Annotated in this window: 47 protein-coding genes (2 of these 47 running past the window's edge); 20 read left to right on the plus strand and 27 right to left on the minus strand. The window is 62.5% G+C overall.

The window, feature by feature from the left end:
- Nucleotides 1-497: the 5' portion of a hypothetical protein gene (locus PLU72_00265; protein ID HOT26587.1), read on the minus strand. The gene continues 343 nt to the left of window position 1, outside the view; 497 of the gene's 840 nt are visible here — the first part of the coding sequence; it begins with the start codon at nucleotides 495-497; its stop codon lies off the left edge, out of view.
- 84 nt (nucleotides 498-581) lie between these two features.
- Here PLU72_00265 and PLU72_00270 point away from each other — a divergent pair, with 84 nt between their 5' ends.
- Complete coding sequence (locus PLU72_00270) at nucleotides 582-1994, plus strand: carboxypeptidase-like regulatory domain-containing protein (GenBank protein HOT26588.1); 1413 nt, start codon at nucleotides 582-584, stop codon at nucleotides 1992-1994.
- 86 nt (nucleotides 1995-2080) lie between these two features.
- Here the strand turns inward: PLU72_00270 and mraY are convergent, their stop codons facing one another.
- From mraY to PLU72_00305, 7 genes are all read right to left on the minus strand, one after another.
- On the minus strand, nucleotides 2081-3151 hold the full coding sequence (mraY, locus tag PLU72_00275; GenBank protein HOT26589.1) for a phospho-N-acetylmuramoyl-pentapeptide-transferase: 1071 nt from the start codon (nucleotides 3149-3151) through the stop codon (nucleotides 2081-2083).
- A gap of 54 nt (nucleotides 3152-3205) precedes the next feature.
- Nucleotides 3206-4612, minus strand: a complete 1407-nt coding sequence (gene murF, locus PLU72_00280; GenBank protein HOT26590.1) for a UDP-N-acetylmuramoyl-tripeptide--D-alanyl-D-alanine ligase — start codon at nucleotides 4610-4612, stop codon at nucleotides 3206-3208.
- Complete coding sequence (locus tag PLU72_00285; protein HOT26591.1) at nucleotides 4609-6093, minus strand: UDP-N-acetylmuramoyl-L-alanyl-D-glutamate--2,6-diaminopimelate ligase; 1485 nt, start codon at nucleotides 6091-6093, stop codon at nucleotides 4609-4611. Before PLU72_00285 ends, murF begins: the two co-directional genes overlap by 4 nt.
- Before the next feature lie 43 nt (nucleotides 6094-6136).
- On the minus strand, nucleotides 6137-8200 hold the full coding sequence (locus tag PLU72_00290) for a penicillin-binding transpeptidase domain-containing protein (GenBank protein HOT26592.1): 2064 nt from the start codon (nucleotides 8198-8200) through the stop codon (nucleotides 6137-6139).
- A complete protein-coding gene (rsmH, locus tag PLU72_00295) occupies nucleotides 8197-9150 on the minus strand; it encodes a 16S rRNA (cytosine(1402)-N(4))-methyltransferase RsmH (protein HOT26593.1) in 954 nt (317 codons plus the stop codon). Before rsmH ends, PLU72_00290 begins: the two co-directional genes overlap by 4 nt.
- A 9-nt stretch (nucleotides 9151-9159) precedes the next feature.
- The gene (gene ftsL / locus PLU72_00300) at nucleotides 9160-9537 is read right to left on the minus strand and encodes a cell division protein FtsL (protein ID HOT26594.1); all 378 of its coding nucleotides are present in this window, start codon (nucleotides 9535-9537) and stop codon (nucleotides 9160-9162) included.
- Between the two features lie 193 nt (nucleotides 9538-9730).
- A complete protein-coding gene (locus tag PLU72_00305; GenBank protein ID HOT26595.1) occupies nucleotides 9731-12448 on the minus strand; it encodes a clostripain-related cysteine peptidase in 2718 nt (905 codons plus the stop codon).
- A 255-nt stretch (nucleotides 12449-12703) separates the two neighbouring features.
- On the opposite strand from PLU72_00305, the gene PLU72_00310 reads away from it, so the two are divergent.
- Together PLU72_00310 and PLU72_00315 are read left to right on the plus strand one after the other, a co-directional pair.
- Nucleotides 12704-12967 (plus strand): hypothetical protein, encoded by a 264-nt coding sequence (locus tag PLU72_00310; GenBank protein ID HOT26596.1) that lies wholly within the window; start codon nucleotides 12704-12706, stop codon nucleotides 12965-12967.
- A 168-nt stretch (nucleotides 12968-13135) separates the two neighbouring features.
- Entirely contained in the window at nucleotides 13136-15406 is a 2271-nt protein-coding gene (locus PLU72_00315) for a HEAT repeat domain-containing protein (protein ID HOT26597.1), read from the plus strand.
- Nucleotides 15407-15639: 233 nt separating this feature from the next.
- Here PLU72_00315 and PLU72_00320 read toward each other — a convergent pair whose 3' ends face one another.
- From PLU72_00320 to iorA, 5 genes are read right to left on the minus strand one after another with little or no spacing between them, the layout of a single operon-like run.
- A complete protein-coding gene (locus tag PLU72_00320; protein ID HOT26598.1) occupies nucleotides 15640-16494 on the minus strand; it encodes a metal ABC transporter permease in 855 nt (284 codons plus the stop codon).
- Nucleotides 16487-17284, minus strand: coding sequence for a metal ABC transporter ATP-binding protein (locus PLU72_00325; protein ID HOT26599.1), 798 nt, complete (start codon nucleotides 17282-17284; stop codon nucleotides 16487-16489). The genes PLU72_00320 and PLU72_00325 overlap by 8 nt, the downstream gene beginning before the upstream one ends.
- The gene (locus PLU72_00330) at nucleotides 17281-18219 is read right to left on the minus strand and encodes a metal ABC transporter substrate-binding protein (protein HOT26600.1); all 939 of its coding nucleotides are present in this window, start codon (nucleotides 18217-18219) and stop codon (nucleotides 17281-17283) included. The genes PLU72_00325 and PLU72_00330 overlap by 4 nt, the downstream gene beginning before the upstream one ends.
- Complete coding sequence (locus PLU72_00335; GenBank protein HOT26601.1) at nucleotides 18216-18797, minus strand: indolepyruvate oxidoreductase subunit beta; 582 nt, start codon at nucleotides 18795-18797, stop codon at nucleotides 18216-18218. The genes PLU72_00330 and PLU72_00335 overlap by 4 nt, the downstream gene beginning before the upstream one ends.
- A gap of 2 nt (nucleotides 18798-18799) precedes the next feature.
- Nucleotides 18800-20578, minus strand: coding sequence for an indolepyruvate ferredoxin oxidoreductase subunit alpha (gene iorA, locus PLU72_00340; GenBank protein HOT26602.1), 1779 nt, complete (start codon nucleotides 20576-20578; stop codon nucleotides 18800-18802).
- A gap of 162 nt (nucleotides 20579-20740) precedes the next feature.
- Here iorA and PLU72_00345 point away from each other — a divergent pair, with 162 nt between their 5' ends.
- Nucleotides 20741-21751: an NAD-dependent epimerase gene (locus tag PLU72_00345; protein HOT26603.1), complete on the plus strand. Its 1011-nt coding sequence runs from the start codon at nucleotides 20741-20743 to the stop codon at nucleotides 21749-21751.
- Between the two features lie 187 nt (nucleotides 21752-21938).
- Here PLU72_00345 and PLU72_00350 read toward each other — a convergent pair whose 3' ends face one another.
- Nucleotides 21939-24377: a hypothetical protein gene (locus PLU72_00350; protein HOT26604.1), complete on the minus strand. Its 2439-nt coding sequence runs from the start codon at nucleotides 24375-24377 to the stop codon at nucleotides 21939-21941.
- A gap of 143 nt (nucleotides 24378-24520) precedes the next feature.
- Nucleotides 24521-26185, minus strand: coding sequence for a hypothetical protein (locus PLU72_00355; protein ID HOT26605.1), 1665 nt, complete (start codon nucleotides 26183-26185; stop codon nucleotides 24521-24523).
- 193 nt (nucleotides 26186-26378) lie between these two features.
- Here PLU72_00355 and PLU72_00360 point away from each other — a divergent pair, with 193 nt between their 5' ends.
- Nucleotides 26379-27764, plus strand: a complete 1386-nt coding sequence (locus PLU72_00360) for a hypothetical protein (GenBank protein ID HOT26606.1) — start codon at nucleotides 26379-26381, stop codon at nucleotides 27762-27764.
- A gap of 9 nt (nucleotides 27765-27773) precedes the next feature.
- Here the strand turns inward: PLU72_00360 and PLU72_00365 are convergent, their stop codons facing one another.
- On the minus strand, nucleotides 27774-29366 hold the full coding sequence (locus PLU72_00365) for a bifunctional UDP-sugar hydrolase/5'-nucleotidase (GenBank protein ID HOT26607.1): 1593 nt from the start codon (nucleotides 29364-29366) through the stop codon (nucleotides 27774-27776).
- Nucleotides 29367-29526: 160 nt separating this feature from the next.
- Between PLU72_00365 and PLU72_00370 the strand changes: the two genes are divergently transcribed.
- The 5 genes from PLU72_00370 to PLU72_00390 are packed head-to-tail and all read left to right on the plus strand — an operon-like array spanning nucleotide 29527 to nucleotide 34622.
- Nucleotides 29527-31527 carry an ATP-binding protein gene (locus PLU72_00370; protein HOT26608.1) on the plus strand — a complete coding sequence of 667 codons (2001 nt, stop codon included), beginning with the start codon at nucleotides 29527-29529 and terminating at the stop codon, nucleotides 31525-31527.
- Complete coding sequence (gene coaE / locus PLU72_00375) at nucleotides 31520-32152, plus strand: dephospho-CoA kinase (GenBank protein ID HOT26609.1); 633 nt, start codon at nucleotides 31520-31522, stop codon at nucleotides 32150-32152. The genes PLU72_00370 and coaE overlap by 8 nt, the downstream gene beginning before the upstream one ends.
- The gene (locus tag PLU72_00380; GenBank protein HOT26610.1) at nucleotides 32149-32874 is read left to right on the plus strand and encodes a hypothetical protein; all 726 of its coding nucleotides are present in this window, start codon (nucleotides 32149-32151) and stop codon (nucleotides 32872-32874) included. The genes coaE and PLU72_00380 overlap by 4 nt, the downstream gene beginning before the upstream one ends.
- On the plus strand, nucleotides 32871-34103 hold the full coding sequence (locus PLU72_00385; GenBank protein ID HOT26611.1) for a fused response regulator/phosphatase: 1233 nt from the start codon (nucleotides 32871-32873) through the stop codon (nucleotides 34101-34103). Before PLU72_00380 ends, PLU72_00385 begins: the two co-directional genes overlap by 4 nt.
- 18 nt (nucleotides 34104-34121) lie before the next feature.
- Nucleotides 34122-34622 carry a molybdenum cofactor biosynthesis protein B gene (locus tag PLU72_00390; GenBank protein HOT26612.1) on the plus strand — a complete coding sequence of 167 codons (501 nt, stop codon included), beginning with the start codon at nucleotides 34122-34124 and terminating at the stop codon, nucleotides 34620-34622.
- Nucleotides 34623-34692: 70 nt separating this feature from the next.
- On the opposite strand, the gene PLU72_00395 is transcribed toward PLU72_00390, so the two are convergent.
- The 11 genes from PLU72_00395 to PLU72_00445 form a co-directional block, all read right to left on the minus strand.
- Nucleotides 34693-35919 carry a cyclic nucleotide-binding domain-containing protein gene (locus tag PLU72_00395; GenBank protein ID HOT26613.1) on the minus strand — a complete coding sequence of 409 codons (1227 nt, stop codon included), beginning with the start codon at nucleotides 35917-35919 and terminating at the stop codon, nucleotides 34693-34695.
- 56 nt (nucleotides 35920-35975) lie between these two features.
- Entirely contained in the window at nucleotides 35976-36407 is a 432-nt protein-coding gene (locus PLU72_00400; protein HOT26614.1) for a spore germination protein GerW family protein, read from the minus strand.
- Nucleotides 36408-36546: 139 nt separating this feature from the next.
- Nucleotides 36547-37806 (minus strand): hypothetical protein, encoded by a 1260-nt coding sequence (locus PLU72_00405; GenBank protein ID HOT26615.1) that lies wholly within the window; start codon nucleotides 37804-37806, stop codon nucleotides 36547-36549.
- Complete coding sequence (locus tag PLU72_00410) at nucleotides 37806-38678, minus strand: YegS/Rv2252/BmrU family lipid kinase (protein ID HOT26616.1); 873 nt, start codon at nucleotides 38676-38678, stop codon at nucleotides 37806-37808. Before PLU72_00410 ends, PLU72_00405 begins: the two co-directional genes overlap by 1 nt.
- Nucleotides 38675-39514 (minus strand): MBL fold metallo-hydrolase, encoded by an 840-nt coding sequence (locus PLU72_00415; GenBank protein ID HOT26617.1) that lies wholly within the window; start codon nucleotides 39512-39514, stop codon nucleotides 38675-38677. The genes PLU72_00410 and PLU72_00415 overlap by 4 nt, the downstream gene beginning before the upstream one ends.
- Before the next feature lie 12 nt (nucleotides 39515-39526).
- On the minus strand, nucleotides 39527-40474 hold the full coding sequence (locus PLU72_00420) for a DUF3084 domain-containing protein (GenBank protein ID HOT26618.1): 948 nt from the start codon (nucleotides 40472-40474) through the stop codon (nucleotides 39527-39529).
- Nucleotides 40471-41361 (minus strand): LPS export ABC transporter ATP-binding protein, encoded by an 891-nt coding sequence (lptB, locus tag PLU72_00425; GenBank protein ID HOT26619.1) that lies wholly within the window; start codon nucleotides 41359-41361, stop codon nucleotides 40471-40473. Before lptB ends, PLU72_00420 begins: the two co-directional genes overlap by 4 nt.
- Before the next feature lie 7 nt (nucleotides 41362-41368).
- The gene (locus PLU72_00430; GenBank protein ID HOT26620.1) at nucleotides 41369-42469 is read right to left on the minus strand and encodes an LptA/OstA family protein; all 1101 of its coding nucleotides are present in this window, start codon (nucleotides 42467-42469) and stop codon (nucleotides 41369-41371) included.
- A complete protein-coding gene (gene lptC, locus PLU72_00435; GenBank protein ID HOT26621.1) occupies nucleotides 42466-43314 on the minus strand; it encodes an LPS export ABC transporter periplasmic protein LptC in 849 nt (282 codons plus the stop codon). Before lptC ends, PLU72_00430 begins: the two co-directional genes overlap by 4 nt.
- Entirely contained in the window at nucleotides 43311-44201 is an 891-nt protein-coding gene (locus PLU72_00440; GenBank protein ID HOT26622.1) for a lysophospholipid acyltransferase family protein, read from the minus strand. Before PLU72_00440 ends, lptC begins: the two co-directional genes overlap by 4 nt.
- Nucleotides 44182-44715 (minus strand): HAD hydrolase-like protein, encoded by a 534-nt coding sequence (locus tag PLU72_00445; GenBank protein ID HOT26623.1) that lies wholly within the window; start codon nucleotides 44713-44715, stop codon nucleotides 44182-44184. Before PLU72_00445 ends, PLU72_00440 begins: the two co-directional genes overlap by 20 nt.
- Before the next feature lie 285 nt (nucleotides 44716-45000).
- Here PLU72_00445 and PLU72_00450 point away from each other — a divergent pair, with 285 nt between their 5' ends.
- From PLU72_00450 to lpxB, 10 genes are all read left to right on the plus strand, one after another.
- Nucleotides 45001-46215, plus strand: coding sequence for an efflux RND transporter periplasmic adaptor subunit (locus PLU72_00450; protein ID HOT26624.1), 1215 nt, complete (start codon nucleotides 45001-45003; stop codon nucleotides 46213-46215).
- Complete coding sequence (locus PLU72_00455; protein HOT26625.1) at nucleotides 46212-49313, plus strand: efflux RND transporter permease subunit; 3102 nt, start codon at nucleotides 46212-46214, stop codon at nucleotides 49311-49313. Before PLU72_00450 ends, PLU72_00455 begins: the two co-directional genes overlap by 4 nt.
- Nucleotides 49306-51006, plus strand: a complete 1701-nt coding sequence (locus tag PLU72_00460) for a TolC family protein (protein ID HOT26626.1) — start codon at nucleotides 49306-49308, stop codon at nucleotides 51004-51006. Before PLU72_00455 ends, PLU72_00460 begins: the two co-directional genes overlap by 8 nt.
- Nucleotides 51007-51147: 141 nt before the next feature.
- On the plus strand, nucleotides 51148-52209 hold the full coding sequence (locus tag PLU72_00465) for an MraY family glycosyltransferase (protein HOT26627.1): 1062 nt from the start codon (nucleotides 51148-51150) through the stop codon (nucleotides 52207-52209).
- Complete coding sequence (locus PLU72_00470; protein ID HOT26628.1) at nucleotides 52181-53494, plus strand: DNA polymerase III subunit; 1314 nt, start codon at nucleotides 52181-52183, stop codon at nucleotides 53492-53494. The genes PLU72_00465 and PLU72_00470 overlap by 29 nt, the downstream gene beginning before the upstream one ends.
- Nucleotides 53491-54846 carry a regulatory iron-sulfur-containing complex subunit RicT gene (ricT, locus tag PLU72_00475; GenBank protein HOT26629.1) on the plus strand — a complete coding sequence of 452 codons (1356 nt, stop codon included), beginning with the start codon at nucleotides 53491-53493 and terminating at the stop codon, nucleotides 54844-54846. The genes PLU72_00470 and ricT overlap by 4 nt, the downstream gene beginning before the upstream one ends.
- A gap of 61 nt (nucleotides 54847-54907) precedes the next feature.
- Nucleotides 54908-55708, plus strand: a complete 801-nt coding sequence (gene lpxI, locus PLU72_00480; protein ID HOT26630.1) for a UDP-2,3-diacylglucosamine diphosphatase LpxI — start codon at nucleotides 54908-54910, stop codon at nucleotides 55706-55708.
- Between the two features lie 12 nt (nucleotides 55709-55720).
- Nucleotides 55721-56659, plus strand: coding sequence for a Gfo/Idh/MocA family oxidoreductase (locus tag PLU72_00485; protein ID HOT26631.1), 939 nt, complete (start codon nucleotides 55721-55723; stop codon nucleotides 56657-56659).
- On the plus strand, nucleotides 56656-57276 hold the full coding sequence (locus tag PLU72_00490) for an isoprenylcysteine carboxylmethyltransferase family protein (protein ID HOT26632.1): 621 nt from the start codon (nucleotides 56656-56658) through the stop codon (nucleotides 57274-57276). Before PLU72_00485 ends, PLU72_00490 begins: the two co-directional genes overlap by 4 nt.
- Nucleotides 57273-57671 carry the 5' end (the start) of a lipid-A-disaccharide synthase gene (gene lpxB, locus PLU72_00495; protein ID HOT26633.1) on the plus strand. Its footprint extends 750 nt past the window's final position, so 399 of the gene's 1149 nt are visible here — the first part of the coding sequence; it begins with the start codon at nucleotides 57273-57275; the stop codon falls past the right edge of the window. Before PLU72_00490 ends, lpxB begins: the two co-directional genes overlap by 4 nt.

The raw sequence follows: 57671 nt of genomic DNA on the forward strand, positions 1-57671 counted from the left end.
TGATCCGAAGTGTAGGTATAGACAGTCAGTCCGCCCATGAAATCCGATTCGGAATACACGAAAGTTCCCGTCGCGAAGGTTGAGTTGTTGGAAACCTGGATCTGACCAGCCTGAAAGACGGTCGGAAATTTCATGGCCGTTTTTACCTGTATCCAGGGAGCAACGCTGTAATTGTCCTGCCATGCCGGGTATCCGCCGGGCGGCGGCTGGGCGATGACGGTCGATGTGGAAAGATTCCCGTTCGCATTGAAGCACGCCGTGTCGATGTACACCCGGCGGGTGTCGAATGGCGGCACATTGAAGGAAAAGGTGGCGCCAAACGTCGTATCAGCAGTCGCCTCGAGGGGTACAGGACCCATTGCGGAAAGGGGGGCTGGGAAGAAAATCCCCAGGGAAAAAAGGATAAGGGAAAAAATCCCTAGCCTGAAGGATGTGCGGAAAACGAACAAATCGTGTAGAATGAGTGGTAGAGCGGGGAAAAGCCGGAAAACAGACATGATCCCGCGCGGGTACGAAGGTTGCATGTAAATCTTGTGAGAAATAGTCTCGGCCGTTGTCGATCGGTCGGAGGAGAAATGAGTATGAAGACAACTATCAACAAGATCGTAGTGATGGCCTTGATGGCCCTCATTCCTCTGTTGGCCGGGTGTCTGGGGAGCGGGGGATTCAACCCCGTGGCCGACAATTCGCTTTCCGACCAGGTGAACGCCTCGCTTACCGCCGAGTCGGACGACCTTGTTTCCGGTCAGGTGCTTGGCGCGCGCGCACGACCACAGACCCTCGGAAAGAGCCGCTGGTCGTATGCTGAACCGCCGTTTGTCGTCGTTCACAAAGTTAAAAATGGCAATGGCGGCCCCGGCAGTCTGAAAGTTCGTGTTCTCCCCGCCGCGAGTGCGGATAATATCTTTATAACTCTTGATTCCATGAAGGTCAAGCCAAGGGAGGGCGCTCCCAGGGGGATCTCCATCATTTCCGACGAGATAGATCTGAAGAATCCGACCGCCCTCGCCGAGATACTGGCGGGATCCCAACTCCCCAATGGCGTCTATAATTACATGGAATTCCGCATCAAGAGCGGCAGGGTCGTCGTTGGCGGCGTATCGTTCCCCCTCAAGATTCCCAGCAACCGTGTTCGCTTCTTCGGTTCCTTCGAGATCAAGGATAATTTCACCACGGACGTTTCGATCCGCTTCTTCAACAAGCTCTCACTCAAGGTCAAGCAGATGGGCAAGCAGAAGGTCACCGAGTATCTGCTCAACCCGATCGTGAAGATCAGCTCGACCCTGACCCAGAAGGTTGTTGCTGCCCCTGACGGCGACGTGAAGGGGGTGGTTCTCGACTACGTAAAGAAAACCCCCATCTCCGGCGTTGCGGTGAGCATCGAAGGCACCTCGTTCAGCGGGCTCACGGACGCGAACGGCGTGTTTTCCTTCGTGAAGGTTCCGAACGGCACCTACAATGTGAAACTGTCGCACGCCGACTATCTCGATAAATCCTCGTCGGTCGTCGTGAAGGGCGGCGAGATCGCCGACATCAGTTGTGAAATGAACCCGGCCGTCATCCGCAGTTCGGTCGGCAACACCGGCTGGTTCTCCCAGTTCTTCCCCTATGCCGACGCGAATGGCGCCTACGCGGAAATGGCCCTCGAAACTCCGGTTGCCATCGACTTCGTCAGCCTGGCATTCGTGAAGGCGGAAATGGTGTTCGATGCCGAGTTCCGGTTCGGTGGCGGCGCCCGCATGAGCGCCTTCGTCAGTTCGTCGCAGCAGGTTCAGGTGATCAAGAACCTCGGCGGCTGGTGGGTTGGCAACAACGCCCTCCTGGGTTCGGCCCTTGGCTACTTCACCGCGACCCAGCCCTCGACCCACTACACCGTGAACGTCACCGACTTCGTCCGCGCCAACCCTAGCGCCGCCTACTTCTTCGCGGCCCGCAACGAGGCGGCCCTCGATATCCGCATGCAGAACGTCCAGCTCTCGATCTACTATCGCTGATCAATGAAAAGTCCATAACATCCCAATCGTTAAACCCCGGCGTAAGCCGGGGTTTCTTGTTACGGACGATCTGCTGAAGCGCGCGATCAGCCGGCGAGGCGCATGGCGAACAGCGCCAGCCCGGCGAGGCCGAGCAGGAGGCTGACGATCGTGAACCGGGCCACGACTTTCTGTTCGGCCCAGCCGCACAGCTCGAAATGGTGGTGAATCGGGCTCATGCGGAACACCCGCTTCCCGCCCGTGTATTTGAAATACGAGACCTGGATGATCACCGACAGCGCCTCTGCCACATACACGCCGCCGATGAGCGCGAGAAACACCTCCGTGCGCGTGCAGACCGCCAGCGCCGCGACGGCCCCGCCGAGCGCGAGCGAGCCCGTGTCGCCCATGAACACCTGGGCCGGGTTGGCGTTGTACCACAGGAAGCCGAGACACCCGCCGAACAGGGCGGCGGCGAGAATCGCCAGCTCCGCGGTGCCGGGAATGTACGCCGCGCCGAGCCCGCGGGCGAGCCCCGGTGTACCGGACACAACGGCGATGACGAGGAAGGGGATCAACACGGTCAGCGTGACGCTTCCGGCCAGTCCGTCCAGCCCGTCGGTCAGGTTCACCGCGTTGCTGGCCCCCACGACGATGAAGGCTACGAAGGGAAGATACAGCCAGCCGAGATCGATCGTGCCGAACCACGGCACCTGGACGAACGTCGAAGACAGGATGAGGCTTCCGCCGCCGGCGCCAAGGGGAAGCGGCAACTCGTTGTTCGCGCCCAGCCACGTCTTGACCGCGTAGGCGGTGATGATGCCGGTCAGGAACTGCGCGGCGAGCTTCTGACGCGGCGTGAGACCGAGACTGCGCGCCTTGATCACCTTCGTCAGGTCGTCCGTTGCGCCGAGCAACGCCATCGCCAGGGTGCAGAACAGCACGATGCCGACCGAGGGGTGCCAGCGCGCCCACAGCAGGGTCGTCAGCAGGAACGGGATCAGGATGATCAGGCCGCCCATCGTCGGGATGCCGGCTTTCTTCTTGTGCTCCTGCACCCCTTCCTCGCGGATCGTCTGGCCGATCTGGCGGCTTTTCAGGTGTTCGATCACGCGCGGGCCGATGAAAGCGGCGACCAGGAAAGACGTCGCGAGGGCGAACAGGATGCGGAGGGTCATGGCGCTGAAAATGGAGGCGAACGTAGCGAATCTCCCTTCGAAATCAGGCGCTGATCAGTGGAGATCGCACTGGAGCGCAGGCCAGAGTTCTTTGACGATCTCTTCGAAGTGCATGCCTCGGCTGGCTTTGAGCAGAACGGTGTCTCCCGCCAGGAGCAGCGTGAACAGCCGTGTGGCGGCTTCCGACGTCGAGCCGCACGAGTGGACGCCGGCGGGCGGCATGCCGGCCAGCAGCGCCGCCGACGCGATGAACTGGGCCTGTTCCCCGACCGCCACCAGTTGGTCGATTCCCGCGCGTGCGACGGATTCGCCGAGCGCGCGGTGCAGGGCTTCGGACTGGTCGCCGAGCTCACGCATGTCGCCCAGCACCGCGACGCGGCGGCCTTTGCATACTGCAAGATATTCAATCGCCTGCTTCATCGAGGAGGGATTGGCGTTGTAACAGTCGAGAATGATGCGCTTTCCATCGAGTTCGTGCGACTCCATGCGTGCGGCCACCGGCCGGAACCGCTCGATCCGGGCGATGCCCTCGCGAAGCGGCCTCGAGCCGGTGTTCGCGTAGACGGCGAGAGCCGAGAGGGCGTTGAGGGCGTTGTGTTTGCCCAGAAGACCGAGCCTGACCCGGACCCGCTCGCCTTTCGTGACGACCTCCATCGAGATCGCATCGGCGTCCATGCGGACGTCCTGGCCGCTGCAGTCGCAGCCGGAGCCGAAGCCGAAACTCACGACGCGTGCCTTCGTCTTCGCTTTCAATGTCTCGAAATAGGGATCGTCGCCCGGAAGGACCGCCAGGCCTCGTTCCGAGAGTCCCTCGAGAATCTCGGCTTTGGCCAGGGCGATGTTCTCGAGGCTTCCCATGTTCCCGATATGAGCCGGGCCGATGTTCGTGATGACCGCGGCATGGGGGCGGGCGATGCCGGCGAGGAACCGGATCTCGCCCGCATGGTTCATGCCCATCTCGATGATCGCCGTCTCGGTGGCAAGGGGAATCCGCACGATGCTCAGCGGAAGCCCGATCTCGTTGTTGAAGTTGCCGGTCGTGGCCCAGGTGCTCGAAACGCCGGAAAACAGGTGCAGGAGCATTTCCTTCGTCGTCGTCTTCCCGTTGCTCCCGGTGACGCCGATGAACAGAGCCGTGTGGCGCGCCCTGTGGAACCGTGCCGCATCCTGGAGGGCGCGAAGGGGGTCGTCGCATCTGACCCAGGCTGCATCGCCGTCTGCCGGCGAGGCCCCCTCGACCCACCGCGCCGAGACGATCGCGGAAGCGCCCTTCGCGAGCGCCTGGGCGATGTATGCGTGGCCGTCCGTCCGCTCGCCCTTGAAGGCGACGAAGACCTCGCCGGGAAGCAGGGTGCGGGAATCGATCGAGAAGCCGGTAATCGGCTTCGGGGTTCCGCCCGCGTGAACGCCGCCGGTCGCCGCGAGCAGGTCGCCGAAACTCCAGTCGCTGGTGGTGCTCATGCGTGCGCTCCTTCGAGAAGTTCCTTCGCCACGAGCCGGTCGTCGAACGGCACCGTGCGGTCGGCGAAGATCTGGCCGGTTTCGTGGCCCTTGCCGGCGATCAGCAGGACGTCACCCGGCCTGGCGACCGAGATGGCGAGGGCGATGGCCTTGCGCCTGTCGGCTTCGACGTGCACCTCGCGCCGCTGCGCCGCCGGGAGCGCGTCGATTCCGGAAATAATTTGCGATATTATATCGTTTGGATTTTCTTTGCGCGGGTTGTCGCTCGTCACGACGGTGATGTCGGCCAGCGTCGCCGAAAGGCGGCCCATGACGGGGCGTTTCTCGGTCGACCGGTTGCCGCCGCAACCGAACACCGAGATGACGCGGCCGCCGGCGGCCAGCGGCCGGACGGCGTGAAGCAGGTTCTCGAGCGCCGCTGGCGAATGAGCGTAGTCGACGATAACCGTCACGCCCCGGTCGTTGGCGATGCTCTCGAATCGCCCGGGGACCGTCGCGAGCGAGGTGATGCCGTCGAGAATCATGTCCCAGCCGATGCCGAGACACCGGGTGAGGCCGGCGGCCATCAGGGCGTTGAACACGTTGAACTCGCCGGCCAGGGCGATGCGGCAGGGCCGCTTCACGCCGTCCGCGACGAGGGTGAAATCCGTCGCCATGCCGCTCAGTCGGATATCCTCGGCGTGCAGTTCGGCGGTCCCCCTCACGCTGACGGTGCAGACTTTCCTTCCCGCCTGGCGACATTCGTCGGCGAGCCGCCGGCCCCACTCGTCGTCGATCCCGATGACGAGGCCGCGGTCGGCAGGCGTCAGATCGAGAAACAGCCGCCGCTTGGCCTGGTAGTAGTCCTCCATGTCCGGATGAAATTCGGTGTGCTCGAGGGACAGGTTCGAAAATCCCGCGGCCGCGAATGTGAGATCCTCGACGCGGCAGGATTTCAGGGCGTGCGAACTCACCTCCATCACGCCCGCCCGTACGCCATGCGCGCGGGCTTCCGCGAAAAGGGCGCTCAGGTCGAGCGATTCGGGGGTCGTATTCTTCGCCGGCCGCACGTCAAAGCCGAGATCGTACTCGACGGTGCCGAACCTGAACGCCGCGCCGAACGCCTTCCGGAGAATCGACTGGACGAGATACGTCGTCGTCGTCTTCCCCTTCGTGCCGGTGATGCCGACGAGATGCAAATCTTTCGACGGGTCGTCGTGGAACAGGCGTGCGATGGCCGAGAGGGCTCGCCGCGCATCCGTGACCCGCACCGCGGGAACGGGAATTCCGGCGAGCGGGGCCTGCGTGACGATCGCCGCGGCGCCGCGCCTGACGGCATCCTCGATGAACGCCGCGCCGTCGGCGGCCGAGCCGGGCATCGCGACGAACAGGAACCCGGGTTCGACCCTGCGCGAGTCGAACGCGACTCCCGTTATTTCGACGTCCGGATTCCCCGCCCGCTCGAGAACGGGAAAGGTCGTGAGCATGCTCAAACGCTTCATGTCTGCCTCGTATATGTATATATAAATATATTCATTGTGGTATTCAACGACGGGGGGTCGGAGAGAACCTGACCTGCACGATGCGGGAGGCGGGAATCGGCGCTCCCGGCCTGGGAAGTTGTTCGATCGCGACGCCGTTCCCCTCGAACGTCGGCGCCAGTTCGAGGTGTCGCGCCATGCTTGCCGCCTCTTTGAGTGTCATCCCGGTGAAATCCGGGACGAGGATCGACAGCGGGGGTCTGACGTCCTCCGACGTTCCCGAGGCGGTCGAGGAGGGCGGGACGAAGGCGGAGAGGGGAAGACGCACTTCCAGCGGCTCTTCCGGCCGGGGCTTGGCGGGCTTCGCCGGTTCGGACGCTGCGCTTTTCGAGGCGATGACAGCCGCCGCCGCCTCGGATGGGTTCTGGACCTTTCTGTCGGGAGGTATCTTCATATATTTCAGGATCCTGTCCATCATCGAACTGAAATACGGCCCCGCAACTTTGCCGCCGAAAAGCGTCCGGGTGTCGCCTTTCGGTTCGTTTGCCGCGACGAACAGCACGATTTTAGGGTCCAGCGCCGGAGCCATGCCGATGAACGAGGTGACGACCTTGTCCCAGTAGTAGCCGCCGGCGGGGTTGGCTTTCTGCGCCGTGCTCGTCTTGCCGCCGGCCGTATAATCGGGAATGGCGGCCAATTCGCCCGTTCCGTGATCGATGACGCCGAACAGCAGTTTGCGCAGATGTTTCGCGACGTCGGGCGGCATGACCTGGCGCTTCCGTTCGGATGCGTATTCCTCGCTGATGTCGCCGTTTTGCGAGATGATTCGCTTGATCACGTGGGGGCGCATCAGCCATCCCCCGTTCGCGATGGCGGAATACGCAGCGACGAGTTGTGCGCCGGTGACGCCGATCTCCTGGCCGATGCAGAGAGACGCGGCGGACAGGGCGGACCACTTCGACGGCGAACTGAAGATGCCCGGCGTTTCGGCCGGGACTTCGAGGCCGGTGGGCTCGCCGAATCCGAGTTGCCGGTAAAAGCGGTACAGGCTCCGCTGGTCCAACGCCTGGGAAATCTGGACCATGCTCGCGTTGCACGACTCGGCAATCGCTTCCTCGATGTTGACCAGGCCGTGCGCGCCGTGGCATTTGATCCGCTTGCCGGCGATCTCGCCCGCGCCCTTGCAGTAAAACCGCGTGCCGGGCGTGATGCTGCCGTTGATGATGCCGCACGCCGTGGCGAAGATTTTCATGCACGACCCCGGCTCGAAAATGTCGGTTACGGGGCGGTTCCGGTGCGAATCCGGGGCGGAATCGGCGAACTTGTTGAGGTCGTAGTTGGGCAGGACCGCCATGCCCAGGATTTCGCCGGAATACGGGTCCATCGCGATCGCCATCGCGTCGATCGGCTTCCACTGCGCCATGAGCTTGGCCAGCTCGGTCTCCAGGATGTGCTGGATGATCGAATCGATCGTGAGGACCATGTTGCTGCCGCCCATCGGCGGCCGGACGATCCTCATGCGGCCCGGACCGGCCTCGCTCGTGCTCACGTCCTCCTCGACCGCCAGACCGGCGTAGCCGCGCAGCGTCCGATCGAACGAGAGTTCCAGCCCTTCGAGACCGTGGCCCTCGCCCCCGGTGAAGCCCAGCAGGTTCGAGGCGAGCGAATTCTGCGGATAGACGCGGCGGTAGGTTTCCTCGAGCGTGATTCCGGGAAGATTCAGTTCGCTGATCTTCATCGCGAGATGTCGCTCGAGATTTTTATAGATGGGAATATATCCCTTTCGCCCCTTCAGTTTGTCGAGGATCTCGTCCTGCGTCATCGGCAGCACCGTCGAAAGATGCGCGGCCAGCTCGGGAAACGACTTCACCTCGCGGGTGAACACGTAGACGGTGTAGGTCTCGACGGAAAGGGCGAGCTCCACGCCGTTGCGGTCGGAGATGGTTCCCCGTTTCATCTCGAGCGTATGCTGGGTCCGGTGGTTCTGGAGCGAGCGCCTCGACCAGTCCTCGAACTGGACGACCTGCAATTGAAACAGCCGAACCAGGTAGACGCCCAGGACGACGCCGATGACGCCGCAGACGATCAGCGCCCGCATCGTCCGGCTTCGCAGGGCTGGCCATCTCATGCCCCGCGGCCCTCCGCGGGAAGTTTTCGCGCCACCCGAAGCTTCGCCGACCTTGCCCGCGGATTCGCGGTCGTTTCGGCGTCATCTGCCGTGACGGGCTTGCGGGTGAGGATTTCGATCGTCGGCCGGTTTCCGCAAACGCAGACCGGGAACTTCGGCGGGCAGGTGCAGCCCTTCTGTTCCGCGGCGAAGAAGGATTTCACGATGCGGTCCTCGAGCGAGTGAAACGAGATGACGGCGAGCCGTCCGCCGGGCGCAAGGACGGAAAGCGCCATCGGCAGAAACCGCTCGAGTTCAGACAGTTCGTCATTCACGGCGATGCGGAGCGCCTGGAATACGCGCGTCGCCGGGTGGATCGCGCCGAAGCCCCTGGCGGGGGCGACGCCCTCGATGAATTTCGCCAGCTCCGCCGTCGTCGCGAACGGGGACGCATCGCGCCGCTTTACAATAGCAGAAGCTATTCTTCTTGAGTGGCGCTCCTCGCCGTATTCGTGGAAAATCCGTGAAAGCTCGCGTTCCGGGACCGTGTTGACCAGATCGGCGGCCGTCGCTCCGCCCGACGAGCGGTCCATGCGCATGTCGAGCGGACCGTCGCGCGTGAAGGAAAACCCTCGATCGCTTTCGTCAAGCTGGGGAGAGGAGACGCCGAGATCGGCCAGAATCCCGTCGACGGAACCGATGCCCAATTGGGCGAGAACGTCGCACAGTTCGGTCGATCGGCCGTGGACCCTCGTGATGCGCGCGTCGGGAGCCGTCCGCTCGGAACGGCGCAGGATATCCATATCCCGGTCTATGGCGACGACGCGCCGGATCGATGGATACCGGGCGAGAACCGCGTTCGTGTGGCCGCCCAGGCCGAACGTGACGTCGGCGAAGGTCTGGCCCCCCTCGGGAAAGGCGAGAGCGACGACCTGATCGAGCAGAACGGGGATGTGGCCGGAGCGTTCCATGGCGTGCCGTTACGGCTTCGCCTCCTTTGAAATCGGGAGATAACAGACCTGGCGCGGGGGAATCATGCCCAGTTCGGTTCGAGCAACCATTTCGATCCGGGAGATCGACTGGAGCTTCGAGATCTCGGCCCGCACGACGGCATTGTTCGTTTCGAGGCTGTCGATGCGCTTTTCCGACGTCTGGAGCCGGAGCCTGATTTCGACCATCTTCGTCTGCTGCCAGATATACATCGTGAGCATCATGCTGACGAGGAGAATCGCCGTCATGTAGAGTCTGAGCATGCGCCGCCTGCGATTGTCGGCCGTCGTCGCGAAGCCGTCACGGTCGGAGAGGCGGGGGGAGGGCGATTCCGGGGTGAGGGGGACGAACCAACGGGAACGTTTCATGTCATGCCGACTCCTGGAGGTGAAAAATGCCGAAGACGGAATTCGTCCGTGACAGGAAACTCATCGACATCATGCGGGTCCGGCATGAGCGGAGATTCATCGTGTCAGCTCCTGTCCCCTTCGGGCGGAATGTACGTACAAACCGCAGGAAGAAACCCGGGGGTTTCTTCCTGCGCGGTGAAAACGAGAGCGTTTACCGGTTCGTCAAGGTACCATGTTGGCGTTGGAATTCCAAGAGGGAGCGCAACTGTTTTTCGAGATCCGAGACGCTTTCGCGCTGTGACGGGGAAAGACCGTCGATCGTCCGCATGAGAGATGCTCCCGTTTCGGGATGCCGCTCCAGTTCTTTGGCGGCGCGCCGCGTGATCGATTTCTCGAGATTCGAGAGCAGATCGACGTCGTCGAGATACTGACGAGAGTTGGAACTGCGCTGTCGGGCGGGCCGCCGGGACGCCGCCCCCGCGAGGTCGCGAACCTGTGCGTCGAGAGATGGGGTCATATACGTCGCGATTGCCTTCAGCACAGCGTTTCGCTGGCTTTGGTCGTTGATCGCCTCGATGCCGAACGAGAAGAACATCAGCCGGTACCCGTCGTTGACCTGAACGGCCGCCGCACCCGACGACTTGATGCCGCGGGTGGGGGAACTGGGTTTGAGGTCCGGGCCGTTCATGTCGCGGTCGTTGGCGCGGTCGCGGGCGGCGCTGTCGAACTTCATCACGGTCTGGGCGCCGGTCAGCGGATCGATCTCGTCGGGCCACTTCTGGTTGTTCGCGCCGTCGCCGCCGAAGATCTGATAGGTCTGGCCCTTGAAACTGCTGGCTGAGCCGGTGATCACATGGACGTTCGTGTCGTCCTGGACGAAGCCGATCTTGCAGAAGTCTTTCAGGAACGGCGTGTCGCGGAGCGAGAATGCGAGATCCTGGCCGCTGAGCACGAGCCGGCCGCCGAGCTTGAGATACCCGGCGAGCGCCTCGACTTCCTCGGCCGACAACTGCTGCTGGTCGGAGGAGTCCTGGACTGAGACGAACACCCAGCCGTCGGCGTACCGCCTCAGCACGTCGGGCTTGAGGGCCCCGTCGAGCATGCGGTCCCATGGGTCGAAGGTGATGTTCCCGTCGCGAAACATCGCTTGGAGAACGGGCGTTGCGGGCGAAAACGCGTCGGTGAAGGCGAGAAGCACGTGACTGCCGGTCTGGAACGCCGCCTTCACGTAGAAGGTCGAGCGGAACGTCGAGGGGGGACTCTTGTCGCCCGACACCGTAACGGTGATGACGATTTCGCTGTCGACCGGCGCCGAGGGCGAGATCGTGAAAACGGGTCCGGAAACGGTGGCCTGCTTGCCCGGCGCCGGCGCCGAGGTGAGCGACATCGCATACTCGGTCTTGTCGAGCAGGCTGCTCGTCGTCTGAACCGAGACGTTCAGCTTCGCGACCTGCTCCCGGCCGAAGTTTCGCAGAACCAGGTGCGTTTTCACCGCTTCGCCGGCGGCAAACCGACCGTCGCGGTTCTCGTCTTCGAGCACGACTTCCTGCAGCTTGATGTACGGAAGGGAGGGGGTTTCGAGCTCCTCTAACAGCTTATACCACCCGCTATGGGAAGAAAGACTCAGCAGTTTGTACCGGTTTTTGTACGTCCGGAAACCGTTGCGGTCAGGAAGGAAAATGCAGATTCCCGTAGCGTCCTTGTATTTGTCGCCGGCCGCACCGTGGCGTACGATCAGCCCGCCTTCCCCCGTCAGGGTTGCCAGGAGCTGTTTCGCAGCCGCCTTGATCGACGGTGTTTCCACGGTTTTACTCAGGATCGCGAGATAATGCCCCAGGTCGATGTAGTCCTTGTAGACGAACTTGAGGGCGGCTTCCCGGGCCTGTTCGATCCGGTCGATCTCGCGAATGCCGGATTTGACGGCCGTTACGAACGAATTGAGCTTATTTGTGACGTCATCGACCTTTGACAGGTCGAGCAGCGAAAGGGTGACGGCCGTGTTCCCCTGAGAGCCCATCTGATAGGAGGCCTTGTACGTGTCGACGATGGCCGTGCCGAGTCTGCGACCGTCCATATCGGGGGCGGCGGCGAGTTTCTTGAGAAAGGCGTCGTAGGGCCAGCCGCGCTCGGGCTCGAGATCGGTCGAAGCCACCTGGAACAGCGCCGAGGCGGAGGATTCGTGCGCCACTTCCAGCATCTGCATCAGGCAGGCGTCAAAGCCGAGCAGATCGATGGGCTTCCCGAGGATGTCCTTCACCTTGATCAGTGTTTTCCCGAGAGTCGGGATGTCCATCGAGGTGCCTGACGTGTCATCGTAGGAGATATTGTAGGAAATCGTGTCGAAGGGGTTGTCCCCGGTTGCGCCGTGCGGCGTCATGATCGAGGGCGAGATGTCGGGCTGGATTTCCTTCCATCCCGTGCCGTGGTTCCAGAGAATGAGGGCATACCGTTTTGCGGGATACCGCTGTTTTGCCCATTTCACGAAGTTGAGAAGCGACTCGGGGGTTGCCGTGTCGATTGGCCCCAAGTCTTCGAGCATCGGGGAAGTTACTTTTTTCGGCTGCGTGTCTTTCTTGATGAAATAGCGCCGGCAGCCGGACCATTTCATCTCGGACTCCTGCGAATACTTGCCGTTCCGGTCGAGCTGGACGACGATATTGATGTTCTCGTTCGAACCGACCGCTTCCATCTCGTTCATATCGAGCTCGCCGCCGGCTTCGAGGTTGTTGTCGGCAGCCATGAACACGAGAAAGGTCCAGTCTTTGACGGCCGAGGGGGTGGCTGTTTCGCGCGTGGCAGATGCGACGGCGGTTCTCCGTGCAGGTCGTTGAGAGGCAGCTTCGCCGGGGGTACACGATGCGGCCAACCAGAACGCGAGAAGGAGAACGACGGGAATTCTGCCGCAGATGGTTTTGAAGATGGATGCCACTGTTCCGTGCCTCCGTTCGAGCTGCTAATGAAGTGCTTTCTGAAGATTATAGTGACGGATGGAGGGAGTGTCAATGAAAGGGGCTCTGAGAACGGAAAATAGACGGATGGAGAAGCCCGGAATAAGTGTCCCGCATCCGGTTCAGAATTCCGGCTGCGGGACGGCCCCGTGCGCCTTCAGAGAAGGCACGGCACGATTGACTTGACGGGGCGATTATAGTAGAATCCTGCATGAACTTCCATTGGGAGGGTAGGTATGGCAAAAGCTAAGACCATCAAGAAGGCCGACACGAAGCCGGTCGAAACCCCGGTCCGCAAGAAAGACAAGGCGATCCAGGGCGCTCCTCGGGATTACGATTCAGCCGAACTGTATGAAGAGGGCGAAGTCGTTTACCACAAGATCTGGGACGACAAGGGCGAAGTCGTCGAAGTCGGCGTCACCGAAGACGGCATCCGCAAGATGAAAGTCCATTTCGAGAAGGTTGGACTCAAAAATCTTCGCATGGGTCAGGCTTCCTGATCTCCTGAGTTCTTCCGATCACCGGAGTCCGCACCAACGGGCTCCGGTGATTTTTTGTGCCCCGGCTCTCTTCCAGGTTTGGCCTGCGGACGGAATGAACGGAAGCCCGTTCCTTCGGAAAGACAAGAAACCTGCCGATGAGAGAGGGCCGGGGAGGGTCTCGAGAGGATGCCTGAAGCAAACGAATTATGGAAACGCGGCCTGGTTCTGATCAAGTCATGCACTCGCCGGCTGATCGGTTTTTTGCATCATCAGGATGCCCACGTCCGAGAAGAGGCGGCGAGGGCACTCGGCAGAACGGGAGATTCGGAAGCCGTCGTTCCGCTGATCGAGGCTCTGCGTCGGCAGCCGCACGATGATTCGCTGTCGGGCGCTCTTGCCGAAATCGGCGATTCGTCGGCTGTCGAACCCCTTCTTGCGGCGCTCCGCGATGCCGAACGCGAGGCGAGGCCGAATATCGTGGCCGCGCTCGGCGCGTTTCACGATGCCAGGGTCACGGCGGCCCTCAACGCGGGACTTGCGGACACGGATCCGAATATCCGGTTCCAATGCGCAACGGCGCTCGGAAAGACCAAGGATCCTTCGTCCATTTCCCCTCTCTTGGGATGCCTGGGAGAGGCGAACGAATGGATCTTCCTGAGTGTCGTCGATGCCCTTGCCCGGATCGGCGACCACCGCGCGACCAACCCGCTCACCGCATTTTTCCTCAAGGAACCGAACGAGCGGAAACGCTCGGCGCTGATTACGGCGATCGGCCAGCTCCGAGACCTGACGGCCGTTCCCACCCTTTCCCGGGCGTTACGCGACCCCGATGAGCGCGTCAAGGCGAACGCGATCGAAAGTCTTCGCAGGCTGGAACTGCCGAGGGAAAAACTGCTCTCGCTGATTCAGCCGTTCCTCAAGCACGCGAATCACCGCGTTCGCGGCAATGCGATCATCGCCGTGGCCCTGGCCGGCGCGATGGATCTGACGCCCCTTCTCGACGAAATGCGGGACGACCCCGACAAGTGGGTTCGCTCGACGCTCGGTTACGTGCTGTCGATGTTCCCGCACCCGCGGGCTCTTCCGCTCCTGGTCGAACTTCTCCGAGACGAGGACGGCGACGTCAGGAAGAACGCCGCGCGGGCCTTGTCCGCCCGGGCCGAAGAGGCCGATCTTGAGCTGCTTCTGAAGCTCCTTGGCGATGCGGCATCCTTTGTCCGGTTGCACGCCGTCGCCGCCTTGGGCCGACTTCGTTCCGCGCCTGCCGTCCCGATGCTCGCGAAGCTGTTCGCATCGGAGCGGAATTTCAAGATCCGGTCGGCCGTCATATCGGCCCTCGGGGAGATCGGCGACGCGTCGGCGGTTCCCGTGCTCGAAAAGGCCCTGAAAGACAGGGACTCTCGCGTGCGTGCAAACGCCGTCGAGGCGCTCGAGGCGGTCCTCGGGGAAGGGGGCGCGTTGATGCTGAAGCCTCTGTTACAGGATCCAGACAACCGGACGCGGGCAAACGCAGCGAAGGCGTTGTTCCGTATCGGCGAGGTCGGGGTCCTGTTTCAGCTCGAGCGGATGCTGGGTGATCCCGAGAACACCGTGAGGATTTCCGCTGCATACGCCGTCGGGGAAATTGGCAGGGCGCTCAGGGACATCGACAGGATCCCGCTCTCGACCCCCCTGAAACAGGCGCTTGCCGGTGTTCGGTTGCCTGATGCCCAAGCGTTGCGGCCGGAGAAGATCGCCATTCCGGCCGCCGGACAGCCGGCACCGCCGCCTTCCGTTGCGAAGGACGGCGCCGGAAAGGAAGTCATGCGTGAGCGGTTCATGGCTGCATACAAAGCCGGCCGAATCGACGAGGCGACGGAGCAGGTGCAGGCATATCTCGCCGTCTATCCGCACGATCTCATGGCCAATTTCTTTGCCGGAAACCTGTATCAGCAGCAGGGAAAATTCGACCTGGCGATTCCGTTCTATCGGAAGACGGTCGAGATCGATCCATTCCATATTCAAGGATATGCAAATCTCGGCCTCTGCTGCCATCGCTGCAACCGGGTGCAGGAGGCGGTCCATTATTTCCGGCAGGCCCTCAAAATCCAGCCCGATCTGTCGACGTTGCATTTCAACCTCGCGAATCTCCTCCTGAAGGAACAGCAGTGGGAGGATGCGATCAAGCATTTCGAGGAAGGTCGCAAGCGCCAGCCTGCCTCGCCGAAAATTCTCGCCAATCTCGGTTTCGCTTATCAGAAGACCGGCCAGTATGAGAAGGCGCTTGCCGTCTACGAAGAGGCGTCAAAGGCGGATGCGCACGATCCCGGCTTGCACTACAACTGGGCCCTCATCCTCGCCCGCCAGGGGCGGAAGGACCAGGCCCGTGACGTGCTGAAAAAGGCGCTGGCGGCCACCCCGGCCGGCGCCCCCGGCGAACGCAACCTGCGCGACCTGCTGGAACGCCTCAAAGGCTGACCTCCCCAGAAAAAGTTCCACGGGAAACCGCATCCCGCGCGGTACCGCGTACCCTTCGACAAAGGCGCTGGAATTCGGGGGACGTGATACCGAATTCAGAAAATTGATTTCCTTCCGAAGAGAGGAGACCCCAGAGAAAGCGAATGTCGGTATCTTCCTAAACCGCCATTCTTGGGTAAATGACCCTGAAATTTGGTATCACGTCCCCAGAATTCAAAATTTCGCGCTGTTGTCTATTTTCCGATGGCCGGACGCGCGAGAAGCGAGACCAGGAAGCAGCCCGATGCGCACAGAATCATCGCGGCGCCGGTGGCCATATCCCAGGTGAGAGAGGCCGCCAGACCCGTCAGCCCGGAGACGAGGGCGATCAGGATGGCGCACCAGACTTGGCGTCGCAGGTTGCCGGCAACATTCCGGGCGGTGGCTGATGGAATGACCAGCAGGGCGGTGACGAGCAGGATGCCGACCGCGCGGATCGAGAAGGCGACGACGAGGGCGAGAAGGGCCGCGAAGGCCGTTTCCAGCCAGGAGGTTCTGATGCCGCTGATGCGCGCGAGATGCTCGTGTAAGCTCGTGTAGACCAGTTGATTGTAGAATCTGAGCAGGAACGCGACGGTTCCGGCGAGGAGGAGGCCCGTCAGGAAAACGTCGCGGTCGCCGATCGCGAGAATGTCGCCGTAGAGAAAGCCCGGAAGCGTTTTGGCGAGGCCTTTCCGGGTGCTGATGATGGCGAGACCGAGGGCGACAGCGCTTGAAAACAGGACGCCGAGCGTGGTATCCATCGCCATTTCGCCTCTACGGCGCAACTGGATGGCCGCCATGCCGGTTCCGAGGCCGAACACGATGACGGCAAGCCAGGGATCGATGCCGAGGACGAGGCCGAGCGCGACACCGGTGAAGGCCGAGTGCGCGACGGCGTCGGAAAAAAACGCCATGCGGTACTGGACGACGAGGCTGCCGCAGAGGGCGCAGAGCGGGGTCAGCAGGAGGATCTCCAGGACGGCGCGCTGCATGAAGCCCGCCTGAAGCGACTCGAACGGGAGGAAGGCGATGAGCCGGTAGAAGGGGGCGAGGAGCGATTCAATCATGGCCGGCCTCGTGGTGCGCGTGGTCGTGGTGGTGCGTGCAGGCCTGGTGACGAGCCGGGGAGTGCTCATACAGTCCTGAATGGAGCCCGTAGATCTGGAGCAGGTTTTCCGAGGTGAGCACCTCGGGGGCCTCGCCCTGGCAGGCGATCGTGCGGTTCAGGCAGAGCACGTGCGACGCATGCTGGGAGACGACGGACAGGTCATGGCTGACCATCACGATCGTGCGATTCTGGCGCGAACTGAGCGACTCGAGCACATCGCAGAACAGATGGCCGCCGGCGATATCGACGCCGGAAACCGGTTCGTCGAGGAACAGGATTTCAGGGTCCCGGTGGAGGGCCATTGCCAGCAGAACGCGCTGCATCTCGCCGCCGGACAGCCGGCCGAGCGGCCGGTCGAGGAGGTGCCCGGCTTCGAGCCGCTCGAGCGCCGACACCGCGTTTTCACGGGCTTTTGCGGTGATGCCGACCCAGACGGGGCGTCGCTGGAATTCGAAGGCGAAGAACTCGAGAACCGTGACCGCCGCCTGCCGGTCGATCTCCAGACTTTGCGGAACGTACCCGATGCGAGGCTTGTGCGGCTTTCCTTCGGGCGTGACGAATTCAATCCGTCCGGAATACGGCCGCAGGCCGAGGATCGCCTGGAGCAGGGTCGTCTTGCCCGCGCCGTTTGGCCCGATCAGGGCGGTGATGCAGCCGCGCACGATCTGCGCGTCGATATTCTCGAGAATGGTGTTCTGGCCGGCGGTTACCGAGACGCCGGACAGAACGATGGCTGGAGTGGGATTCATCGAAGTGCGGAGGCTCCCGACGCGAGGGGAACGAGCGAGGCGGATATGGCCTTCATCGCCGACTCGAGATGGTTCGGCGCGTCGGCATCGCTGCCTTTCGTGAGGGTCTGGAGTGCAATGACGGGAATGCCGTGCTCACGGCCGAGGGCTTCGATCTCCTCCGACGCCTCGAGGGCGTCGGTGAGGATCGCGACCGGTCGCCGGTCGCGGATCGCCTGCTCGATTCCGAGCCGCGAATGGGCCGAGTGCTGATGCTCGTCGTCGAGCTCGAACCGGGCGACGATGTCAAGATTTATTGCAGAAGATATATAATCAAGAGAGCTGTGCGTCACGACGACCGGCGTCCCCGCCAGCTTTCCGGCGGCCTCCGCCCATTCCTTCCCGACTTCGGCCAGGCGGGCCCGGAGATTCTCCGCGTTTCTGCGCAAAAGCGTCGCCGAATCGGACGAAACCACGTCGCCGAGAGCGCTGGCGGCCGCGTCGACCATGGCCGATAGGCCGGCCGGCGTCGTGAACAGATGGGGATTCGGCTGGTCTCCGTGTTCCGACCGCAGGGCGGAGGAGGCCGGAGCGATGTGGCGAATGCGGGCGGCGAAGCCGGATTCCGAGAGCCGGTCGAGGAACGGCTCGAACCCGAGACCGTTGGCGAGGATGAGGTTCGCCCGGTCCAGGCCCGCCATATCCGTCGGCGTCAGGGAGTAGTGATGGGGGCAGCCGAGTTCGGCGGGCAGCAGCAGCTTCACCCGTAGCGCCGTTCCCGAGGCGAGTTCCTTCGCGATCAGATACACCGGATACACGGTGCAGACGACGCTGGGTTCGGCGGCGGACGGCTGGGCGGCCGAAGATTGAAGACCAGAGCCGGCCAGGACCACGAGCAGCGCGATGAGAAAAACGAGAGTCTGTCGTAATCCGGGCCGGCCGTGGAAGAGGGTCATGCCGAAAGGTTCCATCCGGCTTCGAACGCCTTGACGTTCAGGTCGAGCAGCTTCGCGGGGATGCGCTTCTTCAGGCCATCCTGCCAGATTTCCCGGCCGATCATCGGGAGACGCTTCGCGAGGACGCCGAGCAGGACGACGTTCAGGCATTTCGGATTTCCGAGCGACTGGGCGGCCCCGAGGGCGTCGACGGCGGAAACATTGGCGGGGAACGCCTTGATGCTGTCGGCGATGCCGGACGGGTACACGCCGTCACCGGCCGAAACCGACATCGGAAGGATTTTTTGGGTGTTCATCAGCACGATGCCGCCGGGCTTGAGAAACTCACCCCAGCGCAGGGCCTCGAGCTGCTCGAACGCGAGCAGGATGTCGGCCTCGCCGCGTCTGATCAGGGGCGAATGGATCGCCGGCCCGAACCGGACATGGCTGACGACGCTGCCGCCGCGCTGGGCCATGCCGTGGACCTCGGATTTCTTCACGTCGAAGCCGGCTTCCATGGCGCATTCGGCCAGCAGATTGCTGGCCAGCAGGGTCCCCTGGCCGCCGACGCCGCAGAGCAGAATGTTCGTGATCGTCATCGTCAGGCTCCTTTCGCCTGTGTGATCGCGCCGGGCCTGCAGGTTTTGGCGCACAGGCCGCAGTGCACGCACAGCGTCGCGTTGATGAGGGTCTTGCCGTCGGCGGGGTCGCGCTCGATGGCCGGGCAGCCGAGCTTCCAGCACTGGCCGCACTTGACGCACTTCGCGCGGTCGATCGAAACGATATGCCGTTCGGGCTTGTAGCCCTTGAGCAGAATGCAGGGGCGGCGGGTGATGATGACCGTCGGTTCGTCTTTCGCGAGCGCCGCCTTGATCTGTTCCTCGAGCGTTTTCAGGTCGAACGGGTCGACGTCGACGACGGAGGAGACGCCGGTCGCCTCGCACATCTTCTTCAAGTCGAGCGCTTTGGTCGGCTTGCCCTTCAGGGTCGTGCCGCTGGCCGGGTTGGGCTGATGGCCCGTCATTGCCGTGATCGAATTGTCCAGCACCATTGTCAGATGCCGGCCTTGGTTATATACCGTGTCGAGGAGACCGGTGATGCCCGAGTGCATGAAGGTGGACTCGCCGAGCACCGCCACCAGCTTGCCGTGAATCTTCTCTTTCATGGCTTTCTCGATGCCGAGCGCGTTCGTGACGGAGGCGCCCATACAGACGATCGTATGCATCGCATTGTGCGGCGGAAAGGCGCCGAGGCTGTAGCAACCGATGTCGCCGGTGACCGTGCAGTCCAGTTTCCGAAGAATGAAAAACACGCCGCGGTGCGGGCAGCCCGGGCAGAGGACCGGCGGCCGCTGGGGAATCGCGACCACGGGCTGTTTCACGCGTGCCGGCGGTTTCGCCGCGACGAACTCGGAAAGCGACTCATGGAGGATATCGGGATTCAGCTCGCCGCAGATCGGGATGCGATCCTTGCCGATGCAGGCGACGCCGAGCGCCCGGACCTGCTCCTCGATGATCGGCTCGTTCTCTTCTATAACGATAACTTTTTTAACCGTGGCCGCGAACTTCCGCACGAGTTCGACGGGGAGGGGGTTCGTGAAGCCGAGTTTCAAATACGATGCGTTCGGGAACACCTCGCGGGCGTGCGTGTAGCTGATGCCCGAGGTGATGATGCCGATCTCCGGATCGCCCGCTTCGATGCGGTTCCAGGGACAGTTCGCGCCCCACGCCGCCAGCTTCGCCATCCGCTCCTCCACCTTCACATGGAGACGGCGGGCGTTATGCGGCAGGACGCAGTATTTGGCCATGTCGCGTACGAACTCACGGGCCGGGGCCTCGGTTCGCGGGCCGAGCTCGACAATGCCCTCGGAATGCGAGATGCGGGTGGTGGTGCGCAGCATCACCGGCGTGTCATGTTCTTCGGAAAGCGCATACGCGGCGATCGTCATGTCGTGCGCTTCCTGGCTCGTGCTCGGCTCGAACAGCGGGAGCTTGGCCGCGCGCGCGTAATGCCGGTTGTCCTGCTCGTTCTGCGAGCTGTGCATGCCGGGATCGTCCGCCGTGACGATGACGAGTCCCGCGTTGACGCCGGTGTAGGCGACCGTGAACAGCGGGTCGGCGGCGACGTTCAGGCCGACGTGCTTCTGGGCGCAGATCGTGCGGGCCCCGCCATACGCTGCCCCGATCGCCGTTTCCATGGCCGTCTTCTCGTTGACAGACCATTGGGCGTCGATCTCGTCGTATCCGCCGCAGAATTCGAGAATCTCTGTCGACGGCGTGCCGGGATAGGCCGCGGCGAACCGCACGCCCGCCTCCCATGCGCCGCGCGCGATGGCGGCGTTTCCCGACAGGAAGGCCCTTTCCCTGGAACCAGTCTTCATCTCTTTTTTCTCCTCAGGCCCGTCGCCCGGAGCGGAGGGCGCTCGTCTGCGCGCGGGCATGTGATGCGAGCGCCGCGATTATATCACATTTTCGGGAGTTGGCTTTTTTCCGGTGTCCCTGTATCATCCCTGCATCATCACCAGACGCAGGGAGTCGGCATCATGAACGTTCTTGTCACCGGAGCCGCCGGATTCATCGGATACCACGTCAGCGAAAAACTGCTCGCCCGCGGCGACACCGTCGTCGGCTTCGACAACGTCAACGATTACTACGAGGTCTCCCTGAAGGAAGCACGCCTGGCCCGCCTGACCGGGAAGCCCGGTTTTCGCTTCGTTCGTGCCGACCTGGCCGACAAGGCCGCCGTCGATCGTCTGTTCGCCGAGCACCGCTTCGACCGCGTCATCCACCTCGCAGCCCAGGCCGGCGTGCGGTATAGTCTCGAACACCCCGAAGCCTACGTCGAGGCGAACCTGGTTGGCTTCGTGAACATCCTCGAAGCCTGCCGGCACGCGAAGATTCCTCACCTGGCCTACGCCTCGTCGAGCTCGGTCTACGGCGCCAACACGCGCATGCCATTCTCGGTCCACCACAACGTCGACCACCCCGTCTCCCTGTATGCCGCGACGAAAAAGGCCAACGAGCTGATGGCCCATACCTACTCGCATCTGTTCCGGCTCCCGACGACCGGCCTGCGGTTCTTTACCGTCTACGGCCCCTGGGGCCGCCCCGACATGGCCCTGTTCGGCTTCACGAAGAAGATCCTGGCCGGCCAGCCGATCGAGGTGTTCAACCAGGGGAAGATGCGGCGCGACTTCACCTACATCGACGACATCGTGGAAGGCGTGGTTCGCGTCTCCGATCGCATCCCCGAGCCGGACCCCGCATGGACGGGCGAGCATCCCGATCCGGGAACCAGCCTCGCGCCGTACCGCGTGTACAACATCGGAAACCACCAGCCCGTCGAGTTGCTCGAGTTCATCGGCATCATCGAGAAAAAGCTCGGCCGCACCGCCGAGAAAAAGCTGATGCCCATCCAGCCCGGCGACGTGCCCGCGACCTACGCCGACGTCTCCGACCTCCAGCGCGACGTCGGCTTCGCTCCCGCGACGCCCCTCGAAGTCGGGATCGGCCGGTTCATCGACTGGTATAGAGAATACTATAAAATCTCATGAGCCCTGCAGGCTGAAGACCACCCGTTCGCCCTGAGCTTGTCGAAGCCTGTCCTGAGCCTGCCGAAGGGGCGAAGATCTCTCGTGCTTCGGCGGGCTCAGCACGAACGGGAAGGCTGAGTTGGCTATTCCAAAGCGAAGCCCCCGGACGGCGTGCCGTTCGGGGGCTTCGTATAAGGACGTCGGGGCGCTACGCCACGAGATTCTCGCGGTAGAAGTTTTCCCAGAGTTCCTTTTCCTCGTTCAGGGTCATGAGAGCGAGGTGGTCTGTTGCGAGTTTCGCGGCGAGGTCGATCAGCGGCATCGTGGCGGCCGCCGCATCGGGAAGCTGGATGAACATCACGCCGAGCATGCGGGCGCCTTGGTTCATCGGGAAGGCGATCAGGATCGACGAGTCGATCTGGTCCTTCACCGAGGCTTTGTGGGCCGGATTGGTCTGAAGGGCCCTGAAAACGCGTTCCTCGATCGAACGCATCTCAAATTTTCGGCTCGTGTCCAGGCGCGCCAGCGGCTGGACCATACCGTCTGTATGGACGCGGAACACCGAGACGTCGGAGGCGTTCGTGAGCTTGCCGAGCGACTTGCTGAAGCTCTGGAAAGGGAGTTCGCCCTTACCGGGTGAGAGGCGCATGAGGTCCATCAGGCCGTTGATCTGGGCGTCGAGAGTCGCGATCGTCGCTTTCAGCCCCTGCCGCTGGACGGACTGATCCTGTGTGGCGATGGCGTGCTTGAGGGCGATCGCCGTCTGCGACAGGTAGTAGGTCAGGAGTGAGATCATCTTTTCGGGGTTTTCTTCGGCGCCGAACCGGTCGAACATCATCATGCCAAGCAGTTCCGACTCGTGCCGCACCGGGATGTAGGCGACCATCCGCTGGACCGGGCCGTTCGAGATCTCGAGCGTTGCGGATTTTTCCGGATGGATCTCCGCCTTGATGATGACCGGCTGGCCCTCGTTGAGGACCGGCTCGAGGATTTTCGGATTCTTGCGCGGCACGTCGAGCAGGCTGGGGGAGGCTTTCCGTGTATCGAGGATCTCGTTGAGGCGGTTCGGCGCGTTCGACGACAGGAAGATGTGCAGGCAGGCGTCGTCGAGCTTGAACAGCGCCTTGGTCCGGCGCTCGATCATCGAGACAAGCGTGTCGAGCTGGTTGCAGTTCTTCAGCAGCTCGGTGACCTCTTCCAGAATCATCTGCTTGTAAGTCAGGTCGACCGTGAGAGCGTCGTTCGAGGATTTGACGCAAGCCAGTTCCGACTTCAGGGCAGAGATGTGATTGTCCTGTTCCGACCGCTTGTTTTCGAGAAGGCGAAGCCTGTCGGTGAGATCGTCGATTTCCTGCGACCGCTCGTTGGCCTGTTTCAGGCTCTTCATCAACTGCTGGTTGATTTCTTTGCCGTCCAGGACCGATTTCTCGAGGTCGAGGCGGGTCGTGTCCAGCGCCTGTTTCAGTTCGTCGACGCGCGCCTTGAGGAAGATCGGCTCGGTCAGATCGTCGGCGATCAGCAGGATCATCGGCTGATGCTCGTTTCCCGTCATTGGCACGAGCCGGCACGAAACGGTGTGGATACTGCCCTCGCCCGATTGGATGCGGATACGTTCGATTTCCTTCACGCGGCCGCCAGTCAGGACCGACTGCATGACGTAGCCCATGCCGTACTGCCGAAACGCCGGGATTGCGTCCAGAATGTTCCGGCCCGTCAGATCGTTCGCGAACAGGCCGGAGGCACCTCGGCGGTATTTCACGACGGTGCCTTCCGCGTTGAGGATGAACCAGGCCGTCGAAATATTTTCTGCGATATTGTTCTCGGCGATGCCGTCCAGGCGACTCTGGTCGAGAAGCCGCTGGAGAAAGTAGATGCGCTCCTTGAAAATGGCGGTGAGATTGTGCGCGAGATACGTCGTGCCGAGAAACGCGACGACCATCACGGCGAAGCTGGCGACCGCCCAGCCGAGCGACATGCTCAGGTCGCCATACTCAGGACTATAGAACTTGATGTGCATCAGCGCCTTGAAATGAACGAGCAGGCACAAAACGAAGTAGGCACTGCCTGTCAGCCCGGCGTAGATCGCGCCCTTATAGAAGCCCATCACCGCGCCGGCGACGATGATCGGTATCACGGCCAGAATCATCAGCGGGCTTTCGGGCGAGCCGGTGTAGCGGACGAACAGGGTGATCATGAGGAGATCGACGATCACCTGCGTGTGCATGACGTTGTCGAGGGCCAGCAGGTTGAACCGGACGCCCCGGAACAGTTCGAGCACCATCAGATACATCGTGGTGACGAGTCTGAACAGCAGGCGAGGCAGGATCGTGACCGCGCGAGGTCCGGCGGTCTTGATCTCGCCGAGATGCCTGATCAGAAGCAGATTCAGAAGACGGCGAAGCGCCGGAACGCCGTGGCGAAGACCGACCTGGCGGGTCAGGACGGAAATATGGACCGTGAAATAGATGTTCAGGCAGGCGAGGAGACAGCAGAGGACGTAGATGGGAGCGATCTGAAAGCTCATTCCCAGGAGTCTGGTCGACAGCAGCGCAAAACCGAACAAAATCGGTATGGCTGCCCATCTCAGGGTGACGAGACCCTGCGCGATCTGGAGTTCTCTCAGACCTGAACGATTGGATTGTTCCACGGGTGTCCTCCTGCATGCCTGACGGACAGAACGTGTCCGCTATCATGTATCGGCATGGGACGACGAATCATCGAGAAAAAAATGGAAAGAACGGAAAAACGCACCCGATGCGGTCTGCCAGGCGCTGAAAACAACGTCGCAGATCAGCGGATCTCGAGGAGCTTTTCCACCTCGCGCAGATTGCGGATGGAAATGCCGGCACCGGCGAGCTTGGCGAGGAATCGCGCCAGCCCGCTCTGGGAGGCGGTGCAGAGTTTCCAGCGACCGCGAAGTTGGCTGATCTCCGAGGATTTCGCCTTCAGCAGGTGCTTCAGGCTCTCGGACGTCAGAGGAAGGCTTGTCGGTTCGGTTGCCGCGGCGATCGGCCATGCCTCGTGGACCCGGTTCAGCAGTCGATACGGGGGATAGGCGCCGACCACGGCGAGATGCATGGTCATGCTCGCGAAAAAACTGTCTGACGCATCCGGATACTCCGGCTGGAAGCATGCCGAGAGGTCGGAACGAATCGCCGTGAGGGTGGAAGTCATCTCCGAGAACGGCATGCTCCATGCGATGAGCGTTTCGCTTCCGGTCTGCTCGATGAGCTGGAGCGAAGGGATGTTGTCGTCCTCGAGGAGTTTGTTGAGCGAAGACAACTGTTCGGGCATGCTCGCGAGCGGAGCCTTGATCAGGAGTGCGGCGTCGACGAACTCGCGGTTCCCGACCGTTGCGCTGCCGATGTTGGCTATCACGATTTCCGGGCGAGTTGTCCGCTCGATCATGAATTGATTCAGCGTTTCGTCGGGGAAGATCAGGATGAGTCTACTGCTAGTGGGGGGAACGAACCGAATGGCGGGGCGTTCCGGGAGGTTCCAGCCGTTTCGCCTGGCTTGCGCAGCGATCAGGGCCGATTTGGCGAGATCGCGGCGATCGAAGGAGAGCAGCTCCACCGAGGCCGATGCGAAGCCCGTCCAGCGGGGATCGTTGGCGCGGGGAAACGTGCGGTCTTTGAGGAAGGCGTCGATGATGCGTTCCCGCTGGTCGATTTCGTGGATGGCCGCCGACGCGACGAGGACGAGAACCGTGCGGGTCGGGAGATCCCAGACGTCGAACGCGGTGGTGCCCTGGGGAAAGTTGGGCAGGGCGACGAACGATTCGCCGATATGTCGGGCCGTGAAATGAGCGTCGGGGGTGGAGGGTTCCCAGGTCAGAACGCGCGCGACCGCCGCGGAAGCGCCCGAATAGCGAAGGAAATCCTGGGGCGGGGCCAGCGGGCTGGCGTCGCCAGGCAGGATGGTCGACAATCTCGATTCAAGCCTGAACTGCGCCTCGGCGAGCGGGCCGTCGATCCAGAGCGTTGCCTTTGCCTCGTTGTCATGATACTCGCCGATGGCCGTGGCGAGCAGGAGTTCGTTGAGCTGGGGCTGGGACGGCGGGGTGAGGGGCTGTCTCAGGCCGGCCGTGATCTGGTCGAACAGGTTCCCGAGAAGAAGCTCGGCTTCCGGGGACGTCTGCGGGAGGAGCATGACGAGATGCGCCGCCGTCGGAGTTTCGATGAGGCGCCATTCGCCGCCGGCCATGCGCATCCGCTCGGCGAAGGAGTCCGCGCCCCCGGCCTTGCACACGCCGAGGAGCAGTTTCGAGATGTTCCGGGGCGAAGCCACCCCGTCGACGGTTCTGGTAGGGACGATCAATACGGCCCGGCTGATCGCTTCGGGGGTGAGGGCCGAAGCGGCCGAACCGCAGACGAACGACAGAATTCCCAGCAACCAGATCAGCGCGCGCCGGGAAAACGTCCGAAGATACTGCTCACAAGAAAGCGTTTTCATTTTCGGTGCATATTATACGATACCTCCATGGGCGGAGGTCAACACAAAAAGGCGGCGAGTTTTTTTCGGTATCAATGCGCTGCGAATGTTGCGGGAGAACGCGAGAACCGGTTACCCTTGTCCCCGATGATCTCTCCAGAACGATGATCGACCGTTCACCCTGAATCCGTCGAAGGGCGAGATGCCAGAGGCAATGATGGACTCCTATCAGATTCTCATGGCCGAATGCGGGGCCGCGCTGAGCGTGAGCGCTGTGTTCATGGCCATATTCGGGATCGCCGAACTGCTTCGGGGGTTCGACCTTGCCCCGCAGGAAGTGACCAGAAAATTCGTGCATCTCGGCGCCGGTCTTGTCTCGCTGAGCTTCGCCTATGTCTTCAAATCGCCGATTACCCTGCTGGTCATGCTGGTGGGCTTCGTCGCGGCCATGACCCTCGGAAAACGCTGGCATCTGATGACGGCGGTTCACGGCGTCGATCGTCGGTCAGCCGGCGATCTCCTGCATCCGCTTGCGATTTTCATCACGTATCTTTTCGCCACCAGGTTCGACAAGCCGCATTTCTATGCGATCGCGATCGCCGTACTCTCGGTCTCGGATTCGCTTGCGGCTCTCATCGGGAAATCGTACGGATTCAAGCTGTATGAAGTCGAGGAAGACAGGAAGAGCGTCGAAGGCTCGATCATCTTCTTCCTGTCGACGTTTCTGATCGTCCATCTCACCCTGCTGCTGGCCACGGATATCGACCGCACGGGAAGCGTGCTCGCGGCCCTTCTGATCGCCATTCTGGCGACCGCGTTCGAAGCCGTTGCGCTCGACGGGGCTGACAACCTGGTCGTGCCCGTCGGAACGTTGTTCGTGCTGATGAAGATCACGCGCCAGTCGATTCCCGAGATGGCGTTTCAGAACTGCCTCATGGGCATCATTTATTTCACGACGTATCTTATCGCGCGGCCCTCGGAAAAGCTCGGTTCGTCGGGCATCATCGGTATCGCGCTTGCCGGATACGCCGCCTGGAGCCTTGTCACCTGGGATTGGTATATCCCCATTCTCATCGCGACGCTTCTTCTTTCCTGGGTCGATGTGTTCCTCGAGCGACCCGGGCAGCAGACCGAGTTGCACCGCATCAGGCCGGTCTTTTATACCTTCATCACGTCGTTTCTCTGGGTGCTCGGGGCGAACATGGAGTTCGGCACCGGCACGGACCATTTCTACGTGGTTCCCTATCTGGTCAGCATTGCAGGCAATCTGAGCGTCCGATGGTCCTGGTATCAGCGAACGCATCCCGACGGAAGCGGGTCGCGGCTTCCCCGGCGACTCGTTCTTGCCTGGCCGGTCGGACGGGCCGCGATCCTCGCCCTGGTATTCCTCCCGGTTCATCTCCTAGGCGGATTCGGTCTGAACGTCGCTTTTTCGACGACGACCTTCATCGCCGGAACCTGGCTCACCGACCGTCTGTATTGGGCCATTGGCCGTTCCCGGCTCGAGACGTGGGACCGAAAGGCGTTTCTACGCATGGGAATGGCGGTCGTTCTCGTCTCGTCGGCCGCCGTCTATGCGGCAAATCTCTGGTATTACTGAGACGCGGGTTCAGTCGTAGGTCGGAACGAACGAATCGGCGTTGACGAGTCTGATCGGCGATGGGACGGCGGGCATCGTGATGACGGGATGCCGTCGTATGTAGTCCAGGAATGCCTCGCGGTAAAAGTAGCCGTCGTCCTTGCTGTTCGTGGCATCCTTGAACAGCACGTTCCCGTGCTGGTTCCCGTCCGAAAGATAGGAGATCGTGGCCACGCGGTAGGTGTTCCCCGCTTCGACCGGTCTGCCGGCGATCTTCAGATCGGTGACCACGCGGTTCTCGAGGTCGAACGTGCATGTGACGCCGCTGTACTGAAACCCGGAAATCGCACCGTAGTGCCTGCAGAGGTAGTCGAACATGGCGATGAGGCTTCGGCCGTCCATCGTGAGTGTGACGACGGTGTTGTCGAAAGGAAGCATGCTGAAGATGCGGCCGAGCGTAATCGGGCCTCTGGGCAGGATTTCCCGAATGCAGCCGGAATTGACGATCGCCATGTCGGCGCCGGTGAACTCGACGAGGCTTTGCGCGACGAGGGAGCCGAGCGGCAGAGTGTCGAGATGTTTTCGCTTTTCCGGATACAGGAATTCGACGTCGCTCCTGCCGACGATCTGCGACGTTCGCGCCCTGATCATTTCGTCATACGATTCGACGAGGCGATGAACCGGCGAATCCAGCGGCACGGTGATGGAGGCGGTGACCGGGATCAGCCTGCCCTCCGCGCCGGTGACGGTTCTGTCGTCGGCCAGCCGCAGATCGAGGCGGCCGAGAAAGACGCCCCATTTGAAGGCCTGGACGACAACGGTCCCGGCTCCCTTGCCCGTCGACGGGGGCACGACCGTCGGCTCGCTCCTGACGACGGTCGGCGTTTCGAGGTAGGTGTTCGTGTGGCCGCCGATGATCACGTCGATGCCCGAAACCTGCGAGGCGAGAGCCAGGTCATGCTCGTAGCCGGAATGCGAGAGGAGGACGAACAGGTCGGTGCGTGGTCCGAGCTCCGCGACCAGCGATGCGACCGCGGAAGCCGGCTCGATCAGGCGCATCCCGGCGCGGTTCGTCACCGAGATCACATCCCATGCGGCATTGCCGATGACGCCTGCAACGCCGATGGAAAGCCCGTTTCGCTCGATGATCCGGTAAGGCGGGAAGACGAGGGCGCCGCTCGAGGCGTTCACGACGTTCGCGCACAGGAGCGGAAACGAGGCGTGCCTGTACTGTTCGAGGAGGTTCCCGAGACCGTCGTCGAATTCGTGATTGCCGAGGGTCGTCGCATCGTATCCGCACAGGGAGTAGGCTTCGAGGTCCGTTTTTCCCTTGAAATACGAGTAGAACGGCGTTCCCTGGAAAATGTCGCCGCCGTCGAGCAGCAGCACGCACGACTCGCTCGCCCGGATCGACCGGATGAGTTCGTGCCTGCGCGCAATGCCGCCGACCTGCTTCCCGAAGTCGGGTATGTCGGCCGGCAGCAGGTGCGAGTGATGGTCGTTCGTGTAAAGAATCGTCACCGTCTTTCCTTCCGCGAATGCGTCTGACGCAATTCCGAAGACGGCAAAAATATATACTATAAAAAATATAAAAGGCGATTTCCGGGTGGAAACGGTTGCCATCGGGTTCTCCCCTTCCGGATGATGACGAAGTATACCACACGACCGCGTCGGGTCGCGAACCCGCCGGTCGAATTTCCAATCGCGCGGGGACGTCGGATGTGATACCCTGATCTTGCACCGCAACGGATTCCATCTCTCGAACGAGGCACGTGTTCAGCCCATGAGCAGTGAAAAGCCGGTCATCGCGATCTCGCTCCTCCGGGAGATCGCCCAGGCCATTTCCCATCTCAGCCCTGACCGCGCGATGCGGTTCCTCGTCGACAGCGCGGTCGCGGTCACCGAGTCCCGCGGCGGCGTCCTCCTGACTCCGCACGAGAAACTGCGCGAGATGGTGCCGATGATCGAGAGCCTTCAGCACGAACAGGACCGGCCCGCCTGGTCCGCCGTGTTTCTCGGCGCCTGCTACAAGACGTTCCTCAACGGGATCATGGAACGCTACTCCCGCGAGCGCCCCCTGCCGGTCGATCTCTCACCGAGTCCGAACGCCGGGTCGGCGCTCATCATGCCCGTCAAACTCGCGGGCAAGCCGGTCGCCCTCCTGTTCATCTTCCGGCACCCCGAGGACGGGGAGTTCACGCCCGAGCACCAGAGTTTTCTCGAGATCCTGACGCCGTTTTTGGGCTCGCTTCTCGAAAATTTCCGGCTGCATACCGAGATGATTCACAAAAACTCGCGTCTCTCGGCCCTTTACGACATCTCCCAGCGGACCGAGTCGATGATCGATCTGCGCGACGTCTACGACGCCCTGGGAAAGGTCATCAAGAGTTTCATCGACTTCGACGCCTACCTGCTGTACCTGCTGAGCCCCGACGGCACGATGCTCGAGGCCCGCTCGACCGCTCCGAACGCCCCGTACCCCATCCGGATCGCGGTGGGCGAGGGCCAGATCGGAAAGGCGGCCCGGGAACAAAAACCGTATCTCACATATACTGAAGAATATAAATCTGTTCTTATTCTTCCCGTCGTCGTCTCGGGAAAACTGATGGGCGTCGTCACGGTCGCGAGCCGAAAATCCTACGCCTATCGCGACGAAGACATCATCGGCCTGCGGATCATTACGACACAGATCGCCTCGATCGATCACCTGTTCCGCGATCTCCTCAGGCTGCGCGGCTTCACGCAGCACATCCTCGAGTCCATGACGTCGGGCGTCCTCATTTTCGACAACAACGGCGTCGTCACCTTCGCGAACCACGAGATGACGCGCATTCTCGACCGGCCCGTTCCCGAGAACTGGACGGCGGCGAAGGGCGGGGACGTCATGCCCCCGCCGCTGCTCGCGCTGATCGCCGAGGTGCTCGAAAACAAGATCACCCTCGAAAACAGCAAGGTCCGCCTGGAGCACGTCTCTCCGCCGTGCATCCTCGAAGTGCATGCGTTCCCCTTCCGCGACGAACAGGGCATTCTCGGGACGGCGTTCTTCTGCAAGGACGTCACGCAGGTTTCGCGTCTCGAGGAACAGTTGAAGCGTGCCGACAGGCTTTCCGCCCTCGGCGTGCTGGCCGCGGGCGTCGCGCACGAGATCCGCAACCCCCTCACGGGCATGAAAATGATCGTCCAGCTGCTCGCGGCAGACCTGGGCACGGAAGACCCGAAGCGCGAACCCCTTTCCATCATCCAGAACGAGATCGACCGGCTCGAGCGCATTATCGCCAATCTTCTCGATTTCGCACGGCCCAGCAAGCCCAAGGAGATCCCGATCGACCTTCGCGATATCCTCAACGCTTGTCTCCTGTTGATTCACAACCAGATCAACAAGGCCGGCCTCACCCTCGAAACGCATTTTCCGAAAGATCTTCCGACCGTCATCGGCGATCCCGACCAGCTCAAACAGGTGTTTCTCAACATCCTGACCAACGCGGTTCACGCGACGAAGCCGGAAGGAAAACTCGACGTGCTCATCGAACCCCGGCCGGAAGGGCTGGTGGCGGCGGTTCGCGACACCGGCTGCGGCATCCCCGCAGGGAAACTTCGGACGATTTTCGACCCCTTCATGACGACGAAGGAGGACGGAACCGGTCTTGGCCTTTCCGTCGCCCTGCGCATCGTCGAAGAGCACGGCGGCCGCATCGACGTCGACAGCGTCGAAGGGCAGGGAACGACGTTCTCCGTCTGCCTGCCCCTGCCGCCCCAGGCGAACGGAGCGTCGACGAATGCATGATCCGCGGTTTCCCGTCTGGGGCATCACCGGCCCGATCGGAGCCGGCAAGACGACGCTGGCGGAGATCCTCGCCCGGTCGGGCGCGATGAATCTCGAAGTCGATCGGATCGGGCACGCGCTTCTCGGACGCAAAGAGGTGCAGGAACGTCTCATCCGGGCGTTCGGCGACACGATCGTGACCGATGCCGGAATCGATCGGCGGCGGCTGGGCGAGCTGGCGTTCGCATCATCCGAAGCGACGGCCCGATTGAACCGAATCATGCACCCGGCCATGATCGATGACGTGGAGCGGATTCTCCGCGACGAGCGCGAACGGGGAACGCCGCTCGTTCTGTTGAACGCCGCTCTCCTGTACACCATGGGACTCGATCGGCTCTGCAGAGTCGTCCTCTACGTTCGCGCGGCCGACGCCATCCGCCTCGACCGGATCGTGTCGACCCGCGGACTGCCCGTCGAGTCGGCCCGGGCACGCCTCCTTGCGCAGGACCGCGAGCCTGTGGATGACGGGCGCGTGATTTTCTGCGACAATGAAACGTCCGTCAGCGATCTCGAATGCTGGGTGAAAGCCCGTCTGGGGCCGTTGCTTCCCGAGAAAATGAAGAGTTCCATGGAGAAGACCGTATGAAAGCCGAACATCGTCATGATGACCTCGTGAAGGCGCTGGATGCAATTTCTGGCGTGACGGCGGTTCCTCACTGCCTCCTGCCGATGCTCGCGGCGCAGACCCTGTTCGTGCCGGCCGGTTGCTCCGACCCGGAGGGGGGAGCGCTCTGGATCTATACCGCTCCCGGCCTGAACTCGTTGAAGGAGCCTGCCGGCGAATACGCGGATATGACGATGGCTGAAATTCTCGCCCGAATGGATCGGGAGGGAAAGGGGAGCCTGGTCGTCGACCCGGGCCTCCCGCATCAGCTCCCGATCCGGGGAGAAGACCTCGAGGTTCTCCGCACGCAGGTTGAGACTTCGGGACGGCGGGGTGGCGGCTCCGAGTCCGTGGAGTGTGCGACCGGCAGCGAGTTGGCGCTGGCTGCCCCCGAACCTCTTCCGCCCGCCTCCTTCCTCGATGCGCTGAAGACGGCGTTGCGCTCGGGGGGCAGGTTCAAACGTGCCTGGCTATTCGAGGCGCTTTTTCCGGGCCAGAAAAATGGGGAACTCTGCATCGGCGTCGAGCCGCTTCCAGAGACCGATCTCGCCGCTCTCGAGCGCTGTCTCGGCGATGCCGCCCAGAAACATGCCGGCCAGGTGGCGGATCGCGGAAGTCTCGCGTTTTTGCCCCTCCAGGATGCCGAATTGATCGACATCGTGGCGAGTATCGGCCTGCTTCTCGACGAGGGAGACCGCCGATGAGCGTTCCGCAGAGCCGGCAGGAAAACGCCACGCGCACGGCCGTCATCTGTATCGCGCAGTATCATATTGCATCCACCCTGTCGGACCAGGTGATGGCGGCCGGATATGCCGTACAGCTCGAGAATCCGGGGGAGGGGCTGTACGAGAGAATCGTCAGACACAGTCCCGGCCTGGTCGTCTTCGACGGCGAGGCCGACCTGGAGGCGTCGCTCAGGATCGCGCGCCGGCTCGAGCAACTCTGGGTTCATCGCATCGTTGCGATCGGCCAGGAGACGATGGACAGGCTGCCGGCCACCTGGCTCAACGATTTCGACGATATTCTTCCCATGCCCATACGGCCTGCGGAACTCCAGGCGCGCCTGGCCGTCGCTGACCGGCTGTACAAGCTCGAAAATAAACTTCGCCGGAGCAACAGCCGCGTCGAGGAGGCGGACAGGATCATCGCGCGGGGCAACCGCCAGATGCTGCAGGACCAGTACGCCGTGGCGAAAATCCAGACTGCGCTGCTCCCCAGTTCGCTGCCGGCGATCTCGGAGGCGGAATTCGCCTGGACGTACAAGCCCCGCGCGGAAGTGGCAGGCGACGGCCTCAACGTGTTCCGTCTCGACGAGGCGCACGTTGGCTTCTACGTGCTCGACGTTTCGGGAAGCGGCACGCCGGCCGCCTTGCTGTCGGTGCTTCTGAGCCGCCAGATTTCACCGTTTCCCGTCCAATCGACGCTCCTGAAAAGTCTCGTGAAGGAAGCGCCGGGATACAGGCTGAATCCCCCGTCGGAAGTCCTGAGCGAGTTGAACCGGACGTTCCCGTTCGATTCCGAACGCATTCAATTCTTCACGATGTTTTATGGAATCCTCAATGTCAAGACGGGCAACCTCCGATACGCCGTCGCCGGACACCCTCTGCCGGTGCTGACGCATGCCGGCATGCCTCCCCGATACCTCATCGGCGGCGGGTATCCCATCGGCTTCGTCGATGATGCCGTCTACGAAGAGCACCAGATCGACCTGTGCCATGGCGACCGGCTTTTCGTCTTCACCGACGGCCTCAGCGAGGCCCGCGACGAGAGCGGCCGCCAGTTCGGCCCCTTCGCCATGCTCCAGACCCTTGGCGGCATCGACTCGTGCGATCTGAAGGACAGCGTGCTGAAGCTCATGTCCGCGGCGGAAGCCTGGTGCGGGAAGGCCGGTTTCCATGACGACGTATCCCTGCTGGCCGTCGGCCTGCGGTGAACCCGGGAACGAACATCGATGTCGCATCATGACCACGAGGCGGAAGCGCCGAAATCCCTTTCTCTGGGCGTTCTGACGCTGTCGGACACGAGAGGGGTGGCGGAAGACCGGTCCGGAGCGTTGCTGAAGGACCTATTGTCGGGCGCCGGCCATCACATCGATGCGTACGCGGTCATCCGCGAAGATCCCGGGCTTATCGAGGCGACGCTGATCGAGTGGCTCTCAAAGCCTCTCGACGCGATCGTCACGAACGGCGGGACCGGCCTCACCTCGCGCGACGGGACGATCGAGGTCGCCCGCCGCCTGATGCAGAAGGAACTCGAAGGATTCGGCGAACTCTTCCGTTTTCTTTCCTTCCAGCAGATCGGCCCCGCAGGAATGCTCAGCCGCTCGACCGCCGGACTGGCTTCGGGGAAGATCCTCGTCTGCCTTCCCGGCTCGACCAAGGCCGTCAGGCTGGCGGCGGTCAGGCTTCTCATCCCGGAGCTGCCCCACATGGTCAGAGAAGCTCGGCGTTGAAAATAATACATCAATTACAATAAAACAAGCCGGCGCCTCAGGGCGCCGGCCTGTTCCGTGAAGACGGGGATCAGGAACCGAACAGTCCCTTCAGTTTCCCAAGGAGGCCGCCGGACCCCGCGTCCGTCAATTTCTTGCCGGAGATCGCTTCCATCAGCTTCAGCAGGTCGGTCCGGTACACCGAGGCGTCGTCGGATTCGTAGATCGTCTTGCGGTTGTCGATCAGACGACTGACCGCACCGCCGTCGTCGTGAATGGTGAAATCGACCTTGTGCTTGAGGACGTTTCCGACTTCGGTTGTCGGGATGGCGCCGGCGCTGCCCTCGCGGTTGACGATGAGCTTGATCTTGTCCGGCGGATACTTCAGGTTGTCCATGACCTTCAGGCAAATGTGCATGTTCTTGATGTGATTGGCGTTCGGAAGCATCACCATGAAAATATAATCTGAAATATCCATGGCGTTGATCGTCAGGTCCTGGAAGAAGGAGTGGAGATCCAGGATGATCCAGTCGAAATGTTTGCGCACGAGATCAAGAAGGGATCGCAGGTGGCTCGAGTTGATCATTTCCGACTGCTCGGGCTTGACCGGAGCCGCCAAGACCGAGAAGCCCACGGGATGCTGCACGAAATAGTCCTTCAGCACGTCGATGTTGTCGGTCGGGTTGTCGACGAGGTCTGCGATGGTGCGTTTCTGGTTGAGCCCGAGCATGAAGGCCATGTCGCCGAACTGGAGTTCGAGATCGACGACGAGGACTTTCTCGCCGGCGACCTTCGTGAGGCCCGACGCCAGGTTCGCCGCCAGCACGCTCTTTCCGGCTCCGCTCTTCGGGCTGAACAGGGAGATGATCTTGGCGTGCTTCTCCTCGACGGGTTTTTCCCCGGCGGTGCTGCGAAGACGACGCGACAGCGCCGTCATAATGCGCAGGGAGATGAACGAGTTCAGCCGCAGCAGCATGTCGAAGTCGGTCTTCGAGATGACGAGAAGCGTGCAGATGTCGCTGGTGCGGATGGTGGCCGAGCGGGGGGCGCCTTCGATCAGGGCCATTTCCCCAAAGAAATTGTTCTTGTCGCTGGCCTTGATCGTGTTGACGACCTTGTCTTCGCCGTTTTCCTTCTTCAGGATCTCGACGACGCCCTCCTTGATCAGGTAGAACGCGTCTCCGATGTCACCTTCCTTGAAAAGCACCGTTCCCTTCGGAAACGAGCGTTCCTTCACGACCTCGGAAATCTTCTTGAGATCCGATTCTTCCAGTCCTTCGAATAGAGCTATCGAGTTCAGCAGACTGATATGACTCACTTCCTCTCGTGGAAATTATCGCTGCCCGGAGCTTCAGCCGGCGAGCGAAGGTTTCTTCATGGTGTCTTCGGCGTTTCGGCCGCCGGCTTCGATGCCGCGTCCGCCGCCGGTTTTTCCTGCGTCTTCGGGGCTGTGCCGGCGGTATCGCCGATGCCCATCAGGCGGTTGTAGATTTTCTCGGCGGTTTCGACGTTGAGCAGCTTTTCCCAGACGGTGTCCTTGCCCTTGAGGGAAATGAGTTTCACCTCGGTGGGATTCACCGCGATGAAGGCCATCGGCTCGATGGTCGCGCCGCCGCCCGAGCCGCCGCCGAACGCGTTCGACTCTTTCTTGCCCTCGCCGCCGCCCGCGCCGAACCCGAAGGAGACCTTGGTGACGGGAATGACCGTCCAGTTCTGCACCGTGATCGGCTCGCCGACGACCGTCTTCGAGTTGATCGCGACCTGCAGCTCCGACAGCACCGTCTTGATGAGTGAATCGATACTCATGGATCTACCTCCGAGAATGGGTGAGCACATCTTACCAGAGTTGCCCCGTTTTGTGAAACAAGATCGTGAAAACCTCAATTCCGGATTCTATCTGCGACATCTGCTGCATCCCATTCCTCTTGGGATTGGTTCTCCTGTATCACGCTTTCGTCTTTGAGCGGGCTTTGTGCCAGTGCCAGAGGTCGCGGAGGGCTTTCCAGAAATCGAGGGTCGTCAGCAGGACGAGCCAGGCCCAGAGGATGCGCCAGGGCTGGATGAGGATGCCGCCGTCGACGAGAACGTGCAGGGTTGGTCCCGTGAAGACGGGGATCGGTTCGAAACGGACGGAGAACGGGACCAGAAGGCCCGCGAAGGGGGCCGCGAGGCCCTGGGTCATTCCCGTGAGATGGGCTTCGGTGAGGCCGTAGCGGACGCGGCAGACGGAGGGGCGCAGGTGAACGCCGTTCCAGTGATCGGCCGCCAGTCGCTTCAGCAACGGGGAAGCGCGTCGCCAGCCTTTCATGCCGAGCTTCAGCCAGGTTTTTGCCGTGCGCCAGCCCTCGGCCGCGCGGCGCCGCAGTCGCCGCAGGTCGGTGCGGATTCTGTCGCCAAAGGGCTTTTCGCGTGAGGGAGATTCTTCTTCCTGCGTCGTATGCGGAGATGCAGGCTCGAAACGAGGGGAGGCGGCTGAGGTCTCGGAAGAAGGGGATACGGACTCTTCCTCGCTGAAGGGGGACACCGGCGCGGATGGCGCCTTTTCCGGAGGTTCCTGGTGTGGGCGTGGAGCTGCCGTTGTCGCCGGTTTCTCAGCGGCGGCCGGAGAAACGGAGAGGACCGGCTCGGCGGCCTTCTCTTCGACGCTCTGCGGCATGTCGTCCTTCGGTGACGCGGTACTGTCTGCTGATTTCATGGGTGGGGGCTGAGGAGGAGCCGCAGGGCGGACAGGAGGGGCCGATGGAGCTTCGGCCTTCTCGGCTGGAACCGGTGCGGCGGTCGAGAAGGTTGGGGTCGGGGCAGGGGAGGGTGGTGGCGGGGCAGCAGGGGACGAGGGCGATTTGCGCTCGGGGCGGGGCGGCCTGCCGCCGGCGATCCGCCAGGACCAGCGCCAGAAGCCGATGCGGACGTTCCGGGCACGCCTGTCGAGGCCGGCGTCGAGCCAGAGAAGGCCGAACAGGTGGGTGAACCTGACGTGACCCCGCTGGCCGGCGGGCGTTCCCCGGAGACGGAGCATGAAGGTGAGAGGGTGGAGGAGGAAAAAAGCCGAAACCACCAGGGTCGCCGCAAGTGCAATCTTGAACAGCAGCCACCCGATGCCGAACGCGGCCCCGGCGAAAGCAATAAACTGTTCAATGTATATCAGATAACATATAATGGCGGCGCATATCGCAGCGACCGGCAGCGCGATGTCTCTGGCCGTCATCACGGAACCACCATCGCGAGATCCGCGCGGCCGGCTTCGACCACCGCCCGCGTCACGGCCGGCAGGACCTCGCCGTCGAGCTGGACGCCGACCGGTTCGGGGCATTCTATCTCGATTCGGCGGCCCGTCGCCCGGCAGGCAGCATCCGGCGGCGGGCCGCGGCCCGTTTTGGCGCCCCAGAGGCCCTTCAACAGAGGTCTCAGCGAGAGGCTCTCGAACAGGACGAGGTCGATCACGCCGTCGTCGGGGCGGGCCGCCGGCGCGAAAAACAGGTTGCCGCCGTACCGGCGGAGATTCGCGCAGAGAAGGTATGCCCCGGTGCGCCACTCCGCGCCGTCGACCCGCACGCGGAGGGTCGGAGGCCGGTAAAACGGATACCGCAGGGCCGTTTCGAGGTGAAACGCGTACTGGCCGAGCAGGCGCTTCGACCGCGCCGGAACGTGGCCGGCGACGTGGGCGTCGAACCCGAAGCCGGCCGACATGAGAAAACGTCTGCCGTTCATGCGCCCGGTGTCGAGCCGCTGAACCGTGCCGGTCAGGAGGAGTTTGGCGGCTTCCCGCAGGTTGAGAGGGATGCCGAGCTCCTTGGCGACGACGTTTGCCGTGCCTGCCGGCAGAAGGCCGATCACCCCCGCGGAGGGAAACTCGGCGATCGCTTCGAACAGCGTGCCGTCGCCGCCGCAGACGGCGACGAGCGTGTCGGGATCGCTTCCGTGACGGCGGGCGAGTTCGGTCGCGTGGCCGGGCCGTTCGGTCCAGACGAGTTCGGTGGGAACATGCGCCGAAAGAAGGTCGACGGCCGCCCGCAATCCAGCCTGATCCCGTCCCCGGGCGCCGGGATTGGCTATCAGGACGACGTTGCGGAGACTCATGAAATCTCTACGGCGTGCGGATCGTCCAGGTCGCCGGCGATGACGCAGGGGCGCGCGGCGACGTCATGGTTGAAAACCACGATGGTTTTCGTGTTCAGCACCTGGTCGATGAACCGCTGACGCGACCGGAGGCTTTCCAGCGGACGGATATCGAACGCCGACTGCCAGATCGCGTTGAGATGGCAGGAGGTCGGGCAGAGGTCGGCGGGCCAGGCGAACTGTTGTTCGCCGCTCTGGAGGAAAACCATCTGATGGTGGGCGGTGTGTCCACCCGTGACTTTCAGCAGCACGCCCGGAAGAATTTCTACGTCGCCGCTGATCAGTTCGAGGCGGCCTGTCTCCTGCAACGGGATCACGGCATGCGGCAGATACGACATGCGCGTTCGTTCGTTCGGCCTGCAGGCATCGTTCCATTCGCCGACCTGGACGATGTGGCGGGCCTGCGGAAAAACGGGCACGCAGTCGCGACGGTCGTCGGTGAAGCGGGTCGCGCCGCCGACGTGATCGAAATGGAGGTGCGTGAGGACGAGATGCGTGACGTCGGACGTGGTGAGCCCGAACGGCGCCAGCCGCTCTTCCCAGGACGTCTGCCGGGTGATCTCGCCGTATTCGCGCTGTCTGTGGGTGAGCTTGTCGCCGATGCCGGCATCGACGAGAAGGACGAAATCCTTTCCGCGCACGAGCAGCTGGTGAAGGCCGAGGGTGACCCTATTCTGGGCGTCGGGGGTCATGCGCTTTTCCCAGAGTGCCTTCGGGATCATGCCGAACACGGCGCCGCCGTCGAGTTTTCGCGTGCCTTCCGTCAGAATCGAAATGTCGAACTCGCCCAGATGCATGAGAGCCTCCCGTCAATCGCTGCCTGATTCTTCTTCGATCCGGAATGAGACGTTGAGAGGGCCGATCGCGTACGTATCCTCCTTGACGACGGCGATCAGATTCAACCGGCGGCCGAGGCTGCGAATCTGGTTCACCATGTCGAAAAACGAGAGCATCGACTCGGAGGAGAGATTGCCGAACCGCCCGGTGAGCGGATTGTCGATCATTCCTGCGCGCACGACCTCATGGTTGATCTCATCCATGAAGTCCTGGATGGTTCTGGCGATTTCCGTCCGGTCGCGCGAGCCGTCCACCTCGAGTGACGCGATCTCCTGGCCGGCCTTGAAGATGAGACTGTTGGGCCGGACGATGAACTTGACCTTGCCCAGCGACTCGCCGACGGCGATGTTTTCGTCCGCGATCGCGCCCACGACGATGTCCGCCGGGGACGTGGCGATCAGGTCCGCCATCCTGTCGATCTGCGCATCGTTGTCCGCGAAAAAGGAGGAACCGTCCTTCACGATGAGGCCGCGCGAGCGGGCCTTGTCCGACAGCTCGCGCACGAACGAGGCGAGATCCGCTCGCACATCGGAGGCGCGGCGGCCGCTGGGGAAGACGCGGGCGAAGATCGGCTCGTTCTTCCGGAAGACCACAATCTCCTGCTCCTTCGAGCGCATTCGCGTCTGGAGATCCTGGATTTCGTCCGAGAGCCGCTTTCGCTCGGTTTTGAGTGTCTCGACGTCCTTCGTCAGCTCCTGGACTGAGAACAGGGCGATCTTGACGCTGTCGGACATGATGGCTGCGACGGTCAGGGTGAGGAGGGTGATGGACATGCCGGTGCCGACCGCGACGACAAGCGCCGTCACGCGCGGACGAAGGCCGAGGACGCTGAGACGCCGCTTCCCGACGAGCGTTCCAAGGTAGTCGCCGATATAGGCGATGACGCCGCTCACGACGAGGAGGACGAGCGTGTAGATCACTGCTGCGGCCGCTCTTTCTCGATCTGGTCGAGCTGGAATCGTTCGCCCAGATAGAATTTGCGCGCCGTCTCGTCGTTCGCGACGTATTCGGCGGTGCCCGAGACGAGAATCCGGCCGAGATTCATGATGTAGGCGCGGTCGACGATCGCGAGCGTCTCGCGCACGTTGTGGTCGGTGATAAGCAGGCCCAGGCCCTTGCGCTGGAGTTGGAGCACGATCGACTGGATGTCCTGGACGGCGATCGGATCGACGCCGGCGAACGGCTCGTCGAGGAGGATGAAGCTGGGCTCGGCAGCGAGCGCGCGCGCGATCTCGACGCGCCGACGCTCGCCCCCGGAGAGGGCGTAGCCCATGCTGTCGACGATTTTATGAATGTGGAGTTCCTGGATCAGGTAATCGAACCGTCGCTGCCGCTCTTCCTGCGGGATGTCGATGTTTTCGAGAATGAGCCAGATGTTCTGCCGGACGGTCAGCTTGCGGAAGACGGAGGCTTCCTGGGGCAGATACCCGATGCCGCGGCGCGCGCGCCTGTACATGGGCATCTGGGAAATATCCCGGTTGTTATACTGAATGACGCCCGAATCCGGCTTGACCAGCCCCGTCACCATGTAGAAGGAGGTCGTCTTGCCGGCGCCGTTCGGGCCCAGCAGACCCACGATCTCGCCCTTGCGGATGTAGAAAGAGACGTCATCGACGACCTTGCGGCCGCCGTAGGATTTGCAGAGGTTGCAGGCGCGGATCTCGTCACGGCCGTCGGGGGCGGGGGAGCCTTCGGCCCCGCGGTTTTCCTGCACCGGGGCCGGCGCCGCCGAAGAAACGGCGGAATCCCGTGAAACACCGGCCGGATCGACGTCTGGGGTGGGGAAGAGCGACTGGGTGTGTTTCATCGGAGGCTCACTCGGGGCTCTCGACGCCGGCATCGCCGCCGACGGGGGTGTAATCGCCCGGCGGGAGGCCGGCGGGTGGGGAAAGCTGGACGGCGCCTTCTCCGACGGAATCGGAAGACTCCTCCTCGGCGGCTTCGACGACGGCGGCTTCTTCCCCGGATGCGGACTCCGCGGTTCCGGAGGCCGTTCCGGGTTCTTCTCCGGCTTTCTTCTTCTTTTTGCGTTCCTTGCGCTTGCCCTTGTCGTCATCGGGACCGCGCTGGCCCTTGGGATACACGGTGGCATGCACCTCGCCGACGGCGATCGTGCGGTCCTCGTTCGGGTAGTAGATGATTTTGCTCGCGTACAGTTCCGAAACCTGTTCCTCGGCCCCCGCCGATTCCTTGGACGTCTGCCAGGCGTGGGCGTGGCCGACGATGATCATGCGGTTCTCGCGGTCGAGGTAGATCGCCTTGTCGCCGGTGGCCTTGAGGGTTTTCGTCTTGATGACCACGTCGGTCCGGGCGATCGCCTTGTCTTCGGACGAGAACAGCTCGAGGGTGTCGCAGACCAGGTCGGAGGTCGGGTCCTTCTCGTTTTCCTTCGCCTCTTCGGGCGTCTCGCCCTCGCGATAGGGGATCTCGATCACGTGCACGTTGCCCTTGGCGAGGAAGCGGTTTTCCTTGTTGAACGCCTCGACCTCGTTGCAGGTCAGGATCACGCGCGACTTCTTCTTGGTCAGAATGCCCGTCTCGTCGCGAGACTCGCGTTCGACGATGCGCTCGAGCTTCGGGTTGCCCTTCGCGAGCATCCGGTCTTCCTTGACGTAGGCCTCGAGGTAGTCCGAGGTCAGGGTCGAGCCGGGTTGGGTGACGACCACGTTGTCGATGGCCTTCACCAGTTCGAGAGAACGGTCGTAGATGCCTCGGTCCGCGGTGAGCGTCGAGTCGGCGCGGGTCGCCTTGATGCCGCCCTTTGCGACGTAGATGTTGTTCTCGAACGTCATCAACCGGCTGGTGATCTCCATGTCGCCCGCCATGATCGAGGTGAGGGCGGAGGCGGCGACGGCGCAGGCCGCGACGGCGATGAGCGCGAGAACGAGCGATCGGCGGATGCAATAACGGTTCATGGCGTGTCGGCTCCGGGGGCGGCGATCTCGGAAAGGGGGGCGGAAGCGAGCTGTTCGGGCGTTCTTTGCCGTGCGGTTCCTGCGGGCCGTTGTTTTGCCGGAGCGGATCGTTCGGAATCCGTCTCGGAGTCGCGGAAAAAACAACGTTTTACCAGCGAATAGGCAGGCGTCACGGATTTCAGGAGCGATTGGAGAGTTCCGGCATCAGGCAGGGCGGGGGGGAGAGCGGCGGGGAACGCCGCCGGGGGAAGACGCACCGCAGCCGAAGCGACGGCTTTCAAGGTTGCCGAGGCGGTCTGGGAGGCCGTTTCCCAAATTCTGATGAGCACGTCGCGGGCCAGGGAGCCTTCTTTTGTCTTCGGGTTGTAGCGCAGTTCGCGGCCCGTCACGATCATGTCGTCCTTCCAGAGCGTGACGGGCATCGAGGAGAATATCTCATTGCGAGAAAAGAAATACCTCATCTCTTCGCCGCGAAAACGCTCACGGGTCGACGTGTGCAGTCGCACGTCGCCCCAGAGACGCGCTTCGAATGGGGTTTTGAAACCCCACGAAGCGACGAGTTCGCCCGTTCGCGTCGCGATCTTCCGATCGAAAAAATATGCGTGAATGTTGGTGGCGGTCATATTGCTCTGTGAATCATCCATATCTACCACATCCGCATACAAGGTGGCATTCTCGAATCCGGCTTCGAGTTCGTCGAATTTGACGTGCGTGAGCCGCATTTTCTGGCGCGCATACCGACTCAAGGCGTCTTTTTCGAGATCTTCCCCCCAGAAAATAATTCCGAGGAAGCCGGCGAAAACGAGGCCCCAGAACCAGAAGGTCATGTAGAACGGCTGTTTCATGCACGGCGCCCCAGGTCCGCGTGCTCGTACCGCTCGTGAAACCAGACCCAGAGATCGGGGCGGCGCCGGAAGGCGGCTTCGTATCTGGCTACGTAGGCCGCGATGCGGTCGGGCATGGGGGCTTCCGCCGGAACGTCGACGGGCGGCTCGAACCGGATGTGGTGGCGGCCGGCGGCGTCGCGCTCGTTGAACACCGGGATGATCGGCGCACCCGATCGCTGCGACAGCAGGACGGGAGTCGGATAAAACGAGGCTTCGCGGCCGAAGAAGGTGGTCAGGTAGCCGCGCTCGCGGGCGTTGAGGTCGGCGAGCACGCCGATAATGCCGTTCTTGCGGAGCGTACGGAGGGAGGCGGCGAGGTTGTGGTCCATCAGAATCCGGACGCCGCGGTTCTCGCGGAAGCCGTTCATGAACTCGGTCATGCGGTTGACGGCCTGGGGCCGGGCGATCGCGTAAATCGGGTAGCCGAGCCTGGCCATGGTGTAGCCGATCAGCTCCCAGTTGCCGAAATGGCTGGCGAGCAGGACGATGCCTTTGCCCTTCGAAAGGGCGGCATCGAGGTGTTCCCGGCCGGTGACGCTGATGAACGTGGGATCCGCCTCGAGGAGTTTTTCGTAGAAGAAAATTTCGAGCAGGCTCAACGACTGGTTTTTTTCTATACCTTTAAGAATAGAATCTCGGCGGTCCGCGAACTCGGCGGGAAGAAGTTCGGCGGCGCGCCGTATCTGCTGCCGGAATGCGATGCGCATCGCCTTGCCCAGCAGGCGGGCGAGGCGCGGAATGGCGCGCACCGGAAGCCGCACGAGTCCGCGATACAACAGCTCGACGAGCCAAGCGCGCACGTTCCGGCGGAACGTCTTGAAACGGTCATGCCAGGTATTCGTCAACCAGAGCCTCCAGGCGCCCCTGGTGCGTCAGCATCAGGTCGACGGCTTCGCGGACGGCCCCTTTTCCGCCGTCCGAACCGAGCACGAAATCCGCGTACAGTCTGACCACCGGGTGCGCATCGGCGGGTGCGAAAAACAGGCCGGTGCGGCGTTTCGCCGGCAGGTCGTTGAAGTCGTCGCCGATGAATGCCACCTCTTCCGGCTTCAGGCCGCGGCGCGCGAGAATCTCCTCGATGACGGCGGCCTTGCCGCCCACGCCCTGGTGGAGTTCGTCGAATTTCAACTCGGCGGCGCGGCGGGTAAGCGCTTCGGAACTTCGACCGGTGACGGCCCCGCAGAGAAGGCCGGCCTTGTGCCACAGGGCGAGACCCATCCCGTCCTTCGTCGAGAAGAACTTGAACTCGTCGTGGCCGTTGCCGAGCGCGATCCGGCCGTCGGTCAGGACGCCGTCGCAGTCGAAAAGCAGGAGCTTGATGCGCGCGCAGGCGCGCTGGAAATCAGTCGCGTTCATCATGGCGGGGTGCCCTGTATATACCAGATTGTCGGTTCCCTGTAAATGGATCTTCCTCCGGAAGGGGGGTTGTCCGAGGGCGCCGTCGGTGCTACACTGGAACTCCCATGAACGTGGATAAAAATAGTGAAAATAATATATCAACATTCTCTTCGTGGAGCCGGGCGTCAGCGCTTCGTCGGTGCGGCGTACCGCGTGGCTGATTTCTCGTGACCCCGTTCTTTTCGCACTCGCGGGGAGACTCTTCCCGTAGGCGCCTCACTCGCGGAATTCGATGAAAGGGACTGTATGAAACGAATCCTGTTCTATATCGGCGAGTTGATGATGATCGTGGCGATCGCATTTGTCGTTGCCCAGATGGCGGGGCGGTCTGGAGGGACGGCTTCCAGGCGTGGGGCGCCCGGCGCCGCCGCCGTCGCCGTCGAGGTCGCACCGGTCAGGGTGCTCGATATGGAGGACGAAGGGCGGTTCACCGGCTCCCTCCTTCCCCGGGCGCGGTTCGTGGTTGCCCCGAAGGTGGCGGGCCGACTGAAAAAGCTCGCATGTGACGTGGGCGACTCCGTCTCTCCCGGGCAGGTGATCGCGGAAATCGAAGACGAGGAGTTCGTCCAGGACGTTGCCCAGGCGGAAGCCGATCTCGCGATCGCCCGGGCGAACCTGACGGAAAGCGTGGCGATGCTGGATATCGGCCGACGCGAGTTCGAGCGTGTGAAGGCCATGCGTCAGCAGAAGGTCACTTCCGAGGCGGAGGTCGATGCCGCCCAGGCCCAATACAAAAGCCGGGAGGCGAAAACCGAAGTCAATAAGGCGCAGGTGCTCCAGAAGGAAGCCGCTCTGAAAACGAGCCGGATCAGGCTCTCATACACGAAAATTCAGGCCATCTGGGACGAAAAGACCTCCACGCGCCTCGTCGGCGAGCGGTTTCAGGACGTCGGAGCGATGTTGTCCGCAAATACGCCGATCCTTTCGTTGCTCGACATCGAGAAGGTGATTGCCGTCGTCGATGTTGTCGAGCGCGACTATTTCAGGATCCGCCCCGGCCAGGAGGCGGTCGTCACCACGGGCTCCCTCCCTGGCCGTCAGTTCAAGGGAACGATCGTCCGCATGGCTCCCGCCCTCGATGCCGAAACGCGACAGGCGCGGGTTGAGATCGAAATTCCGAACCAGGATCTCCTCCTCAAGCCCGGAATGTTCGTGACGACCGGCATCCGGTTCGCGCGCCACCCGAACGTGACGGCCGTTCCGTCTTCAGCCCTTGTGTCCCGGGACGGGCGCAAAGGCGTGTTCCGGATCGATCCGGAAGCGCAGAAGGCTTATCTGATCGACGTCGAGCCCGGTATCGTCCAGGGGGATTTCGTGGAGATTGCTTCCCCGTCCCTCGACGGAACCGTCGTCACCATGGGGCAACACCTTCTCGAAGACGGCTCCCCCGTTCTCGTGGCCGGCGGTCAGACTGAACTGCCCGTCGCCGAAGCCGGGAAAAAAGGCCGGAAAAAGCCATGAGCGTCTGGAAAACGTCCGTCCGTCGTCCGATCGGGACGACCATGATGACGCTGATGGTCGCCGTGTTTGGCTTCGTTTCGCTGTATCACCTTCCCATCGACCTCATGCCGGACATGACGTACCCGACCATTTCCCTGGCCACCACCTATCCGAACGCCAGCCCCGTGGAAGTGGAAACCCTGATCACCCGACCGATCGAACAGGCCCTCAGCGCGGTTCCGGGGGTCGACGAGCTTTCCTCCGAATCCACCGAGGGACGGAGCAGAGTTCGCGTCTCCTTCAACTGGGGCACCGATCTCGACGCGGCGGCCAACGATATCCGAGACCGGCTCGATCGCATCATCTCTCGCCTTCCCGACGGGGTGGAACGTCCGACCCTACGGAAGTTCGACATGTCGGCGGTGCCTATCCTGATGCTGGGGGCCTCCGCGCAACTCGACCCCGTTCAGCTCCTGAAGCTGATCGAGGACCAGGTGAAATACCGGATCGAGCGCATCCCCGGCGTCGCTTCGATCGACATCCAGGGCGGCCGCAAGCGGGAAATTCACGTCAATCTGCTTCCCGAGAGACTCAAGGCGCTGAACATCCGGGTCGACCAGGTCGTATCCCGCCTGAAACAGGAGAACATCAACCTCCCGGCCGGCATCATCGAGGCCGGCAACTACGAGCTTACCGTCCGGACCCCCGGCGAGTTCTCCAAGATCGACCAGATCCGGGATATCGTCATTCTCGAGACGGGCAGCTCCCGCGTGCGGCTCGGCGAAGTGGCGCGTATCGAGGACCGGTGGGAAAAGGCCCGCCAGATCATCCGCATCAATGGGCGGCCCGGGGTGCGCATTTCCGTGAACAAACAGTCCGGAAAGAACACCGTCGAGATCGCTGACGCCGTCCAGGCCGAGATCCAGAAGATCAACCAGGATATCCCCCAACTCCGGCTGACGACCATTATGGATAGCTCAAAATATATAAAAAGATCGATAAATAACGTCAGCTCGTCGGCGGTCCAGGGCGGATTTCTTGCGATCTTCATCCTGCTGGTCTTCCTCGGAGACATCTGGACGACCCTCGTCATCGGGACGTCCATTCCTCTCTCCATCATCGCGACATTCGCCCTGATGTATTACAACGGCTTCACGCTGAACATCATGTCGCTCGGCGGCGTGGCGCTGGGGATCGGCATGCTGGTCGACAACTCGATCGTCGTTCTCGAGAACATTTTCAGGCTCCGGGAAAACGGCATCGAGCCGAACGAAGCCGCCATCCGTGGAACGGGCGAGGTGGCGGCGCCGATATTCGCCAGCACGATGACCACGGTGGTCATCTTCCTGCCGCTGCTGTTCGTCGAGGGAATGACCGGCGTCATGTTCAAGCAGCTCTCCTGGGTCGTCAGTTTTTCCCTCATGTGCTCGATTCTCGTGGCCATTACTCTCGTACCGATGCTCTCCGCGAGGTTCATCCGCATCTCGGGAAAAGGCGAGGGCGGTTCAGTGTCTCTTCTCACGCGGCTTTCGCGACGATTCATCGGCTTTTTCGAACGACGGTATCTCGAGGTTCTCCGGCTGGTGCTTGCCTGGCCGAAAGCGGCAGGGACGGGCGTCATCGTCATGCTCGGCCTTTGTCTCGGTCTCGCCAAGGGGATTCCCACGGAGTTCATGCCGACCGCCGACGAAGGAGAAGTGCGGGTGACGGCCGAAATGGAGGTTGGGACGCGGCTCTCGCTGGTCGAAGAGAGGATGGCCCAGATCGAATCCCGCATCCGGAAAGCCGTTCCGGAACTCGTGGATATCGTGTACAGCGTCGGTCAGGGAGCCGGAGGGGGGGGCGGTGGCGGCCACGGGGCGGTCAACACCGGTGAGATGCGAATCCCGCTCGTCGGCAAAGATAAAAGGACGCGTTCGAGCGCGCGGATCGCCGTCGATCTGAGGAGCGTGCTGGCGGATATTCCGGGCGTCAGGATCAGGACCCGGGAAGGAACGGGCATGTTCCTCATGCGAATGGGGGCGGGCAGTGCCGACAAGGTGCAGGTGCAGATCCGGGGGAACGACCTGGATACGGCCGATCGCCTTGCCAAGCGGGTCGAGAGACTTCTCGCCGGAATCGACGGGATATCGGACATCCGGCTGAGCCGCGAATCGGGTGCGCCCGAGCGACTGATCTCGATCGACCGGCAGCGGGCGGCCGATCAGAAGCTGACCGTGTCGAAGATCGCCGAATATCTCGAAACGGTTCTCTCCGGCACAGGGGCCGGGAATTTCCGAGACAACGGTGACGAATACCGGATTCTCGTGAAGGGCGAAGAGCCGGAACGGATGAGTCTCGAGGACATACTCGATCTCACCGTTCTCAACTCGGCGGGCCGGCGGGTCGCCCTGCGGAACGTGGCATCGATCGTCGAACGCCAGGGGCCGATCCTGGTCGAACGCGTCGATCAGGAGCGGGTCGTCAACCTGACCGCCGACCCCGGCGTCAGACCCCTCGGCACCGTCCTGGCCGAAGTCGGTGAGATCCTGCGGAGCGTTCCCCTGCCGAACGGTTTCAGCCTGAATCTCGGCGGAGATTACGAAGAGCAGCAGCGCGCCTTCCGGGAACTGCTGCTGAGTTTCGTCCTGGCGGTGTTCCTGGTCTACATGGTCATGGCCGTGCAGTATGAATCCCTGCTCGATCCGTTGATCGTCATGGCCACCGTGCCGCTTTCCTCCATCGGCGTCATCCTGGCTCTGCTCGTGACGGGAACGAGTTTCAACGTCCAGTCCTTCATCGGGTGCATCATGCTCGGCGGGATCGTCGTCAACAACTCGATCCTGCTGGTCGATCACACCAACATGCTCCATCGCGAGCGCGGAATGGATCTTGACTCCGCGCTGATCGAGGCGGGGCGCGACAGGTTTCGGCCGGTTCTGATGACGGCCCTGACCACGATCCTCGGCCTCGGGCCCCTGGCCCTCGGATGGGGCGAAGGAGGCGAGGTTCAGGCGCCCATGGCCCGGGTCGTCATCGGCGGATTGCTGTGCGCCACCATCATCTCTCTGACGATCATTCCCGTCGTCTATTCGTTGTTCTATACATCAAAAACTACAGAAGGACGTTGCGATGCCTGAGACGAAACCGGTTTCCGTGATTGCCCTCGCCATCCTCGGCCTCTTCACCGCCCTTTCCGCCGCGGGAGCCGACCTCGCCGCATCCGATACCGCGGGATTTTCCGGAATGTCCGCTTCCGAAACGGAGCATGTCGCGACGGAATCTCCCAACTCAGCAGCGGCAAACGATTCCGACGTGTCCATCCCGCAGATCCTGATCGCATCGGAAACGCTTGCCTTTGCCTCAAAAACGGCATCCCTGTTCGCCTCAGGCATGCCTTCTCCCGGAAAGCAACTCCGGCTGAGCCTCGGTGAAGCCGTGTTTTCCGCCCTTCAGCGGAACCGGGGACTCGCCGTCCAGCGTCTCGAGGTCGATATGACCGGAACCGCCATCGATGAGGAACGGGCGGCGTTCGATCCCGTCCTCTCGGCGTCGCTGTCGAATTCCGACCGCCTCGGGAAACAGATCATGCAAACGGGCGCTCTGGGCGACAACGTGAGCAACCGGACGGACGGAACGGTGGACTGGAGCAGCCGTTCGACGTCCGGAACGAAGACGTCTCTGTCTCTGACCAACACCCGGACGCGGTCGGCGCGGGCGCCCAACCTTTTCGGAACGCGACTGGGGCTCGATATCACGCACCCTCTCCGTCGCGGCGCGGGAAAAACCGTGAACACCATCGCGGTCGACCAGGCGAAGCTCGACTTCCAGGCCTCGCGGCACGAACTCGAGGGGTTCGTTCTGGCCCTCGTCGCGGAGGTGGAGGCGAAATACTGGTCCCTGTTCCTAGCGGCCAGGGAGTTGGACATCATGCTCGAATCTCACCGGCTCGCCGTCATGCAGCTCGAAGAGACGCACAAGAAAATCGCCCTCGGGAGCATTCCCGAGTCGGAGCTGGCTGCCGCCGAAGCCGAGGTGGCGCTTCGCGAGGAAGGGATCATCGATGCCCAGAGCAGCCTGGAGGCGGCACGAATCGCCCTCCTTCGCATCACCAACCCCGGAACGGGATCGTTCTGGGATTTCGACCTCGAGCTGACGGACGTCCCGGATGTGAAAGACCCGCTGATCGGGAATGTCCGCGAGCACGTCGAGATGGCGCTCGAAAAGCGGCCCGAGCTTCTGCAGGGGGGCGTTCTGCTCGAAAAGGGCGAACTCGATTGCGTCCAGACGAGGAACGGCCTCCTGCCGCGCCTCGATTTCTTCGTGACCCTGGGAAAATCAGGATATGCCTCGACCTTCGAAAAAAGCGCCTCGGAACTGGGGATGAAGGCATACGATCTCGCCGCCGGCCTCGAATTCGAAATCAGCCCCGGCCGCCGGGCCGCCCGGATGAAGGACGAGCGGGCGCGCCTCTCGGTCGAGCGGCAGAAGGAAGCTCTGCGTAACCTGTGCCAGTTGGTGCAGGAAGAAGTGCTGAAGGCGTATCTCGAGGTTCAGCGTTCGCATCAGCAGATGAAGGCGACGGCAAAGACCGTCGAGAAGCAGAAGGAGAAGCTTCGCGTCGAGCAGATCAAGTTCAGCCTGGGGAAGACCACGGCGTTCCAGGTTGCACAGGCCCAGCGCGACGTTGCCGACAGCCAGACGGCGCAGATGCGGGCCCGTATCGGGTACATGAACGCCCTCAACGACCTGTGGCGTTGCGACGGAACCCTCTGCGAGCGGCTCGGCATCACCGTCGAGACGGGCGCCTCTCCGCGCAGAACGACCGACTGACCGGCGAGGGACCGCTTCCGGAAAAGAGCTTTTGGAACGGCGACGCGGACGGTTTGCGATGCCCCCGCGATGCGGTCGCTTCCGGATTTTGCCTGTTGTGATGTGGCTGGCCGCGAGGGATTCTGGTATACTCGACGGCCTATGAAGGCGATTATCGGGGCGTTTTTTCTGGCCTGGATGCTGGGCATGATTCTCATGCCGATGGTCCGGCGGATGGCGATCAGGCTCGGCTTGGTCGACCGCCCCGGTACGCGCAAAATCCATCGCATGCCGGTTCCCCGCATCGGCGGCCTCGCGATCTTCGCCGCCGCCATCATGGGGGCGCTGCCCTTCCTGGCCGACGAGATCAAAACCACCGGCGTCATGTTCGCCGGCACGTTCATCTTTCTCGTCGGCCTGATCGACGATCTTATCGACCTGCCCGCGAAAGTGAAGCTCGCGGGGCAAATGGTAGCATGTGCTATATTAATTGCCTTCCACGTGAAAATCGATTTCATGACGGATTTCATCGCCGGCAAAGGGCTCGTCGCGCTCGGCCTTCTCACGATTCCCCTGACGTTTCTCTGGGTGATCGGCCTCACGAACACGGTCAACCTCGTCGACGGCGTCGACGGCCTCGCCGGCGGCATCGTGTTCATCGCCCTCGCCACCCTGATGGGCGTCCGCCTGCTGACGCACCACACGCAGGACGCGCTGATGATCACGAACGTGCTTGTGCTGACCGCCGCGATCATGGGCGCCCTGCTCGCGTTTCTCAAATACAACGTGCATCCGGCCACGATCTTCATGGGCGACTCGGGCGCATATTTCCTCGGCTTCATGACCTCGGCGCTCTCGGTCGCCGGGGCCGCGAAAGGCACGATCCTGCTGCCGCTCGTCATTCCGCTGGTGGCGTTCGGCCTGCCGGTGCTCGACGTCGTGTTCGCGATCCTGCGGCGGTTCTTCCGGCGCGCGCCGATCTTTCAGGCCGACAAGGAGCACTTGCATCACCACCTGCTCCGGCTCGGCTTTTCCCAGGCCGACACGACGCGATTCATGTGGATGGTGTCGAGCTGTTTCGGGCTGTTGGCCCTTCTCATGGCTGACCTGCGCCACCGCGGCCTCGACGTCGTGATCATGGCCGTCCTCGTGTTGATGATCGCGGCCTGCGTGGTATTCTTCGTCAATCGAACCAATGATAAAACACACCGTCACCTTCCGTAACGTCCTTCTGCAGGATGCGGCCGTCGGCCATCTGCGCCGCTCCCTCGCCCGGAACCGCATCTCCCAGACGTATCTTTTCGCAGGCGGTCCGTCGGTGGGAAAAGGCCGCACGGCGCTGGCGTTTTCAGCGGCGCTTCAGTGCCTCGAAAGCGCCGGGCCGGCCGAAGACGGGCTTCCGGATTCGTGCGGCGGCTGTCTCTCCTGCAGGCGCATCGCCGCGGGGTCGCACCCGGACGTTACGACGGTCACCCTCCAGGGAAACGACATCCGGGTAGACCAGGTGCGCCGGCTCCAGGAGCTCGCCGTCCTCCAGCCGAACATGGGCAAATGGCGGATCTTCATCATCGATCCTGCCGACCGCCTCAACGAATACTCGGCCAACAGCCTGCTGAAGATTCTCGAAGAGGCGCCGCAGCGTGTCGTGTTCATCCTGCTTGCCGAGAACCTCGAACGGATCCTGCCGACGGTCAGGAGCCGGTCCGAACTGGTCGCCTTCCGCACCCCGTCTCACGACGAGGCCCGCGAGGCGCTCGCGGCGATGACCGGTCTCGAGGCCGGGATGGTCATGCGGGGATACGCCCTCGCCGACGGAGCGTTCGGGACGGCAGGCCGCCTGCTCGCGGAGGGACTGCCGCCTCGCGAGGAGTTCGCGGGGCTCCGAACGGCGCATACGCGGTTCATTGCGGAGATCGTCGCTGTCGGAGCATCTCTGCACGCCCGTCTCGAATCGGCGCCCTCCCTCGAGGCGGCTCTTCAGATCCTCGAAGCTGCCCACGCGACGGCTTCGGCGGCCCTGCTGACGGCGCGGCGCGAGCTGGTCCGGGGCCTGGTCGTCAGCGTGAGCCTGCCAGCTGCGTTCCCGATTCTCTTCACGCGCCTGTTCATCGAGGCCGTCGACGGCGTCAAAAAAGAACTCAAAAAGGCGGTCGAAGGCCTGATCGGCAAGCACAAGCAGGCATACGCGCCGGGCCTGCTGAAGGAGATCGACGAACAGTGCGGCGCGGCGATCGGCGCCTGGGCTTCCCGGCAGCCTGCGGCGTTTCTCGAAGGGTTGATGCGCTGGCACGAGGATCTATACCACTGGGGGTTCACGGAAGACGAGAAGTGTCTCTTGAACCTTGACCGGAAAGACGATATCATGGCTGTCACCGCGGCCCGGGGGCCGGCATGTATCCGGGCGCGCCTGCAACTTTTACATCACAGCCTCGAACTGCTCAGGCGGTTCGTCCAGCCCGTCCTGGTGCTGGAAAACGTTTTGACTGACATCGGAGGACCGATCGCGTGAGCCGGTATGTTTCTCTGCGTTTCCGCAAGCTGCCCGTGGTGCACTGGCACCTCGAGCCGCAGCTCGACCTGTCCCCCGGCCAGAAGGTTGTCGCGAAGACCCTCCACGGTCAGGAAGTCGGCACGGTTCTCGCGGTGCTGGCCGAAAACACCGAGCCGAAAACTCCCACGGAACCGTTCGTGAAGGACATCGTGCGGGTCGTCGACGAGAATGATCGCGTGACGATGAGCGAAATCTGCAAAAAGGAACGCGAGGCGTTCCTGCGCTCGCGGGAGCTGGTCGCCCAGCACAAGCTCGAGATGAAGATGCTCAAGGCCGAGTATTTCTTCGACCAGACGCGGCTGATCCTGTATTACAAGTCGGACATCAAGGTCGATTTCCGCGATCTGCTCAAGAGCCTCGCCACGTCTTTCCGCACGCGCATCGAATTGCGGCAGATCGGCGTTCGCGACGAGACCAAGCTGCTCGGCGGCCTCGGCTGCTGCGGCAAGGAAGTCTGTTGCGCCCAGTTCATGACCCAGTTCACCCAAGTCTCGACGAAAATGGCCAAAGATCAGAACCTGAGCCTGAATCCGGTCAAATTGTCCGGTATCTGCGGCCGGCTGCTCTGTTGCCTCGGCCACGAATACGAGTATTACGCCTCCTTCCACGGGAAGTTCCCGAAACTGGGGGCCGAGATCGTCGTCGGGCCCGAGAAGGGACGCGTCATGGATCTGAACTACATCACGCGCACGCTTCTGATCGGATTCTGGGACCGACGAAAAGTGACGGTGTCGCTCGACATCGTGAAGGGTCGCAAAGATGCGGCGACGGGGCGCAACATGTGGTGGGTTCAGGAGGAAGGCCAGTCCGAGCCCGACCTGGGCATCCTGTTCCAGCAGATCGTCCCGCCCGTGAAAAATCGCGGCCGGGACAAACCTCGCGACGGCGAGGGGGCAAAATCGCCGTCGGCCCGCGGGCAGGCTCCGGCCCCTCTGGCGGCTGAAGGCGGGGCTCCCGCCGAACTCGCCGACGACAGCGTTCCTGCCGACTCCGTCGAAGAGCTTGCGAAGATTGACGGGGCGGCCCCTTCCCGGCCGCCCGACGGCCGCCTGGCCGGCGAAAACCGGAATCGCGACGGCGGCGGCCAGGGACGCAGATCCGGCTCCGACCGCGACCGGCCCCGGCGCGATCAAGGCCAGCAGCGGAACGATCGCGATCGCCGGCCCGGCCAGCAGGGCCATGAGACCCGCCCGCCCAGGCAGGGGCAAAACCAGGGACAAGGACCGGGGCAGCGGGGCGACCGGTCGTTCCGGAAACCCGCGGACCAGCCGGCCTCGGACGCCGGCGACAAAGATAAAACCAGCAATTGATCACTCCCCCGACGGCGAGGCTGAAGACGGCCGAGCCGCCGGGCAGAAACGAGGGAACAGCGTGCCAGTAATCGGATTGATCGCAGGGAACGGGCGATTCCCCCTGTATTTCGCCGAGGCGGCCCGGCAGGGCGGCCACGAAGTCATTGCCGTCGCCATCAAGGAAGAAACCTCGCCCGAGCTGGAAAAGAACGCGGACCAGGTCTACTGGTTCCACGTTGGCGAGCTCCAGGGCATGATCGACGCGTTCCTTCGCCACGGCATCGACAGGGTCGTCATGGCGGGCAAGATCACCAAGACCCGCATGTTCAACCAGCTCAAACCCGACGCACGCCTGATGCGCGTTTTCGAGAAAACCCCCATCCGCAACGACGATGCGCTGCTCAAGGCCCTTGCCGGGGAGTTCGTCAGCGAGGGAATCCATGTCTGTGACTCGACGATGTTCCTGGCGTCGCTGCTTCCCCAGAAGGGGCCGCTCACGCGCAGGCACCCGACCACCGAGGAGTGGCTCGACATCCAGTACGGCCACGAGATCGCGAAGAAGATCGCCGGCCTCGACATCGGCCAGACCGTTGTCGTGAAGAATCGCGCGATTCTCGCCGTCGAGGCGATCGAAGGCACCGACGAGGCGATCCTGCGCGGAGGCAAGCTTGGCAACGGCGGCGTCACGGTCGTCAAGGTCGCCCGCCCGGACCAGGACATGCGGTTCGACCTGCCGGTCATCGGCGTGGACACGATCCGGACGCTGATCCAGGCGAAGGCCCGCTGTCTCGCCTTCCAGGAGCAGAAAACGCTTCTGCTCGACCGGGCCGAGGTCGTCGCGATGGCCGATGCGTCCGATCTGGCAATCGTCGTGGTGTGAACGGAGGCTGATATGAGCGAGGCAGTCAGGGTCGGAGTCATCGGGACCGGGCATCTCGGAAAACACCATGCGCGCATTCTCGCCGATATGGCGGGGGCGAAACTCGTCGGCGTCTCAGACGTCAACGAGGAGGTCGGCCGCGCGATCGCCGAAACGTACGGCGTCTCCTACCACCGCGATTTCCGGGAACTCGGCGGGAACGTCGATGCCGTCTGCGTCGTCGTTCCGACGTTCCTGCACCATGAGGTGGCGCGGTTTTTCCTCGAGCGCAACGTCAATACGTTCATCGAAAAGCCCCTCACCAAGACGCTCGACGAGGCGACCGACCTCGTGAAGCTGGCCGGCGCCAAGCAGCTGACCCTCCAGGTCGGCCATGTCGAGCGCTTCAACGCCGCCATCATCAGGCTCCAGTCGTTCTGTGAGTATCCGCGGTTCATCGAGTGCCAGCGGATGGGGCCATTCTCCAAACGCATTTCGGACGTCGGCGTCGTCCAGGACCTGATGATCCACGACATCGACATCGTGCTCTCCCTCGTGCGGTCGCCCATCGCCCGCATCGACGCGGTCGGCATTCCGGTCCTCACCGAAAACGAGGACATCGCGAACGCCCACATCCTGTTCGAGAACGGCTGCATCGCGAACCTGACCGCCTCGCGCGTGAGCGACGAGGTGATCCGCAAGCTGCGGATCTTCGAGCTCGACAAATACTGCTCGCTTGATTACGCCAACCAGGCCATCACGCTTCGCCGCAAGGACGAGCGCGAGGAGAAGATCATCAAGGAGCAGCTCGACATCCAGCGTGTGGAGCCCCTGCGCCAGGAACTCGAGCATTTCATCACCTGCATCCGCGAGAAACGCAAGCCGCTCGTGACGATCGAGGACGGGAAGAACGCCCTCGAAGTCGCGCTCGAAATTCTTGCCCAGATAAAGACCGGGTGGACCCGCAAATGAATGGAAGCCCGGTCCCGGGCGGCCTGCGGGAACGGATTGGCGGCTTTTTCTTCCGCTGGCGCGACGTTCTCCCGGTTCCGATCGCCCTGTTCCTGGTGGCGCGGGCGAAGTTCCGCCCGCTCGGATGGCTGCTCGGCCTGCCCCTCGTCGCCGCCGGGGAGATCTTGCGGCTGGCGGCGATCAGGCATATCGGGCCGACGACCCGGACGCGCGAAATCTGCGCCGATCGTCTCGTCACCAGCGGCCCCTACGCCTGGGTGCGGCATCCGCTCTATCTGGCCAACGCCCTGAAGGTCGCGGGGATGCTGCTCTGCGCCGGCAATCTGCCGGCCGGCGTCCTCGCGACGATATTCTATACCGTTGAATTTACAACGATGATCCCGTACGAAGAGGCGTTCCTGAAAGACAGGTTCCCCGAATCGTTCGAATCCTGGGCCGCGCGGACGCCCGCGTTCATCCCGCGGCGACCGGAGAAAGCCGACGAAAACGCCGAAACGCACCCGAAATGGGATTGGGGGGAAGCCTTCCGGTCCGAGCGCCGCACGTTCACGTCGACCGGCCTGATCCTGTCGGCGCTGGCGGGTGCATGCCTGGCGCGCAGGGAGAATACGGCGTGAGTCCGAAACGCATCTTTTTCATCGCGGGCGAGCACAGCGGCGATCTGCAGGGATCGCTCGTGTTGTCCCACATGAAAAAGCTCGAGCCGGACATCGTCGCCGAAGGGATCGGCGGCCCGCTGATGCGCAAGGCCGGCTTCGAGTGCATTCACAGCATCGACGAACTGGCCGTCATCGGGTTCGTCGAGGTGTTGAGCAATTTCCGGCACCTATACGGCATCTACTCGGACACCTGCCGCATCCTTGCCGAGCGGCGGCCCGACGTGCTGGTTCTGATCGATTACCCCGGCTTCAACGTGCGGGTTGCGAAGGCCGCGAAAGCCCTTGGAATACATGTCGTCTATTATATAACGCCGCAGGTCTGGGCATGGCATTCGAGCCGGGTTCGTAAGATA

The organism is Candidatus Ozemobacteraceae bacterium (genome assembly GCA_035373905.1).
Classification (GTDB): domain Bacteria; phylum Muiribacteriota; class Ozemobacteria; order Ozemobacterales; family Ozemobacteraceae; genus MWAR01.

Coding starts and splice junctions, on each gene's coding strand:
- PLU72_00270 (HOT26588.1), top strand. CDS start 582: ATGAAGACAACTATCAACAAGATCGTAGTGATGGCCTTGATGGCCCTC.
- PLU72_00345 (HOT26603.1), top strand. CDS start 20,741: ATGAACGTTCTTGTCACCGGAGCCGCCGGATTCATCGGATACCACGTC.
- PLU72_00445 (HOT26623.1), bottom strand. CDS start 44,715: ATGATGAACGCGACTGATTTCCAGCGCGCCTGCGCGCGCATCAAGCTC.
- PLU72_00285 (HOT26591.1), bottom strand. CDS start 6,093: ATGAAGCGTTTGAGCATGCTCACGACCTTTCCCGTTCTCGAGCGGGCG.
- PLU72_00415 (HOT26617.1), bottom strand. CDS start 39,514: ATGCATCTGGGCGAGTTCGACATTTCGATTCTGACGGAAGGCACGCGA.
- PLU72_00330 (HOT26600.1), bottom strand. CDS start 18,219: ATGACCCTCTTCCACGGCCGGCCCGGATTACGACAGACTCTCGTTTTT.
- PLU72_00450 (HOT26624.1), top strand. CDS start 45,001: ATGAAACGAATCCTGTTCTATATCGGCGAGTTGATGATGATCGTGGCG.
- PLU72_00385 (HOT26611.1), top strand. CDS start 32,871: ATGAGCGTTCCGCAGAGCCGGCAGGAAAACGCCACGCGCACGGCCGTC.
- PLU72_00370 (HOT26608.1), top strand. CDS start 29,527: ATGAGCAGTGAAAAGCCGGTCATCGCGATCTCGCTCCTCCGGGAGATC.
- PLU72_00485 (HOT26631.1), top strand. CDS start 55,721: ATGAGCGAGGCAGTCAGGGTCGGAGTCATCGGGACCGGGCATCTCGGA.
- mraY (HOT26589.1), bottom strand. CDS start 3,151: ATGACCCTCCGCATCCTGTTCGCCCTCGCGACGTCTTTCCTGGTCGCC.
- PLU72_00335 (HOT26601.1), bottom strand. CDS start 18,797: ATGACGATCACGAACATTCTGCTCTGCGGCGTCGGCGGCCAGGGGACC.
- PLU72_00390 (HOT26612.1), top strand. CDS start 34,122: ATGTCGCATCATGACCACGAGGCGGAAGCGCCGAAATCCCTTTCTCTG.
- PLU72_00310 (HOT26596.1), top strand. CDS start 12,704: ATGGCAAAAGCTAAGACCATCAAGAAGGCCGACACGAAGCCGGTCGAA.
- PLU72_00465 (HOT26627.1), top strand. CDS start 51,148: ATGAAGGCGATTATCGGGGCGTTTTTTCTGGCCTGGATGCTGGGCATG.
- iorA (HOT26602.1), bottom strand. CDS start 20,578: ATGAAGACTGGTTCCAGGGAAAGGGCCTTCCTGTCGGGAAACGCCGCC.
- PLU72_00470 (HOT26628.1), top strand. CDS start 52,181: ATGATAAAACACACCGTCACCTTCCGTAACGTCCTTCTGCAGGATGCG.
- PLU72_00365 (HOT26607.1), bottom strand. CDS start 29,366: ATGGCAACCGTTTCCACCCGGAAATCGCCTTTTATATTTTTTATAGTA.
- murF (HOT26590.1), bottom strand. CDS start 4,612: ATGAGCACCACCAGCGACTGGAGTTTCGGCGACCTGCTCGCGGCGACC.
- PLU72_00325 (HOT26599.1), bottom strand. CDS start 17,284: ATGAATCCCACTCCAGCCATCGTTCTGTCCGGCGTCTCGGTAACCGCC.
- PLU72_00355 (HOT26605.1), bottom strand. CDS start 26,185: ATGAAAACGCTTTCTTGTGAGCAGTATCTTCGGACGTTTTCCCGGCGC.
- PLU72_00490 (HOT26632.1), top strand. CDS start 56,656: ATGAATGGAAGCCCGGTCCCGGGCGGCCTGCGGGAACGGATTGGCGGC.
- coaE (HOT26609.1), top strand. CDS start 31,520: ATGCATGATCCGCGGTTTCCCGTCTGGGGCATCACCGGCCCGATCGGA.
- rsmH (HOT26593.1), bottom strand. CDS start 9,150: ATGGAACGCTCCGGCCACATCCCCGTTCTGCTCGATCAGGTCGTCGCT.
- PLU72_00290 (HOT26592.1), bottom strand. CDS start 8,200: ATGAGATGGCCAGCCCTGCGAAGCCGGACGATGCGGGCGCTGATCGTC.
- lptC (HOT26621.1), bottom strand. CDS start 43,314: ATGAAACAGCCGTTCTACATGACCTTCTGGTTCTGGGGCCTCGTTTTC.
- PLU72_00360 (HOT26606.1), top strand. CDS start 26,379: ATGATGGACTCCTATCAGATTCTCATGGCCGAATGCGGGGCCGCGCTG.
- PLU72_00380 (HOT26610.1), top strand. CDS start 32,149: ATGAAAGCCGAACATCGTCATGATGACCTCGTGAAGGCGCTGGATGCA.
- PLU72_00405 (HOT26615.1), bottom strand. CDS start 37,806: ATGACGGCCAGAGACATCGCGCTGCCGGTCGCTGCGATATGCGCCGCC.
- PLU72_00460 (HOT26626.1), top strand. CDS start 49,306: ATGCCTGAGACGAAACCGGTTTCCGTGATTGCCCTCGCCATCCTCGGC.
- PLU72_00320 (HOT26598.1), bottom strand. CDS start 16,494: ATGATTGAATCGCTCCTCGCCCCCTTCTACCGGCTCATCGCCTTCCTC.
- PLU72_00400 (HOT26614.1), bottom strand. CDS start 36,407: ATGAGTATCGATTCACTCATCAAGACGGTGCTGTCGGAGCTGCAGGTC.
- PLU72_00315 (HOT26597.1), top strand. CDS start 13,136: ATGCCTGAAGCAAACGAATTATGGAAACGCGGCCTGGTTCTGATCAAG.
- PLU72_00410 (HOT26616.1), bottom strand. CDS start 38,678: ATGAGTCTCCGCAACGTCGTCCTGATAGCCAATCCCGGCGCCCGGGGA.
- lptB (HOT26619.1), bottom strand. CDS start 41,361: ATGAAACACACCCAGTCGCTCTTCCCCACCCCAGACGTCGATCCGGCC.
- PLU72_00455 (HOT26625.1), top strand. CDS start 46,212: ATGAGCGTCTGGAAAACGTCCGTCCGTCGTCCGATCGGGACGACCATG.
- ftsL (HOT26594.1), bottom strand. CDS start 9,537: ATGAAACGTTCCCGTTGGTTCGTCCCCCTCACCCCGGAATCGCCCTCC.
- PLU72_00430 (HOT26620.1), bottom strand. CDS start 42,469: ATGAACCGTTATTGCATCCGCCGATCGCTCGTTCTCGCGCTCATCGCC.